The 57671-nt window shown below is 47.6% G+C and carries 51 protein-coding genes and 2 pseudogenes (2 of these 53 running past the window's edge); 18 read left to right on the top strand and 35 right to left on the bottom strand.

Features of this window, described 5'->3' with window-relative positions:
* From ACFYU8_RS15615 to ACFYU8_RS15560, 12 genes and pseudogenes are all read right to left on the bottom strand, one after another.
* Positions 1-401: the 5' portion of an NUDIX hydrolase gene (locus ACFYU8_RS15615; protein WP_390299909.1), read on the bottom strand. 229 nt of this gene lie to the left of the window's left edge; the window shows 401 of its 630 coding nt (coding positions 1-401); the start codon lies at positions 399-401; the stop codon falls past the left edge of the window.
* A gap of 128 nt (positions 402-529) precedes the next feature.
* On the bottom strand, positions 530-2104 hold the full coding sequence (locus ACFYU8_RS15610; protein ID WP_390299912.1) for a glutathione ABC transporter substrate-binding protein: 1575 nt from the start codon (positions 2102-2104) through the stop codon (positions 530-532).
* A 640-nt stretch (positions 2105-2744) separates the two neighbouring features.
* A pseudogene (locus tag ACFYU8_RS15605) lies at positions 2745-3874 on the bottom strand (amidohydrolase family protein).
* A gap of 36 nt (positions 3875-3910) precedes the next feature.
* Complete coding sequence (locus tag ACFYU8_RS15600) at positions 3911-5482, bottom strand: glutathione ABC transporter substrate-binding protein (protein ID WP_390299915.1); 1572 nt, start codon at positions 5480-5482, stop codon at positions 3911-3913.
* A 100-nt stretch (positions 5483-5582) separates the two neighbouring features.
* The gene (locus ACFYU8_RS15595; protein ID WP_390299918.1) at positions 5583-7169 is read right to left on the bottom strand and encodes a glutathione ABC transporter substrate-binding protein; all 1587 of its coding nucleotides are present in this window, start codon (positions 7167-7169) and stop codon (positions 5583-5585) included.
* 276 nt (positions 7170-7445) lie between these two features.
* Positions 7446-9050 (bottom strand): glutathione ABC transporter substrate-binding protein, encoded by a 1605-nt coding sequence (locus ACFYU8_RS15590; protein WP_390299921.1) that lies wholly within the window; start codon positions 9048-9050, stop codon positions 7446-7448.
* Positions 9051-9982: 932 nt separating this feature from the next.
* Complete coding sequence (locus ACFYU8_RS15585; RefSeq protein ID WP_390299924.1) at positions 9983-10216, bottom strand: hypothetical protein; 234 nt, start codon at positions 10214-10216, stop codon at positions 9983-9985.
* A gap of 72 nt (positions 10217-10288) precedes the next feature.
* Complete coding sequence (locus ACFYU8_RS15580; protein WP_390299927.1) at positions 10289-11365, bottom strand: hypothetical protein; 1077 nt, start codon at positions 11363-11365, stop codon at positions 10289-10291.
* 82 nt (positions 11366-11447) lie between these two features.
* Positions 11448-12026 (bottom strand): hypothetical protein, encoded by a 579-nt coding sequence (locus tag ACFYU8_RS15575; RefSeq protein WP_390299930.1) that lies wholly within the window; start codon positions 12024-12026, stop codon positions 11448-11450.
* A gap of 1206 nt (positions 12027-13232) precedes the next feature.
* Complete coding sequence (locus ACFYU8_RS15570; protein ID WP_390299933.1) at positions 13233-13865, bottom strand: sterol desaturase family protein; 633 nt, start codon at positions 13863-13865, stop codon at positions 13233-13235.
* Between the two features lie 25 nt (positions 13866-13890).
* Positions 13891-14607 carry a GntR family transcriptional regulator gene (locus tag ACFYU8_RS15565; protein WP_390299936.1) on the bottom strand — a complete coding sequence of 239 codons (717 nt, stop codon included), beginning with the start codon at positions 14605-14607 and terminating at the stop codon, positions 13891-13893.
* A 248-nt stretch (positions 14608-14855) separates the two neighbouring features.
* Entirely contained in the window at positions 14856-15929 is a 1074-nt protein-coding gene (locus ACFYU8_RS15560) for a branched-chain amino acid aminotransferase (protein WP_390299939.1), read from the bottom strand.
* Positions 15930-16160: 231 nt separating this feature from the next.
* Here ACFYU8_RS15560 and ACFYU8_RS15555 point away from each other — a divergent pair, with 231 nt between their 5' ends.
* Positions 16161-16943 (top strand): SDR family oxidoreductase, encoded by a 783-nt coding sequence (locus ACFYU8_RS15555; RefSeq protein ID WP_390300536.1) that lies wholly within the window; start codon positions 16161-16163, stop codon positions 16941-16943.
* Between the two features lie 57 nt (positions 16944-17000).
* On the opposite strand, the gene ACFYU8_RS15550 is transcribed toward ACFYU8_RS15555, so the two are convergent.
* A complete protein-coding gene (locus ACFYU8_RS15550; RefSeq protein ID WP_390299942.1) occupies positions 17001-18470 on the bottom strand; it encodes an amidohydrolase family protein in 1470 nt (489 codons plus the stop codon).
* A 285-nt stretch (positions 18471-18755) separates the two neighbouring features.
* On the opposite strand from ACFYU8_RS15550, the gene ACFYU8_RS15545 reads away from it, so the two are divergent.
* Positions 18756-19997: an amidohydrolase family protein gene (locus tag ACFYU8_RS15545; RefSeq protein WP_390299946.1), complete on the top strand. Its 1242-nt coding sequence runs from the start codon at positions 18756-18758 to the stop codon at positions 19995-19997.
* Between the two features lie 53 nt (positions 19998-20050).
* On the opposite strand, the gene ACFYU8_RS15540 is transcribed toward ACFYU8_RS15545, so the two are convergent.
* The gene (locus ACFYU8_RS15540) at positions 20051-20830 is read right to left on the bottom strand and encodes a TerC family protein (protein ID WP_390299949.1); all 780 of its coding nucleotides are present in this window, start codon (positions 20828-20830) and stop codon (positions 20051-20053) included.
* A 372-nt stretch (positions 20831-21202) separates the two neighbouring features.
* Between ACFYU8_RS15540 and ACFYU8_RS15535 the strand changes: the two genes are divergently transcribed.
* Positions 21203-21583, top strand: a complete 381-nt coding sequence (locus tag ACFYU8_RS15535) for a B3/B4 domain-containing protein (RefSeq protein ID WP_390299952.1) — start codon at positions 21203-21205, stop codon at positions 21581-21583.
* A gap of 212 nt (positions 21584-21795) precedes the next feature.
* Here the strand turns inward: ACFYU8_RS15535 and ACFYU8_RS15530 are convergent, their stop codons facing one another.
* Positions 21796-22170 carry a nuclear transport factor 2 family protein gene (locus tag ACFYU8_RS15530; RefSeq protein WP_390299956.1) on the bottom strand — a complete coding sequence of 125 codons (375 nt, stop codon included), beginning with the start codon at positions 22168-22170 and terminating at the stop codon, positions 21796-21798.
* A 131-nt stretch (positions 22171-22301) separates the two neighbouring features.
* Here ACFYU8_RS15530 and ACFYU8_RS15525 point away from each other — a divergent pair, with 131 nt between their 5' ends.
* A complete protein-coding gene (locus ACFYU8_RS15525; protein WP_390299959.1) occupies positions 22302-23132 on the top strand; it encodes a DUF92 domain-containing protein in 831 nt (276 codons plus the stop codon).
* An 80-nt stretch (positions 23133-23212) separates the two neighbouring features.
* Here ACFYU8_RS15525 and ACFYU8_RS15520 read toward each other — a convergent pair whose 3' ends face one another.
* A complete protein-coding gene (locus ACFYU8_RS15520; RefSeq protein WP_390299962.1) occupies positions 23213-24415 on the bottom strand; it encodes an MFS transporter in 1203 nt (400 codons plus the stop codon).
* Between the two features lie 133 nt (positions 24416-24548).
* Between ACFYU8_RS15520 and ACFYU8_RS15515 the strand changes: the two genes are divergently transcribed.
* Positions 24549-25433 carry a LysR family transcriptional regulator gene (locus ACFYU8_RS15515; protein WP_390299964.1) on the top strand — a complete coding sequence of 295 codons (885 nt, stop codon included), beginning with the start codon at positions 24549-24551 and terminating at the stop codon, positions 25431-25433.
* 12 nt (positions 25434-25445) lie between these two features.
* Here the strand turns inward: ACFYU8_RS15515 and ACFYU8_RS15510 are convergent, their stop codons facing one another.
* Positions 25446-26462 carry an MFS transporter gene (locus ACFYU8_RS15510; RefSeq protein WP_390299966.1) on the bottom strand — a complete coding sequence of 339 codons (1017 nt, stop codon included), beginning with the start codon at positions 26460-26462 and terminating at the stop codon, positions 25446-25448.
* A 112-nt stretch (positions 26463-26574) separates the two neighbouring features.
* Here ACFYU8_RS15510 and ACFYU8_RS15505 point away from each other — a divergent pair, with 112 nt between their 5' ends.
* On the top strand, positions 26575-27453 hold the full coding sequence (locus tag ACFYU8_RS15505) for a LysR family transcriptional regulator (RefSeq protein WP_390299968.1): 879 nt from the start codon (positions 26575-26577) through the stop codon (positions 27451-27453).
* Between the two features lie 56 nt (positions 27454-27509).
* Here ACFYU8_RS15505 and ACFYU8_RS15500 read toward each other — a convergent pair whose 3' ends face one another.
* The 7 genes from ACFYU8_RS15500 to ACFYU8_RS15470 form a co-directional block, all read right to left on the bottom strand.
* On the bottom strand, positions 27510-28403 hold the full coding sequence (locus tag ACFYU8_RS15500; RefSeq protein WP_390299971.1) for an ABC transporter ATP-binding protein: 894 nt from the start codon (positions 28401-28403) through the stop codon (positions 27510-27512).
* A 4-nt stretch (positions 28404-28407) separates the two neighbouring features.
* Positions 28408-31293 (bottom strand): ABC transporter permease, encoded by a 2886-nt coding sequence (locus tag ACFYU8_RS15495; protein WP_390300538.1) that lies wholly within the window; start codon positions 31291-31293, stop codon positions 28408-28410.
* An 18-nt stretch (positions 31294-31311) separates the two neighbouring features.
* Positions 31312-32490, bottom strand: a complete 1179-nt coding sequence (locus ACFYU8_RS15490; protein ID WP_390299975.1) for an efflux RND transporter periplasmic adaptor subunit — start codon at positions 32488-32490, stop codon at positions 31312-31314.
* A complete protein-coding gene (locus tag ACFYU8_RS15485; RefSeq protein ID WP_390299978.1) occupies positions 32453-33127 on the bottom strand; it encodes an ABC transporter ATP-binding protein in 675 nt (224 codons plus the stop codon). Before ACFYU8_RS15485 ends, ACFYU8_RS15490 begins: the two co-directional genes overlap by 38 nt.
* A 196-nt stretch (positions 33128-33323) precedes the next feature.
* Positions 33324-34541 carry an amidohydrolase family protein gene (locus ACFYU8_RS15480; protein WP_390299981.1) on the bottom strand — a complete coding sequence of 406 codons (1218 nt, stop codon included), beginning with the start codon at positions 34539-34541 and terminating at the stop codon, positions 33324-33326.
* A gap of 34 nt (positions 34542-34575) precedes the next feature.
* Positions 34576-35799 carry an amidohydrolase gene (locus ACFYU8_RS15475; protein ID WP_390299983.1) on the bottom strand — a complete coding sequence of 408 codons (1224 nt, stop codon included), beginning with the start codon at positions 35797-35799 and terminating at the stop codon, positions 34576-34578.
* Between the two features lie 15 nt (positions 35800-35814).
* A complete protein-coding gene (locus ACFYU8_RS15470) occupies positions 35815-37056 on the bottom strand; it encodes an amidohydrolase (protein WP_390299985.1) in 1242 nt (413 codons plus the stop codon).
* 181 nt (positions 37057-37237) lie between these two features.
* On the opposite strand from ACFYU8_RS15470, the gene nikC reads away from it, so the two are divergent.
* From nikC to ACFYU8_RS15420, 10 genes are all read left to right on the top strand, one after another.
* Positions 37238-38137 (top strand): nickel transporter permease, encoded by a 900-nt coding sequence (nikC, locus tag ACFYU8_RS15465; protein ID WP_390299987.1) that lies wholly within the window; start codon positions 37238-37240, stop codon positions 38135-38137.
* A 13-nt stretch (positions 38138-38150) separates the two neighbouring features.
* Positions 38151-39071, top strand: coding sequence for a nickel ABC transporter permease (gene nikB, locus ACFYU8_RS15460; RefSeq protein WP_390299989.1), 921 nt, complete (start codon positions 38151-38153; stop codon positions 39069-39071).
* A gap of 12 nt (positions 39072-39083) precedes the next feature.
* Positions 39084-40106 carry an ABC transporter ATP-binding protein gene (locus ACFYU8_RS15455; protein ID WP_390299991.1) on the top strand — a complete coding sequence of 341 codons (1023 nt, stop codon included), beginning with the start codon at positions 39084-39086 and terminating at the stop codon, positions 40104-40106.
* Between the two features lie 2 nt (positions 40107-40108).
* On the top strand, positions 40109-41104 hold the full coding sequence (locus ACFYU8_RS15450; protein ID WP_390299993.1) for an ABC transporter ATP-binding protein: 996 nt from the start codon (positions 40109-40111) through the stop codon (positions 41102-41104).
* Between the two features lie 95 nt (positions 41105-41199).
* Positions 41200-41988: a sensor histidine kinase gene (locus ACFYU8_RS15445; protein ID WP_390299995.1), complete on the top strand. Its 789-nt coding sequence runs from the start codon at positions 41200-41202 to the stop codon at positions 41986-41988.
* A 4-nt stretch (positions 41989-41992) separates the two neighbouring features.
* Positions 41993-42697 (top strand): response regulator transcription factor, encoded by a 705-nt coding sequence (locus ACFYU8_RS15440; protein WP_390299997.1) that lies wholly within the window; start codon positions 41993-41995, stop codon positions 42695-42697.
* Complete coding sequence (locus ACFYU8_RS15435; RefSeq protein WP_390299999.1) at positions 42694-44022, top strand: sodium:solute symporter family transporter; 1329 nt, start codon at positions 42694-42696, stop codon at positions 44020-44022. Before ACFYU8_RS15440 ends, ACFYU8_RS15435 begins: the two co-directional genes overlap by 4 nt.
* Before the next feature lie 22 nt (positions 44023-44044).
* Complete coding sequence (locus ACFYU8_RS15430) at positions 44045-44938, top strand: DMT family transporter (RefSeq protein ID WP_390300001.1); 894 nt, start codon at positions 44045-44047, stop codon at positions 44936-44938.
* Between the two features lie 136 nt (positions 44939-45074).
* Positions 45075-45521, top strand: a complete 447-nt coding sequence (locus tag ACFYU8_RS15425) for a hypothetical protein (protein WP_390300003.1) — start codon at positions 45075-45077, stop codon at positions 45519-45521.
* A 71-nt stretch (positions 45522-45592) separates the two neighbouring features.
* Positions 45593-46471 carry a phosphotransferase family protein gene (locus ACFYU8_RS15420; RefSeq protein WP_390300005.1) on the top strand — a complete coding sequence of 293 codons (879 nt, stop codon included), beginning with the start codon at positions 45593-45595 and terminating at the stop codon, positions 46469-46471.
* Here ACFYU8_RS15420 and ACFYU8_RS15415 read toward each other — a convergent pair.
* The 9 genes from ACFYU8_RS15415 to ACFYU8_RS15375 form a co-directional block, all read right to left on the bottom strand.
* Positions 46468-47109 carry a carbohydrate ABC transporter permease gene (locus ACFYU8_RS15415; protein ID WP_390300007.1) on the bottom strand — a complete coding sequence of 214 codons (642 nt, stop codon included), beginning with the start codon at positions 47107-47109 and terminating at the stop codon, positions 46468-46470. The genes ACFYU8_RS15420 and ACFYU8_RS15415 overlap by 4 nt on opposite strands.
* Positions 47109-48059, bottom strand: coding sequence for a carbohydrate ABC transporter permease (locus ACFYU8_RS15410; RefSeq protein WP_390300009.1), 951 nt, complete (start codon positions 48057-48059; stop codon positions 47109-47111). The genes ACFYU8_RS15415 and ACFYU8_RS15410 overlap by 1 nt, the downstream gene beginning before the upstream one ends.
* Positions 48060-48077: 18 nt before the next feature.
* Positions 48078-49397, bottom strand: coding sequence for an ABC transporter substrate-binding protein (locus ACFYU8_RS15405; protein ID WP_390300011.1), 1320 nt, complete (start codon positions 49395-49397; stop codon positions 48078-48080).
* Between the two features lie 185 nt (positions 49398-49582).
* Positions 49583-50899, bottom strand: coding sequence for a serine hydrolase domain-containing protein (locus tag ACFYU8_RS15400; RefSeq protein ID WP_390300013.1), 1317 nt, complete (start codon positions 50897-50899; stop codon positions 49583-49585).
* A gap of 84 nt (positions 50900-50983) precedes the next feature.
* A complete protein-coding gene (locus tag ACFYU8_RS15395) occupies positions 50984-51175 on the bottom strand; it encodes a helix-turn-helix domain-containing protein (RefSeq protein WP_390300015.1) in 192 nt (63 codons plus the stop codon).
* Positions 51172-51738, bottom strand: a complete 567-nt coding sequence (locus ACFYU8_RS15390; protein WP_390300017.1) for a hypothetical protein — start codon at positions 51736-51738, stop codon at positions 51172-51174. Before ACFYU8_RS15390 ends, ACFYU8_RS15395 begins: the two co-directional genes overlap by 4 nt.
* 117 nt (positions 51739-51855) lie before the next feature.
* On the bottom strand, positions 51856-52665 hold the full coding sequence (locus ACFYU8_RS15385) for an alpha/beta fold hydrolase (protein ID WP_390300019.1): 810 nt from the start codon (positions 52663-52665) through the stop codon (positions 51856-51858).
* A gap of 71 nt (positions 52666-52736) precedes the next feature.
* Positions 52737-53795: a P1 family peptidase gene (locus ACFYU8_RS15380; RefSeq protein ID WP_390300021.1), complete on the bottom strand. Its 1059-nt coding sequence runs from the start codon at positions 53793-53795 to the stop codon at positions 52737-52739.
* A 35-nt stretch (positions 53796-53830) separates the two neighbouring features.
* Entirely contained in the window at positions 53831-54766 is a 936-nt protein-coding gene (locus tag ACFYU8_RS15375) for a dipeptidase (RefSeq protein WP_390300023.1), read from the bottom strand.
* Positions 54767-55011: 245 nt separating this feature from the next.
* Between ACFYU8_RS15375 and ACFYU8_RS15370 the strand changes: the two genes are divergently transcribed.
* The gene (locus ACFYU8_RS15370) at positions 55012-55905 is read left to right on the top strand and encodes a LysR substrate-binding domain-containing protein (protein ID WP_390300025.1); all 894 of its coding nucleotides are present in this window, start codon (positions 55012-55014) and stop codon (positions 55903-55905) included.
* Between the two features lie 93 nt (positions 55906-55998).
* Here the strand turns inward: ACFYU8_RS15370 and ACFYU8_RS15365 are convergent.
* Positions 55999-56356, bottom strand: a pseudogene (locus ACFYU8_RS15365) (DUF2306 domain-containing protein).
* A gap of 315 nt (positions 56357-56671) precedes the next feature.
* Here ACFYU8_RS15365 and ACFYU8_RS15360 point away from each other — a divergent pair.
* Entirely contained in the window at positions 56672-57259 is a 588-nt protein-coding gene (locus ACFYU8_RS15360) for a TetR/AcrR family transcriptional regulator (RefSeq protein WP_390300027.1), read from the top strand.
* Between the two features lie 86 nt (positions 57260-57345).
* On the opposite strand, the gene ACFYU8_RS15355 is transcribed toward ACFYU8_RS15360, so the two are convergent.
* Positions 57346-57671 carry the 3' portion of a Gfo/Idh/MocA family protein gene (locus ACFYU8_RS15355; protein ID WP_390300540.1) on the bottom strand. 649 nt of this gene lie beyond the right edge of the window, so only the last 326 of its 975 coding nucleotides appear in the window; the start codon falls outside the window, past its right edge; its stop codon occupies positions 57346-57348.

The raw sequence follows: 57671 nt of genomic DNA, 5'->3' as shown, positions 1-57671 counted from the left end.
CGGTATTCGCGCAATGGTTGATCGCATTCATACAAAAATGTATGGCACATTTCCTTATCAATAATAGAGGGGGCAACCATTACATCACGAATCACGCCTAGCTTGTCCAGTTCCTCAAAGCTCACGGACAACCCCAGCTCCTCCTCCAATTCCCGCACGCCGTCACATGGCTGTTCCGAAGCTAGAAGATGACCGGCAGAGGTAATGTCGAGCAAATTCGGACAAGTATCCTTTTGTGGATGTCTTTTTTGGAACAACAATTCGATCTGTTCATCTCCTACACGATAAATCCAGCAATGAAAGGTTTGGTGCCACAGCCCCAAGCGGTGTACTTCGCTACGCGCTTCTACTCCGATGTGCTGTCCTGCTTCGTCAAATATGTCTAGCTGCTCTTCCTGCATGTTTTCCACCCCATGACTTGTCTCTTGGGCATTTCTTTTCCCAGAATTACATTCCCGGTCCAGAACGTGAATTCCTCTCTATGGACGAAAGAAGGGACAGCGACAAACGCCATCCCTTCTATATACTGTTAGTTGATCGCTACTTCATCCAGCATCAAGTAGCCAACAGGGCTCAGCCAGAAGCCGTTTACATTCTTGGATGTAACCGCCACATGGTCAATCGTGCGGATTGGGAGGATCGGTACTTCTTTCAGCTCGATTTCTTGCAGCTTGGCGTAAATTTCGTTGCGTTTTTGCGCATCTTTTTCGCGACGTCCTTCTTCAATCAGCTTGTCTACCTCTGGATTGTTGTAGAACGCCATGTTACCTGCGCTGCCTTTCGAAGTGCTGTGGAAGACGTTGTACTGGTTGTAGTCGCCATCACCTGTTGCATTGCCCCAGCCCCCGATGAACATAGCATGCTCACCATTGTCCGTGTGCTCCAGATAGGCACCGTATTCCATTACTTTTATCTCTAAATCAATGCCGATTCCTTTCAACTGTGACTGGATGACTTCTGCTACGTTCATGCGCTCTTTACGGTCATCTGTCACGATGGACGTCTTGAAGCCGTTCGGGTAACCTGCTTCCGTGAGCAATGCTTTTGCTGCATTGACGTCATACGAGTAATCCTGAAGATTCGGGCTGTAGCCGATTACTTTTGGCGACATCGAGGAAACAGCTTGTGTTCCTACATTGTTGTATACCCCTTGTACAATGGCTTGTTTTTCGATAGCATGCGCGACCGCTTGACGTACACGTACATCGTCAAATGGCTTCTTCTGCACGTTAAAGCCGATGTAATCCACACCCAAACCTTCTGCTCGTACCATGTTCATGGCAGGAGATGCCTGTGCACGCTCTACTTCCGTCACTGGAAGCTGATCGCCGATGTGCGCTTCGCCTGCTTCGATCATCGCTACGCGTGTTGTGTCTTCTGGAACGACTTTATACAATACTTCATCTACCTTTGGCTTTTCACCCCAGTAGGTATCATTTTTCGAGAGCTTCATATCTTGACCCGGTGCCCACGATGTAAATTTGAAAGGTCCGGTTCCCACAGGCTGCTTCGCCAATGTATCTGAATGCTCGGCGATCGCTTTCGGGCTGATGATGCTTCCTTCTGAGCTAGCCAAGATGGAGAGCAGTGGTGCAAAAGGATACTCCAGTACGAAATGTATAGTCTTGTCATCCACGATCTTGATTTCTTTGATCATGGAGAAGTTAGATGCACGTGGTGATGCAACCTTTGGATCGCGTACACGTTCAAACGTCTTTTTCACAGCATCTGCTGTAAATGGTGTACCATCGTGGAACGTGACGCCTTCACGAAGCTTAAACTCCCATGTCAAGTCATCGAGCTGTTTCCATTCAGTAGCTAGAGTAGGCTTGTACTCACCGTTTTTATCACGAGAGACCAAGCTCTCATACACTTTTCCATACACATAGTTTGCCGAAGGAATATTGGAGATGAAATGCGGGTCCAAATTGTTGGCGTCAGCCTTGCGAGCTACAATCAGGGTTCCCCCTTCCTTCAGAGCTTCTGTAGCAGTTGTATTCGTCGAACCGGATTGATCCGTGCTCGCACCACCACATCCAGTCAGCGCAACACTAACCGTCAATGTCAGAGCCAACAAGGAACCGACCATGCGCGTTTTCTTCATTTGTGTCTACCCCCTGTAGAATACCGTCGAAAATTCTGAATGTATTTCTTATTTGCATTATACGGTAGATTTCCAACCGAACCTTTCAGCATCTTTACATCAATTTATAATATTTTTACTTTTATTTAATTTCGTACAGATGGAAAAGGAGTCATCTCGTAACTTCGGTGGTGTAGCTTATGTTGATTTTTCCGATCTGTATATGAAAGGCCATAAGAAAATGATTGAGGGTTCTTGATGCTTGTCCTTCTATAGCATTCTAATGAATGGATTTGATATGAAAATGATTTATATTTAGTTAAGTAATCTTTTACGTCATGGTATTGCCTGCCTTTCAAAATGTTACAAAAGCTACGCCGGAAGAAGTGCATTTCCAGTCCAAGCGCCTCTGGAGCCCATCTCAGCGTAGGAATGAATGGCGGGGAATTTCAGCTTCACTCATGAGATACTTCCTCGAAACTTCTACGTTTGAAGCGCTCCCGCCATTTATTCCGAAGCGGACAGTCTTCACCCTCAGCGGGGCGGAGGCCGAAGCGTAGACTGGAAATGCACTTCTTCCCCCACTACGGCCACTTTTATAACAAATGAAAAATCCGACCTCCCAAAGAAGCCTTGGAAGATCGGATCACTCTTACTATCCTTATGATTGTTTCTGCCAAACCATCTTGCCCGAGAAAACCACCGCTTCCTTCAGAGATTGTCTAGCCACAGCCTCTGCGGAGCATTTAGCACGAACGAAAACTGCATTTGCCTCATCTCCAACTTTTGGCCAAACCTGATTCCCAGCCTGGTCCAGTGGAGTCACGCCACCTGTAACGAATCCCAGTGATCAGTAATGTTGTCATTGCCCAAACCAACATGGACGCCCGTGGCATGAAGCAAAGGAATTGGGATTGTCGGCATATCAATGGGAACAGCTGACATGACAGCGATTTGCTGCTCGGCAAAAAGTTCCGCGACCTCTTCTGCCACAGCAGTCGGAACCTCTCCGAGCCCGTAAGCATGACTGACAGTGACTCGACCTTGCCAACCCGCATCCTTCGTCATCGCAGCCAGCTTTTTCATAATGTAAACACCCAAATGTCCAGGCTCGTGTAAGTGCAGGTCAACATCCGCATTCGCTTCCACCGCTATGTCCATCATCGTATCAAGAGACTTCTCGATATCATCGTCGAACGTGGCAGGGTCGACACCTCCGACGATGCCTGCTCCATGCTTCATCGCCTCACGAACGAGGAAAACGGAATCACTGCGCAGCAAGCCATGTTGGGGAAACGCGACAATTTCCCAGGAAAGTTTTTCACGGTAAGTTGCCAATGCCTCCAATGTAGCTTCCAGGTTTTTCAACCCAATGACCGGGTCAATGTTGCAATGGGTCCGCACGTGAGTAGCACCGTGCGATTGCACTAACTCCAACAGCTTTTCTGCACGTTCACGGGCGACGGGAAGCTGGCGAGGCAGCAGTTCCTGCTCTTGTTCGATTCGAAAAAAACGATTGGGAGCAGGAAGAACAGCTTGCCACGGACCTCCATAAAATGTTTTGTCCAAGTGAATGTGCATTTCCCGGAAAGAAGGAAGCATCAGTAGGCCTTGTGCATCCCACACAGATACCCCGTCGGGTATATCTGATGAAGCAGGTACGATTTGCTCCACACGACCATCCGTGAGCAAGACGTGAAAACGTTCCGTCTTTGTTCCCATCACGATGCCATTCGCCTCTGTATAACCACATTCCAGACTCGCATTTTTGATCCACAAGCTTTCTTTCATGCTCCGTCCCCATCCTTTTCTCTCTAAATGTTTGTGTTATTCAATCGTGATGCCGTTGATCATCATGTACCCAGAAGGGCTGATCCAGAAGCCTTTGATGTTTTTGACGACTGCAGCGACATGCTCAAGATTGCGGATCGGGACGATTGGTGCCTCCTGCTTTTCAATCTCCAACACCTTTGCATAGATTTGCTTGCGTTTTTCCGTATCTTGCTCGCGGCGCCCTTCTTCGATCAGCTTGTCTACTTCTTTATTGACGTAAAATGTGGTGTTTCCGCCTTTGCCCAAAGAGCTGGAGTGGAACAGATTATATTGGTTGTAGTCAGCATCGCCAGTGGCATTGCCCCAGCCGCTGATGAACAGCTCTGTTTCACCGTTGTCTTCTGCATCCAGATAGGCTCCATACTCGAGCACTTTTACCTCTACTTCAATGCCGATCCCCTTTAACTGGGACTGGATCACTTCTGCAGCATTAATCCGTTCCTTGCGATCGCCTGTCCACAAGGTTGTCTTGAAGCCATCCGGATAGCCTGCTTCTTTCAACAGAGCTTTTGCTTTGTTCGGATCAAACTCGTATCCTTTTAACGCCTCATTGTATCCAAGAACCTTCGGACTCATTGCAGAATTTGCTTTTGTTCCGACATCGTTATACACACCTTTGATGATCGCATCAGTCTCAATCGCATAGTTGATCGCCTGGCGAACACGGACGTCGTCAAACGGTTTTTTCTTGGTATTGAACCCGATGAAATCTGTCCCCAAGCCTTCTGTCCGGTACAAGCTCATATGAGGGGAATTACTGACGCGGTCAATTTCTGTCACCGGCAATGGTTCAGCGATATGCGCCTCTCCCGTCTCTACCATGGCTACGCGTGTCGTGTCCTCTGGTACGACCTTGAAGACGGCCTTCTTGAATTTTACCTTTTCTCCCCAGTAGTTGTCATTTTTCACAAGTACGATCTCTTGACCAGGTGTCCACGATTCGAATACGAACGGTCCTGTACCAACGGGATGTTTGCTCAATTCCTTTCCGTATTGCTCAATCGCTTTTGGACTAATAATGCTGCCTTCGTGGTTGGCTAAGATCGACAGCAATGGGGAATACGGGTAGGCTAGCTTGAAATGTACGGTGTAATCATCCACGACCTTTACTTCCGAAAGCATCTTAAACTGAGACGCACGTGGAGAGGCGACCTTTTCATCGAGGACGCGTGCGAATGTTGCTTTCACCGCTTCGGCGTTAAACGGCGTACCATCATGGAAATTGACTCCCTGACGGAGCTTGAACTCCCAGGTGACATCGTCCAGCTGCTTCCATTCCGTAGCTAGCATCGGTTTGAACGCCATGTTATCATCTCGCTGGACGAGGCCTTCGTACACTTTGTGGTGGACTACACTTGCTGCATTGATCGCTGAAATAAAGTGCGGGTCTAGATTGTTTGCGTCAGACTGCCGAGCAATCACCAACGTCTGATCTGTTGCCGGAGCTTCCTTCGCAGTCGGATTCCCTGCCGCCCCTTGCTCTGTACCCGATGAACAACCTGTAAGCACGAGGCCAACGCTCAGGATACCTGCCAGCATTGAACCTAGCATTTTCTGTTTTTTCATAGACTCGCCCCCGTTTTTATCTTCTTTGTATAATGATTCAGCATAGCTCGTTCCCAGTGGGCGAAGCTATGCTGATCATCAAGCACTGTCTACTGAAAAATTACGGCATGGTTACATCGTCGATCTCAATATGTCCTGCTGGGCTGATCCAAACTCCCTCTATGCCTTTTTGGATCGCAGCGAGGTTTTCTGAGAAACGGTACGGTACCATTGCCGCTTCGTCCATTTCGATTTGCTGTGCTTTTTCGTAGATTTGCTTCCGTTTTTCTTCGTCTTTCTCTTTTCGTCCCTCATCGATCAGCTTGTCTACTTCCGGATTGCCATAAAAAGCGTGGTTGCCGGCTGCCCCTTGCGATTTCGTGTGGAACAGATTGTATTGATTGTAGTCTGCATCGCCTGTCGCGTTACCCCAACCACTGAGGAACAATTCTGTTTCGCCTTTGTTGGCCGCTTCAATATAAGCACCGAACTCCAGCACCTTCACTTCCAAATCGATATTGATTTGTTTCAGCTGTTGCTGCAGCACCTCTGCCAAGCTAATTCGTGCCTTGTTATCATTTAAGTAAATGGTTGCTTTAAAGCCGTTCGCGTATCCAGCTTCCGCCAACAGCTTCTTGGATTTTTCCAGATCGTAAGGCAAGTCTTTTACATTCGGGCTGTACCCAACCATGGACGGGGTAATGGAAGAATGAGCAACCGTCCCCACATCGTTGTAGACCCCTTGAATGATGGTTTTCTTATCGATCGCATGCGCAATCGCTTGACGCACACGCACATCGTCGAATGGCTTCTTCGAGTTGTTTATCCCGATATGATCGCTAGCGAATGCAGGGTAACGACCAAGTGTCATACTCGGAGAATTTTTCACCCGATCGACTTCTGTCACTGGCAATTGCTCAGCTACATGAGCTTCTCCTGTCTCGACCATCGCGAGTCTGGTTGTATCCTCTGGAACGGTCTTGAAGACGACTTTGTCCAGATTCGGTTTGTCTCCCCAATAACTATCGTTTTTCACCAAGATGACTTCTTGACCCGGTGTCCATGATTCGAATTTGTAAGGCCCCGTGCCCGTTGGATGCTTGGTCAATTCTTTCCCATACTGTTCAATCGCTTTTGGTGACAAAATTCCACCTTCTGCACTGGCGAGCACGGACAGGAGCGGTGCGTATGGATAGTGCAGGATGAATTGAACCGTTGTATCATCCACGACCTTTACTTCTTTGATTGCTTCAAACAAATTGGCGCGGTTAGAGCCTACTGCCGGGTCTTGGACACGAGCAATCGTCTTTTTCACCGCATCCGCATTGAATGGCGTGCCATCGTGAAACGTCACACCGGAGCGTAGCTTGAATTCCCATGTCACATCATCGAGCTGCTTCCATTCAGAAGCGAGTGAGCCTACATATTTGCTTTCTTTGTCCATCCGAACAAGACCCTCGTATACCTTGTGATGAATGATGGCAGCAGAGTTGATTTGCGTTAGGAAATGTGGGTCGAGGTTGTTCGCATCAGACAAGCGGGCGATGACGAGTGTCCCGCCTTCTTTGCCAGCTGGTGCAGGAGCATTGGTTTGCCCCGAAGAATTGGTACTCCCTCCTGCTTCAGGTGCTTGTGAGCAGCCTGCCAACGCTGTAGAAACCGCAACCGTCATGGCAAGCAGCGTCTGGAAAAAGCGCGTCTTTTTCATGTAGTGATCCCCCTGTTTTGTGAAAAACGTCTCGACGTTTTTCATAAATGTTGATGTGACCGCTTGCGGTCAAAAAAACGGTCGTGACCGTTTTTTGCGCCAGATGCACTTGAATATTTTGACCATTCGCACATATTTCATTTTACCCACTATTCTGGTATTTCATTTTCACTCTCTTTACTTGTATTTTCACTTTCTTTACTCTTTTCTTCACTTTTTCTACTTTTATATAAGAAAATGACCCTCTCCAATGTTAGAGAAGGTCACATGCTCTTTCTATTGAATGGTTACTTGACTTACGTCAATGTACCCGGACGGACTGATATACACTCCCTGTACATTTTTCGCAATAGCCGCGAGGTTTTCACTGCTGCGGAATGGCAGCAACGGTACCTCCTCCATCTCGATTTGCTGCGCCTCTGCGTAAATTTCCTTGCGCTTCTCTGGATCTTTCTCCTTACGCGCCGCTTCAATCAACGCATCGACTTTCGGATTATTATAGAAGGAATGGTTGCCTGGCACACCTGCTGACGTGCTGTGGAAGAGGTTGTACTGGTTGTAATCTGCATCCCCGGTCGCATTGCCCCAGCCACTAATGAACATTTGTGCTTCACCTTTTGCCGCCAATTCCAGATACGCGCCGAACTCCATCACTTGAATCTGCAAGTCGATCCCGATTCCCTTCAGTTGGGATTGTAGCACTTCTGCTACATTGATCCGCGCTTTGTTGTCATTGAGATAGATGGTTGCCTTGAATCCGTTGGCATAACCTGCTTCGGTGAGCAATTGCTTCGCTTTGTTCAAATCGTATTCCGGCGTTTTGATATTCGGGCTGTAGCCGATGACTTTTGGCCCTAATGACGAGATGGCTACTTTTCCGACATTGTTATAAACCCCTTTAATGATGGCTTCCTTATCGATCGCATGGGCGATGGCCTGACGGACGCGAACATCGTCAAAAGGCTTCTGCTTGACGTTCATCCCGATGTGGTCAACCGCGAATGATTCGAACCGACCTAAGGACATGCTCTGCGAGTTCTGTACCCTATCTAGTTCAGTGACCGGAAGCTGTTCTGCGACATGAGCTTCCCCCGTTTCCACCATAGCTACGCGCGTTGTATCCTCAGGAATGGTCTTGAAAACTACTTTTTCTAGCTTCGGTTGGTTGCCCCAATACTTCTCGTTTTTCACCATGACGATTTCTTGTCCAGGCGTCCAAGATTCAAAAATGAATGGCCCCGTGCCTACTGGTTTCTTGGACAATTCTTTGCCAAATTGCTCAATGGCCTTCGGACTGATGATGCCACCCTCGGCACTCGCCAGAACGGAAAGTAGCCCTGCAAACGGATAATGTAAAATCATTTCTACCTTCAGCGGGTCAATGACCTTTACTTCTTTAATCATGCCAAACATGTTTGCTTTGGGAGTCGGATTGTCTTTGTCCAAAATACGGTCGATCGTCTTCTTCACTGCTTCTGCATTGAAAGGCTCCCCATCGTGGAAGGTAACGCCTTCACGCAGTGTGAACTCCCATGTAACATCGTCTTTTTGTTTCCATTCCTTTGCCAAAAGCGGTTTGTACTCACTATTCCGATCCATCATGACCAGACCTTCATAGAGCTTGTGCTGCGTCACTGCCATGGAATTAATCTGGGTACTGAAATGCGGGTCGAGATTATTCGCATCGGACAAGCGCGCAATAATCAAGGTACCGCCTCCACCCGCTGCGGCCGAAGAAGACGCGGGGCTAGTTGAAGCTTGATTGGAGTTGGACGCGGAATTCGTCCCACTGGATGTCTGACTGCCACCACAGCCTGCCAAGACGGTTGAAATCAAGACAGACAGGGCGAGAATAGATCCTAGCATGTGCTTCTTCTTCACCGTGAATGCCCCCTTATTCTAGATGATAGAATGAAAAGAATATGACATGCCTAAATATTACTAATTTTCTTACTATTAATCTTTTCATTATCTTTACCTTTCTTTTCACTTTCTTTACCATGTCGTTTTTGAATGTTAAAAATAACTCTATTGAAGCGCACGTATGAAGGTCAATCTGGTATGAGTCAACATAGTGGAGGAGAAGAAAAAGCACAGTTCTCTTCGACTCTGACACGCCAGCAGGGGGGATTCACTGGCCGTCTCCACTTAAAAAAGGGGACCGTCGAGCCAAAGCCACCCTACGGGCGGAAGTTTCTCAAGGAAGAAGTGTTCGACAAGCGTGGTCCCCTTTTTTAAGTTCCGACTGGGTAGGCGTTGTCAAGGTCTACGAGCCCTGTGCTTTTTCTTCTCACCAGCTTTGGCGGTTTTCGATACCTTCTAAAACTTAGAAAGAAAAAACCCATCCCTCAAAAAAAGGGTGGGCGTGCAAAAGATGATGGAATGTGCTTTTTTTCATTGTTAGCACCGATAAGCTAAGGTTTCCGCATATTAATTAGGAAGATTTACAACTTAGGTTCAGGCTTTTTAAGATGTGTTCTGATATAAATATGGTCAAAATATGGTCATAACGAGAGTCCTAGAAATTGTGTTCTAGGGCTTTCTTTTTTACTCTACCTTCATCCAGCATTTCTTTGTGTTTCCTAACTCATGAAGCTGACGACTTGTGATATTCTCCCCATTTTTTGTAATCGTGGTTGCTACTTCCTTCTTATGTACTTATTTTATTATACCGTTACCAAAAAATCGACTTTTCCCTGTAGAAATGACAGCAGCACCAGAAACTTTCAAACCGAGATCAATCCCCAATGATATTTTGCACTATTAGATTACCCGGTTCACCAGACATTATTTGATTAAGCTGAGTTGTTCAATTACACGTCTTTTTCTATTTGGTACTTATCTTCAATCATTGTTATTATTTCTTTATGGTACCAACTCAACAAATTAGCAGTTACTGTAAGTGATCCACTTAATGCAGCATGAAGTAAAGCAGTATCATCTTCAACTCCACTTTTCTTCGCTCTCGCTAATATGTCAGGCAATTGGTTAACCGTCGTTTCTAACAAACTACTTAATTTTAATTGTAGCTTTTTATCGAAATCCATAACTTCCTCCCTTAATAAAATGTAGATTTCTCCCTATATAAATTAATGTCTTTATCCGTTTTTCTAGCTTTTTTAAAGTGTTTTGTAATACTCAATTATTAATTGAAAAGTGGTTGGGTAAGGCTTACCTGATTGTTTTATAGCCATCATGTCTGCTAACATTTCTCTAGATCTGTTATTAAGTAATATCACAAAATTTCTTCGTTTATTCTGATTTAACATATGAATTGTCTTATCTGGCAAAGTAATGTTGGTAATTTGGGCTTCTTTTAGTTGAATATTACCGTTTGCCAATATAACTTTTCCAGATTCATCAATAATTATCATATCTACCATTGTAGAATAAGGTAATGGAGCTAAAGTAAGCGTGCTTGGCTGTGTATTTGATAATACTCTTCCCTCATTTAAAACCAGTTTTATTTTGTTATTTGTATGATCGTACCATTTAGGAACAGGGAAATAACTAATATCTTTTTTATTCAACAAATTACTATTAATATTCATCTGGCTATTAACCATACTTTGTGGTATTTCTTCACCATTTTTCAAAACTAAATATCTTAACAATCCTAAATTAGCTCCATTGTAAAAATCAGGGCTTTCATGCTTTAAAGGAAAAATCGTTAACTCTTCTTCTCCTTGAGGACTCCACTTGATTTCAACAGGCAAAACTATTGTGGAATTTTCAGGATAGGTGATGTTTAATGAAGAGTACCACTCAACATCATTTTCTAAACGTACTAAAGCACTGTTATTCCCTTGCAAAGCAATAAATGTAACCTTATTTGATTTATCAGTGGTATCAATTACGTATTTACCTTTTATTATTGTTGAATTGTCATCATTTATATAATATCTAAAAGATTCGTCATCAGACAAAGAGTATTCTTTTTCCATTTCGCTAACCAACTCAAATGAGTGCGAAGAAGTAAATTCGGATGTAGAAAATTCAGATGAGCCAGACAGCAAAAAGTGCTGATCTTTATGTACAGTAGCTTCTTCTGGCAGTACAATTCTAGATTTTATATCGCTATTGTACTCCTGATTTATATTAATTGCGGAATTCTCAAGAATAATTACACTTGCCAATAATGCTGTGAATAAAAGAAAACCAAAAAACAAAAATTTAGCCCTATTCTGGTTGATCATAACTTAAAATCACTCCATACTCGTCATTCTAACGTTTAGGGTGAAATCCTACACCCTAAACGTTAGAAATTCATTGCCTTTATTATCGCACCATCAGTACATCTGAAGTTTTTCTCTCGTATAACGACATTTCATACGCCGCTGTATGGAAAGAAATCCCCCTATACGTCCCGGGATCAGCATTATGTTTGCCAGCAATGGACTTAGCTGTACCGTATCCAACTGCCATATCTTCTTCTCCCTGATCTATTAATTCGCCTTCTTCCTCCTTGAAAATGTCTTTCCACAAAGATGCTGTTGCTGAGGTTACGACCGTCAACTTTTCACCATAAGTTGAAGCAGTAGTATACACATAGCGACCACCTTCAGTTTTTATAGTTGTATTTCCTTTTGCAATATCAGTAAATCTTAAACCTGTTGCTGACGCTTTATTAGAAACCTTGTTAGATTGGGAGAAATCATCTGTGCTAGAAGGCAAATTTGTGGAATAAGTGATCGTAGGAGAATAGCTCTCAAGTAATGCTTGATTTTTCTCGATTGCGTTCTGAATTGCTTCAGTTGTTGAATTTTGTTCACTAGATGCGTATGCAAATTGGTTTGCGCTAAGCCCGATTAATAGAGTAGCACTTAGTAAGAGTTTTGGCATTTTAGTTCCCATCATTTAACTACCTCTTCCATTTATAGTATTTTAAAAACAAGTATAATATATAATTTTTTGGTAATTTTTCAAATAAATACAGTATTTTTGATTCGAAATGCAGAGGAACTATGTTGTAGTCTTGCAGTGCACATTTTCAATGGTACGACAATCCCTCGATAACTCTTTGATCATTCCATCCCTCCTGTCTTGAATAGTGGTAAAAAGAAGAGTGGACTCCCACTCTTCTTTTTCTATGACAGATTATAGAAAATACCACCATGAATTAAAAAAGAAGAAGCCATTGACATGCTAATTGCTATGTCAATGGCTTTCTGTAATTACAACTATCTTATGGTAACTCTATCTGCTGTCTTAGTTTCGAACAACGTATAGTCATTCGTCGCACTATAGAACACTTGACCTACATAACTACCTGGTTCTGGAGAATCGCAAGAAGATACAGAAACGTGATTTCTTATGTTCCCCATTTATGCCCGTATTGAATTACTTTGATCCCCCCCGATAAACTCGTTGCAGCTGCTGTGGAGTTTGCATCATTACTGGTCAGGGTCAATTTCAAATGGAGTTGCGCATTGCCTGTCGCATATGTCCCAATGAACTCCGTTAATGGGTTCCTAATATTGTTCTTCTGAATTGAGGCTCGTTTCTGATATCGCCAGTTAATAACAAAGTATTTAAAAAGAAATCATTACTTCGTTGAGCATACGGTGAAATTATTAAAGTGGGGTTGCTCAAAAAGTACCGTACAGGGCAATCTGGAGCGTCAATCGTACATCTGCACTCAAAAGATAATGAAATGGTTTTTACTCGTGAAGATGGAACCCCGCTACGACTCGCATACCCAAATGACAAATTAGATGAGATTATCAAATCCAATAACCTTCATCCAATCACTGTCCATGGCTTACGCCACACACATACCTTCCTTTTATTTGAAGTATGCCCAAAATCAAGGAAGTTCAGGAGCGTCTCGGTCATTCCGATATCAAAATGACCATGAACTTCTACACCCATGTTACCAGGACGGTCAAAGAACAAACAGCATCCCGATTTGAGAAGTTCATGGAACTATGACCACACAAATATGGTCACGGCTTATTCGAAGGAAAAATTAAAGCCCCTGACCAATGAAGGCCAAGGGCGATAATCCCTGATATAGCAAGCTTCTTAGTGCTTGGAGAATTGAGGTGCACGACGAAAGACCATTTACAGTTCAATATCTTTGTCCCACCGTCTTTCTAGATCCCTCACCGTCGAACTTTTCTCGACATCCTGTTCATTCTTGTAAGTTCCCAGCATGACGTCAAAAACAGGGCTGGTAACACCGTACCAATAATGTTCATTTTTGAAGTGATGCCATAGATGGAGCTTTTTCATCCAGCGCCCCCATGGAGATATGGGTTGAACCGGACGATGGGCGATATAATGCGTCCATTCATAAAATAGCAGAAATCCTATCACGCCTGTAACAAAGGCATTGGTCACAATCACGTCGGAAGTAAGTAGATAACAAATGGCTCCGGTTCCTGCAATGAGCGGCAAGCTGTACCACACGGGCAAGAACAACAGGTGCAAGTTGTTCGGATCGGCGTGATGATCGTAATGTAAGCGCTTTAACACATTGAGAAAAAATGGATTTCGAGGCGGTTTGAGGTGAAAGAGAAATCGATGAATCAAGTATTCGCTTGCCGCATATCCACTCATCCCCGCCACGAGTGCCAGCCATGTTTCCAACACGTACCATTCAGAAATAGTGAAAGACAAGCTAATCAAGAATAGAATGCTCATGATGAGGATATCCGGAAACGAAAAGAATTCCTTCAGAAACTTTGCCTTCAACAGAACGCCCTCCTCTTGTGTTCCTTCACTTGTCTTGTTCCAGCACGTTTCGGTTCCTCCACAGCTCCAAACTTTTTTCCATTGCCTTTCTGGCTACACGCTCTGCTTCGATGAAATCTCCCTGTAAAGCGACGCTCAACAGTTCATGGTAATAGTGCCAAGATGCCTCGCGGTGTTCCGGGATGGAAAAATACCTTCGCGCCATTTTTAGGTAAAAGGAATCAAAACTGTTTACAATCAGTAAATAGATAGGATTTGGGGAAAGCCTCGTCAGATTTTTCTGCAGCTCCCAGTCAAACGCTGCATAAGAATTAGCATCAGGTTTCAGTTGATCGAGATTGGCAAGCAATGCGACTACCTTCGGCTGATGAGCAGCAACCGCGTTACGAATGTAAATTGGTGCCAACGATATCCGCAGTTCCAGCAAGTACGAAATAAACTCATCCGTAACATCGTCGTGGTTTTGAATGATATGGACAAGGGTCATTACATTGCCTTGATGCCAATAATCGTTGACAATTGCCGGATGTCCTTTCCGCACAGTGATCCAGCCAGCTCTTTCCAAGCGTTGCAGTGCTTCTCTAACGGTTGGCCGACCTACCCCGTAGTACTCTGCCAACTCCCGTTCCGGCCGCAGCGTACTTCCTGTAGGATACTCTCGGGTCAAAATTGCCTTGATTAATTTCATCTCAATTTGATCCGACGACCGTTCCTTCTTTCCCCCTTTTTTCTCCGATGTCATTGTCGCCTCCCTGCGCTTTTGGTCTTACAACATTTTTTTGTGGTATTACCACAGATGGTAGTATTTTACATATGCCCTGTCAAGAGGTGAGTCCGGTACGGCAGGAAAAAAGTCATCGTGATGATCATGGAGATAAATCTGCGGATGACAAACTATAACAATGTTTCTCCTCCTTTTTCTTGTAATCAAAAAAGGCATAGCCCTCTTCCACAAAAGAATGGGCCATGCCTTTTGTATTATTGGCGTGATTATTCTGTCACTTCTACTGACCAGCCAAACTTGTCTTCACGCTCACCGTACTGAATACCTGTCATTGTGTCGTACAGTCTTGTCGTCAGCTCGCCTGTTTTTTCACCGTTAATGATCATCTGATGTCCGTTCCAGTTCAGATCACCGACTGGGGAAATAACCGCCGCTGTTCCAGTACCGAATGCTTCTTCCAGCTCACCGTTGGCGTAAGCGGTATGCAGGTCTTCCATGGAAATCCGCTTCTCTACAACTGGAATTCCCCAGTCCTTGAGCAATTGGATCGTCGAATCTCTCGTGATACCCTCCAGAATGCTGCCGTTCAATGCAGGGGTCCACACTTCGCCTTTTACCTTGAAGAACACGTTCATACTGCCTACTTCTTCAATATATTTGTTCTCTACGCCATCGAGCCACAACACTTGCTCATAGCCTTTTTCCTTCGCTTCTACTTGTGCTTTCAGACCGCCTGCGTAGTTACCTGCTACTTTTGCGTTTCCTGTTCCGCCTCTAACCGCACGAACATAGTTGTTTTCTACGTAAATTTTAACGGGCTGCATGCCACCTGCATAGTACGCTCCAACCGGCGACAAGACGATCACCAATTTGTACGTATACGAAGCGCGCACACCAAAGCATGGCTCTGTCGCGATTACGAAAGGACGAATGTAGAGAGACTGGCCGCTTTCTGTTGGAATCCATTCTTTATCGACCGCCACCAGCTGCTTCAATGCCTCGACCATGAATTCTTCGTCGATCAACGGCATGCTCATACGCTCCAACGAACGATTCATACGCTTGAAATTTTGATCTGGACGGAACAAGCGAACCTTGCCCTCTTGATTGCGATAAGCTTTTAACCCCTCAAATACAGCTTGCCCGTAATGGAACACCATTGCTGCCGGGTCCAGTGTCAGCGGAGAGTAAGCGACAATTTGTGGATCATGCCATCCTTTACCTTCTGTGTAATCCATGGTGAACATATGATCGGTAAAATGAACACCGAACCCCAGCTTGTCAGATGCTGGCTTCTCTTTTTTCTGTTCTGTCCGGGTAATTGTTAACTGACACTCCATCTTCTACATCTCCCTTAGTATTAAATCCACTATTTCTTGAACAACTTCCTATATATACAAAATAGCAACAATTTTGCATGATTTCCAGCGTAAGTTTCTCCTAGAGACACAAATTTCTTACATTTAGCGAAAACTTCGTTATTTTTTCGCGATATATGTTTTTTCTATCATGCAGGATGAAAGCAATCGTCGCACCGAAAAGTAGAGTAGTCAAAAATGAGGAGGGATATGATGACGACACACCTTCGCTTGCACGGAAAAATTGCCATTGTAACAGGTGCCAGCCGCCTTCAAGGGATTGGGGCTGCTATCTGCAAAAGGCTGGCCGCTCACGGCGCCGATATTTTCCATACATACTGGACCGCATATGACCACTCCATGGCACATGGGATTCAAAAGGATGAGCCCGCCATTTTGCAGGACGAGATCAGAGGCTATGGAGTCAGATGTGCGGGGATCGAGATCGATCTGTCACAGCCTGATGCCTACAAGGATGTGCTCGACGCAGCTACGGCACAACTGGGCGAACCAAGCATCCTCGTCAACAATGCTTGCTACTCGACAAATGACGGCTACGAGGCACTGGATATTGCCAGTCTGGACGCACATTATGCCATCAATGTGCGGGCAACCACGATGCTCAGTGTGGAATTTGCGCGTCGCTTCTCTCAACAACGTGGAGGACGAATCATCAACATGACTTCCGGTCAATCCAAAGGCGCAATGGTCGGTGAGATCGCGTATGCCGCAACAAAAGGAGCTGTGGATGCCCTGACGACTACACTTGCTGCCGAAGTAGCTACACGAGGGATTACGGTCAACGCTGTAAATCCTGGGCCCACCGATTCAGGCTGGATGAACGAAGAAATCAAGCATTACCTTTTGCAGCAATTTCCATTCGGACGGATCGGACAGCCCGAGGATGCAGCGCGTCTTGTCACTTTTCTGGCAAGTGACGAAGCGGAGTGGATTACCGGACAGATTATACATTCCGAAGGCGGGTTCATCCGGTAAGTAAAAAAAGCACAATCCGCCGTTTCTAGCAGATTGTGCTTCTTCTATTTATTCAGGCTATGGTTTGCTCACGATGGGGAAAGAAGGCTTGAATAGCTCTTTTTCGCCCAGCTGTTGATAGTCGCGCTCGACGTAGCCCAGACGCATTTTGTCAAAGTAACGCTGTCCCTTTGCTTTGATCTCTTCCAGATCAACTCCTGGCAAGAGGCGGTCTTTCATTACGGTGCGTCCAGCGATGATCGAGAGTTTCACATCACGACCTGAGCCACACGTGATAATCGTACGGATCGGATCATCTACCCCGCCCATGTGGAAACCGTCCAGATCGATCGCAATCATATCTGCTTTTGCCCCCGGCGCCAATCGTCCCAGATCGTCTCTGCCAAGGAAACGTGCGCCCCCCAATGTCGCTGCGCGGTAAATATCCGCGTAGCTGGAATCTGCGACATCGCCTTCCACCAAGCGGGACAGCATGCTGGCTGTGCGAATGTTTTGGATGAAGTCAGGCGGGAACGTATCGGTTCCAATCGCGATGTTGACGCCACGACGCTTGTAACGGGCAAACGATTCGAGTGCCTCGCCGTGGCGGCCGACTACGAGCGGGCAGTGAATCACAGTCGTACCTGTCTCTTGGAGGATCGCCAAGTCGTCTCCCTCACCGATTTTCGCCTTACTAAAGCCTGGTATGAAATGTGCGTGCGGAATCGCCGTTCTCTTTCCGAGGAAGCCGATCTCATGTAGGAACTGAATCGGTGATTTGTTGTGACGACGATGGATTTCCGTATATTCATAGAGACCTTGTGCAGCATGCAGCCGGATTGGACATCCGAGCTCCTCGCTGTAACACTTTGTGTTGATCAAATTCTCCACAGACTGTGTCTCGATTCGCTCTGGCGCCAGCATTCCACGGATGAGTCCGTTGTGAGCCCCATCGAAATCTTTGACGAATTGTACAGCTCGTTCCAGACCTGCTTGTCCTTCGGCTTCGTTCCATAGTACTTCGATCTCTCCATTTGCCTTCACGACACGCATACCAGATTGATAGCTCGGCCCCATGTACATGCGCAATCCCAATCGTCCCGCATGATCGGCTGCGGCTGCCAGCTCCTCATACGTTTCCGCCCAGCGCTTGTAAAATACGGATGTAATCGGCATCGCTGTCGTTACCCCGTTTAGAATCAGTTGACTGTAGGCGTAAAGGGATTTGAACGCCTCTTCCTCAGGAGTCATTACCTCATGGTAGCCTTTGCGGTAATAATCTTCCGACCAGAGCATGTTTTTGTTTCTGACAGAAGCTTGCTCCAGATGTACAATGTCGTGATCAATGTCGCCTAACGCATTCAGGTCAATGAAGCCCGGACTGACTACTGCATTGCCAGCATCGATCACTTCATCTACCTCGCCATCAAAATGGTGGCCCACATACACAATGGTGTCGTTCTCGTAAACGACTTCCCCTTCTTTGATAATCACATGATCTTCGCCGTCAAAACCGATGACATATTTTGCGGTTATTTTCTTTTTCATGATGATCCTCCCTACTCGTTCTCGTTCCAGGCCTCTCCACTCCATTGTATCCTGACGTTATTATAGGAAATATTCTGTAAAATTTGTTTCAATAACTTTACATGTATTTGCACAATCTTTACTCCTTTTGGAAAACAGGCAAGATTCCACACAATACGTAAAGATCATGCAAAAACTAGTAAAAAAGATGAACAACCTTGTTCGAAATATTCACTACAATTAAGATAGACAGCTAGACTGGACTCTCATCCATAATTTGCAATATAGAGAAAGGGCTGATTTCTAGTGATGCAAGCTTTTTGGTTAACCAACGTTCGTCTCGATAAAGGATTTGAAACAGGAGACGACGGCGTCTTTCACACAATCTCAGAAATCTGTCATTTGAAAATCGAAGACGGTAAAATCGCTGAGATCGTATCGGCGAACGAACCGCTCGACACCACTTTACCGCAAGAAGATGCAAAAGGTTTATTGGCTCTCCCCTCTTTTGTCGAGAAGCATAACCATCTGGATAAAACGTATGCGGGCGCAACCTGGAAATCTTGCCTCCCTCCGAAAAAACTGATCGATCGCTTGGAGTTCGAAGCAACAGAAATGCCGCTTATGACTGGGACGACCAAAGAGCGCGCTCAAGCAATGCTCCAGTTGCATATCAAAGGCGGTGCTACGCACGTGCGCACACACGTCAACATCGATCCATACATCGGACTGAAAAACCTGGAGGGTGTGCGTGCAGCCCTGGAAGAGTACAGTGATCGTCTAACTTATGAGATCGTTGCATTCCCTCAACAGGGTCTCTTGCGTACACAAGTAAGCTCCTTGATGAGACAAGCGATGAAGGAAGGCGCTACGCTGGTTGGGGGCTTGGACCCGGCTGGGATCGATAATGAATTGGAAGGCTCCTTGCGTGAAATGATGGACATTGCGGTGGAAGCAGATGCGGATGTCGATATTCACCTGCATGATCCGGGGACACTCGGCTTCTATACGATCAAGAGACTGCTTGATCTGACTGAAGAAGCTGGCTGGCAAAATCGTATGGCGATCAGCCATGCTTTTGCACTCGGAGACGTATCTATAGAGGAAAGCTCGGACATGGCAGACCGATTGTCCAAGCTGGGAACGATGATCCTGACGACCGTTCCGATTAATCGTGCGATGCCACCTGTTCCCATGCTTCATGCCAAAGGCGTACATGTCGCACTTGGTTACGATGGGTTCTACGATTCATGGTCGCCATATGGAACAGGCGATATGCTGGATAAGCTGAACCGTCTGGTCGAGCGTTACCGTTGGGTGGATGAAAAGTCATTGGTGCAATCCTTGTACTTCATCACCGGAGGAAAAACAACGCTTGATAAGGATGGCAACCGTGCATGGCCAAAGGTTGGCGACGAAGCGAGTATCGTGTTTGCAGAAAGCTCCTGCTCTGCGGAAGCGATTGCGAGGAAATCTCGTCGGGCTGCTGTTATGTTTAAAGGGAAAATTGTGCATGGGGCTTTGGAGAGAATGGAAGCGGGCAGATAATAGAAGGAAAGGCTTCGCCATTTGGGCGAAGCCTCTTTATGTCTTGTCGGATATTAAGCTGCAGGATGATTGGAGGAAGATTCCTTATCTTTAGATAAGAACCAACCCAGTACAGCGATCAAGAGAAGAACAGTCCAGAATGTTGCCTTCCACGCGACCGACTTTGGAAAATCAGCTGCCAAATACCCTAGCTCAGGGTGCGACAGTGTGTATACGGCCAACTTGACGCCAACCCAGCCGACGATCAAAAATGCGGCTGTCTCTATTCCAGGCTTGCGTTGCAGCAACCCGACAAAATAAGAAGCGGCAAATCGCATAATGACTAAACCGATGATCCCACCTGCGAGAATGACACCAAACTGCCCGCCATCCAATCCACCTACATCTGGCAAAGACGTTTCCGGAAGTGTCACAGCGAAGGCAACAGCAGCGAGGATAGCGTCAACTGCAAAGGCAAGGTCCGCTAATTCTACTTTCAGGACTGTCATCCACAATCCAGAGCCTTTCTTCTCAGCAGTGGCAGTCTCCTGATTGTAATCTTTGCGCAAAATAAATTTCTTCACGATATGGTGTATGGCTATAAACAGGAGGTAAGCCGCCCCGATTGCCTGGACTTGCCATACGTCCACGAGGTAAGAAATGATAAACAGCGAACCGAAACGAAACAGGAAGGCTCCAGCAAGCCCATAAAATAGAGCTTTCTTTCTCTCTTTCTCTGGCAGATGCTTCACCATAATTGCGATCACCAAAGCATTGTCTGCCGCCAAGATCCCTTCTAGGCCAATCAGGACAAGTAGCACCCATCCATACTCCAATATCATAGCCCAATCCATTCCAGTCCCCCCTTATGCTAGTCCTATCCCTCTTTGTGGTAAATCCATCCTTTTTCTAGTATACGATATTCCCGTTATTTATAAGCATATAAACATATCCTAATGTGGATTAGGTTTCAGTTTTATCGGACTTTTACTGCTGGGGGTCATCCCTGCCCAGTTTATTTCTTCTTTTTTCTCTTACCAGCTTGGGTGGTTATTCGCGATTAAAAGATTGAGCTATCGAACTATAACCAAGCCTTTTTAAGAGCTTCATACCAAGTTGGATTTCATCATTGTTCTAGGGGTATTCTCCGCCTTTGCGAGCCCCTCCAAAACATAAGAGTGCCTGATGAAATTTACAATCTGTAAAGTCAAAAGGAGAGATTTTTTATGCCTAGATTTATTATTGAAGATGATTTTTGGTCGTTATTCCCTCAGGCAAAAATAGGCATCTTGATTTGCCAGGGGATTGATAATTCAATAAGGGACGTTGAAATCTACGAGAAGCTGCTGCAGGAGGCAGAGAAAGAAGCTCATAAATTATTAAGTCTGGAGGAATTCAGTAGCAATCCAGTCATATCCGTTTGGCGAGAAGCTTTTCAGAAATTCAAGACAAAGAAAGGGGCAAGGTGTTCCATTGAGGCTTTATTAAAACGAGTGAAAAATAGCAATCATATCGGAACCATAAACCCGCTTGTTGACATCTATAATTCCATTTCATTGCGTTATGGGCTTCCGTGTGGCGGAGAAGATATCGTATTGAATGAATAGATGACACTAGAAGTGATGAGTTTCATAGGGCGCTTAAAGAATTGTCTGATTTCGTGTCACATAATCTTGGTGGTATGGTGAAGATTGAAGTGAATGCGATAAAAATGATGCCTTGTGAGTCGATATGGACGAACGACAGCCAATTGTACAGGCTGCCGTTTTTTGTGTTTATTCAACTATCGATGCCCGTTCCTCAACAACAATATCCTACTTTAGAACATTCCATTCTCATTGGGGGATTTTTCCGGTATGGCCTGACCTACATCCCATAATTCGACGATTCGATCCTGATGAAAACGGAAGATATGGACGACAGCTCCCCCAATATCCTCTTGGTTTTGCTTCACATGGGAGTGAACCGCAACGACATCCCCCTCTTCGATGACACGTTTCACTTCGAGAATTTTATGAGGATTCTTTGCGGCGTTCTCTTCCATTGCAAGCATAAGTGAATGCGCATCGCCACGGAAATAAGGATTATGGTGGCGGAAATTCGGACCTGTGTAGCTTTGGTATGCTTCTCGCACATTCCCCGACGCTACCAGTTGCAAAAACGACACCGCATTCTCTTTATATGACGTCTTCATAACAAATCATCCTTTCTTTCATAAAGGTTCCTCAGAGTTGGTATTTTAAACTTACCATTTTCTAGAGGAAACCGCTCATCTAGCCTGCTGCGTTAAGGTATAATAGTTCACAGCAAAGGGGGCGGGAAACTGTGGAGTGGTTAATAGGTCTGGCCTGCAGCACCGGGATTGCAGGGGCGGCTTATGTAAAACGGTCGCTGTCCGGTTCCGGCTTTTTGGCGGCGGTGATACTGGGCACCGTGATGTACGCACTCGGAAGCCCTGTCTGGTTCGGCTCTCTCATCGCTTTTTTTGTCTCGTCCACCTTATTGTCCAAGTGGAAAAAGCATAAAAAGGAAGAGGCAGAGAGCGGTTATGAGAAAACTGGGAGGCGCGATGCTGGACAGGTACTCGCAAACGGAGGGCTAGGGCTGCTGTTATGTGTAGCAGACTGGGCGTGGCCGCATTCTCTGTGGTGGTACGCCTTCCTCGGCGTGATGGCAGCGGTCACTGCCGATACATGGGCGACAGAAATCGGCGGCTTGAGCCGGACGCCCCCGAGATCGATCAAAACGGGTCAGCGCGTTCCGCCAGGCACATCCGGTGGCGTTTCTGTCCTGGGCATAGGTGCTTCGCTGGCCGGTGGTCTATTTATCGGCGGTGCAGCTTGGTTACTGCTTGCTGTAACTGGCCAATCCGCGCCGGATGTGGCCGCGCCTGCACTTAGACTGGCAGCCTGGATCGGAATAGCAGGACTTGCGGGCATTATCGGGTCGCTGGTCGATTCGTGGATCGGTGCGACATGGCAGCAAATGTACTGTTGCGACGTTTGCGGTCGAGAAATCGAGCAGGCTGACCACTGCGGCAGGCCAGCCGTGCGAATCCGCGGCCGCGCCGGTTGGAACAATGATGTCGTCAATGTCGCTGGTTCGCTTGCAGGTGGTGCTTCTGCGGTCTTGTTGGCACTGGCAGTTGGCTTATAGTTGGACATGCAAAGACACGGAAAGACTTCGTATCGCCGAACGATACTGGGTGTTTCCGTTTTTACTAATAGGCCCCAAGCCTAGGCTATTTTCGTCACTTTATTCGCGTTCTGTGCCATTTTTGAAACCCACGCCCAAAGTATGAAGCCAACTACGAGAAAACCGACATTCATGCTGATTACTCCTCCCCATCCGTATGCAGACCAGAACAATCCTCCGAGTGTTCCCCCTACACTTGAACCCGTATAGTAGAAAAATAAATACAAGGAAGAAGCTTGTGCTTTGTTCTGCAAAGCAAGCTGGCCTACCCAGCTACTTGCAACGGAATGAGCTCCAAAGAATCCAAAAGTAAAAAATCCTAGTCCTCCTATTTTTACAATGAGATTCGAATCCCACGTCAAACAGACGCCGATCAATGCAAGGAATAAGCTAATGAATAACAGCTTTTGCTTACCGTGACGATCTACTAATTTTCCAATCCAAACAGAACTGAACATTCCGATGATCATAATTAAAAATGTCCAACTGATAAATGTTTGGCTGAGTGAATAGGGCTTTTCGAGCAATACATAAGCGATGTAATTGAATAACGCTACATTACTTCCTAGAAGTAAAAATCCGATGACAAACAAGCAAACGAGACCTGGTGCCTTTAGATGGTCCATTAATGACTGACCTAACTTTCTAATTACGAATGGGCGCGCTTTGAAATTTTGGGAAGGTGGTAAGGCGTTCCAAAAAATCACTGTGGCAGCAAGACTGATGAGTCCAATCCCCCCTATTGCGATCTGCCAGCCAAAGTAGTCACTCATCATGCCTGAGAAAACCCTGCCAAAAACAGCCCCAATTGAATTGCCACATATGTAGAGACCCATAGCCGCTCCAAGACTTTTGGATTCGATTTCTTCTCCAAGATAGGCCATTGCAATGGAAGGTAAGCCCGCCAATGAAATTCCTTCAATCGTTCGAAATACTAGGAGAACATGAAAATTCGAACTGAATGCTGTGAGAATACAAAACACAGAGGAAGCAAGCATGGAAAAGATCATGATTGGCTTGCGTCCCCATACTTCAGACAGCGAACCAAAAATGAGCATACTGATAGCAAGAACCATGGTTGTAATGGAGAGGGAAAGGCTTGCTGTCGTCGGATCAATCGCAAACTCTTTTGAGAATTCAGGCAATAAAGGCTGTACGCAGTAAAGAATAGCAAACGTATTGAAACCAGCGGCAAAGAAAGCAAAGCTGGTTTTGCGAAAAAGTGGCGTGCCTTGTTGTATCATGTGATCACCATCATATTTCAGGATTATTATGGTTTCATGGTATCACCATTTTTCTATGATGTATAATTCATTATAATCATGTTTTTCATGCATCTATGTAATGAAAACTCCGAACGGAAAGTGGTGCTTTCGAATGGAATGGCAACAGTTCGAATATTTTCAAACCCTGGCAAGAATCCAACACGTGACTCATGCTGCCGAAGCTCTCTCTATTTCCCAGTCTGCCCTTAGTCGTTCGATCGCCCGATTTGAGGATGAAATAGGCGTGCCCTTGTTTGACCGTCAGGGACGTTCGATTCGGCTCAATAAATATGGTCATATCTTTTTAAAGCGCGTCGAAAATATGATGAAGGAATTTCATGAAGGAAAACAAGAAATCATGGATTTGCTTGATCCCGATAAGGGAGAAGTGTCGCTTGGGTTTCTGCACACGTTAAGTACCAGTCGCATCCCTGATTTACTGGCTTCTTTTCGCTCCCACTACCCAAACATCCATTTTCGACTCGGACAAGGCCCCTCTCATACCCTTATGAATCAGTTGCAAGTAGGAGAATTTGATCTTTGTCTCCTTGCTCCTATGGATATGAGACCTCCCTTTGTATGGAAGCCTCTTTGGAATGAAGAACTTTTTGTGATTGTCCCCATAGACCACAAGTATGCAAATCGTACCTCGATTACGTTAGAAGAGATTGCAGATGAATCCTTTATCCATTTAAAAGAAGGGTACTCCCTTCGTATCACCGTCGAGCAATTGTTTCAAGTAGCGGGAATTGCACCTCCGATTACATTTGAAGGAGAGGAAGCAGATACCGTTGCAGGACTGGTCGCTGCTGGACTGGGAATCTCACTTTTGCCCAATTTAAAGGGAACGGACCAGAGCAAGATCACACAAATACCTGTCAAAAGTCCGAAGTGCCAACGAACAATTGGAATTGCTTGGGTAGAAGGAAGGTATTTATCACCTGCAACTGAAAAATTTAAACAATTTATTTTGAACCATGCTTGCGATTTTGAATAGGGGTGGGTGAACCTACGACTCCCCCCATTGCCTTGATTCCCGTCGCCAACTCATGAATACCAAAGACAACGCTATTGTTGTGAGGATAATGCCAAGCACTTGCAACCCCTCGGCGCTGAACTTATCTCCCATAACAATGCCGATCAACAACGAGGAGAGAATGGTTCCCAGATATCTGGATGTTTGAAATAATCCGGATGCTACTCCGATGATTTCTTTTGGAGAACTTTTGAACAAGGCTGCTTGCATTCCGACATTGTTTAACCCGTTGCTAATACCGAATGCAGCTAATGCCACACACACGCTGATCACATGTGAATCTTGATTGAATGTCACGAGCCACACGGACCCAAATGTCATCAGTATGGCGGATACGAACAATGCTGGCCGAGGTCCTGATTTATCAATCCATCGTCCTGCTATTGGAGAAGCAACGAGTGAGCATAAACCTAGGCTTAGCATGAGCATTCCTGTATGAAACTCGCTGATATGACGAACCATTTGCAAGTAGGACGGAAGCCCGAAAAAAAGCGAATAAAAAAGGACGTTAGCGAGCATGAATTCAATATTGACCCACGTCATCGCAGGATACTTGGCAAATGTCCGTAGAGGAATAAACGGTGAAGTTGTTTTTAACTCATGTCGTACGAAAGCCCCCAGTGTAACGAGACCGATCCCCCCAACCATGATAGGCCACCATGAGACATGCCCCGATGATTTTGCTGACAGGAATTCAACCAGCAGGGCAACCAGACCCACTGTGAAGAGCAGAATCCCTGTTGCATCAATCAAATCCAGCCATTTTCGAAAGGACATGTTATGTGCTACAGATGATGCCGATTCGTCTCTTGGAATCATCCTCCAGCCTAACAGCAAGCTCGCCACCGCGAACGGAATATTAACGAGAAAGATAGCAGACCAATCCCAATAATGAATCAAAACCCCGCCAATAAAAGGTCCAATCGCTGCTGCCCCGGATAGGAATATGGACAGTACGGAAATCATCAACCACCTGTTGTGAGCCCCCATTTTTAGCCCCCTTAAAGCGTTTTGATGATATCGTACTGCAATACAAACATTCACTCCAACGCATTTCATTTTATGATTTTATTGATTGGAAGGAATGAATGGAGGGTGCTGAATGGAGCTTCTTCAACTGCAATACTTTCTCGCGGTAGCTCGTATGGAACATGTGACCGAAGCCGCACGAAGTCTGCATGTGACCCAATCGTCGCTAAGCAAAACAATTCAACGATTGGAAGAGGATCTCGGAGCCCCTCTATTTGATCGAAAAGGGAGAAAGCTGCGTCTGAATGAGTACGGAAGCAAATTCCTTTGCAGGGTGGAAAGAGCTTTGTTTGAATTGGAACAGGGGAAGCTGGAGCTTCGCGATTTGTCCAACCTGGAATACGGCACACTGGAATTGGCGGTGACTACTGCAAGCACGTTGCCCAATATCCTTCGAGAGTTTCGGAAAAAGCGGCCCGATATCCAATTTCATGTACAAATGCTCACCACGCAGGAAATGGTTACGCTTCTTCATAGAGGAGAGGTCGATTTTTGCTTGTCCTCACCTCCCATACAAGAGGATGACATTGAATGTCAAATTGTGTTCATTGACCCTATCCTCGTAGCTGTTCCAAGGGGACATCGACTGGCAGACCGAAGCATCGTATCTTTGACAGATCTTAAAGATGAATGGTTTGTTGGTGTAAAGAAAGGGTACGGAACACGCGATTTCGTAGACTCTATATGCAAGTCGGTTGGATTCACACCTAAATATGTGTATGAGGGAGATGAACCTGCAAGGCTGATTCAGCTGGTGGAAGCAGACATCGGCATAGCCTTCATACCAAGCACGGCAAGAGATTCTCGTGAACAAATCAAGTATCTTCGAGTAGAGAATCACGAATTGGTACGGGAAATAGCATTATTATGGCACCGGAGTCGGTACATTTCGCGAGCCGCTCAAGAATTCCGTGAGGTTGTTGTCGATTATTTTAAGGCTCTATCAAATTAAATAATAAAAAAACTGCACCTCCAATTGTTAGGTGTGTCTAACAATTGGGGTGCAGTTCACATTCGCGTGTCTGTTTTTTTAGAGGATACAGGCGTCGTCAGGATAATTCGCTCTTCTTCCAGCTCGATTCGCAGCTTGCCGTCTGCTTGGATAGCCTGAAGGTATTCCATTGGGATCTGCAGCCTCCCTACCTGATCGAGCACCGCCAATTCTTCATAAGTATCCGCATTCGCTTCCTCATCCCAAGACTCGGAAGTGTCTTCTTCTGTTCCTTTTCGCCGCAACAACTCGCTGGACGTTTTCCCGTCCCGAATGGCTACGACGCGATCCACTTTGCGCGCCAGCTCCAAGTCGTGAGTCACGATGACGACGGTTAGCCCGAACGAACGGTTCAGCTCTTGAAACAAATCTAAAATCATGGCTGCCGTTCGAGTGTCTACACTGCCAGTCGGCTCATCTGCCAAAAGCAACTTGGGCTCGTTCGCCAAAGCGATCGCGATGGCTACCCGCTGCTGCTCCCCGCCAGACAGTTCGCTCAGCTTGTTCTTTTTTCGATGACCCAGCCCCACCAGCTCCAACAACTCGTGGGCGCGCTCCCTTTTTCGTTTGCCCCGCAAAAGCATTGGCATCTCCACATTTTGCAGAGCAGATAGATACGGGATCAGATTGCGGGCGTTGTTCTGCCAGACAAAGCCTACGGTCTGCAAGCGATACTGAACCAGCTCGGAAGTCGTCAATCGAAACAAATCAGCTCCCGCCACGGAAAGTTTTCCTGCTGAGGGACGGTCCAGTCCTCCCAGCATGTTCAAAAGCGTTGATTTGCCGCTGCCGCTATTCCCGATGATCCCCATCAGCTCTCCCGTCTCTACACGCAGATCCAATCCTTGCAGCGCCACCACTTCCAGATCATTTGCCTTGTAGATTTTAACCAAATTCTCGCATACGATCATCTGTTTAGTCCTCCCCCAGCTTCACGGCTTGATGGATCTGCATCCGTGATAACAGGATACCGACGATTCCGATTCCGATAACCAGTGTCACAGCAATGAACGTATAAATGATTTGTTCATCTTGAAGCCTCGAAATGACAGTAAAGGGAGGAACTTGCTTATCGGCATGCAAATAGAGACTGAGTGCAGGCAAAAACAGGCTATTTGCCAGCTTGCCCGCTGTCATTCCCATCGCAAAAGCGACGCCAAACGTCAAGAGCTGCTCCCACGCGAGTATGGCAAGAAGCTGTCTGAATGGCATACCCATCGCGCGGAACACCCCGTATTGCAATTTTCTAGCTCCAAGTGTAAGCACCCAGTACAACACGTAGCCGATAAAGGTGACCAACATGGAAAGCAGGAACCCAAGCGTCAGCGATCCGTTCAGCCCCAAATAAAATGCGCTGTTTTTCACCTGGATGACCTGCTGTTTGGCATTATTCAGCATGGCGAGCTTGACTCCCTCTTGTTCCAGACCCTTGTAAAGCGATTCAGAAGACGATCCCTCTTTCATTTTGATCCAAACCTCATACGGCTCCAGGTGAATCTTGTCTTGCACGAACGGGAGATTGGCGACTGCCAAATACGGTTCTTCCATTCTGCTTCCGTATGTGCTTTTTACAGGTGCAGGATTCCATCCCGGCCAGTAATCCACGATGGCATACACAATCATTTCAACTCTACGAGTATCTCCCCAACCAAGCAGGATGGTTTGTCCTTCCACCACATGCAGCTTGTCTGCGAGGCTGCGAGACAGCAATAGGGCACGCGGTTCTTTTGCCATCAAATTCAAATACTCGTGGAAGTGATGTGGCAGCAAGTCTGGCTTCATCCAAGCGGTCTTTGCAAACTCTTGGGGATCGATCCCCATCAAGGTGATGTCCTTCACAGGATCGCCCCGAAAAGAAGCCTCCGCCAGCCCGTTCATATAGACTTTCGTTGCATGCTCAACCCCGGGCAGGCTGCTGTACAAGTCAAAATCCGGCTCTACATACTGAACGGGAGGAGCTACAGGCTCTTTTTCCACTTCCACCTTCTCCCCTTCTTCTGCAACATTATTTCCTCGCCGAAAGACCGTTACTTCCGGTTTGTCGCTCTTCCACTCCGCCTTCAAACGAATATCCGCGCCAGTTTGGTAATGGATTCTCTCCTCTGCATTTTGATTAATCGTCCGTGCCATGCTTGCGCTAAACATCCCTACGGCGACTGTAATTGTCACGAAGAGCATGAGAAAATGATATTGCCGTGGAGCCCTCCCTACCTGCACCAGCGTCGTATGCAGAGAAAGCGGGAAGAAGGAGCGTCCTGCCCAAGACATCAATCGTAGGATCCACGGATACAATCGGAGAAGAAGCAGGCCCAAACCAAGCGAAAACAGAACGGGCACAAAAAAGAGAAGGAAATCAATCGAGATGGCCGAAGCCCCTTCGCTCATTTTTGCTGCGGTTTCAGCGGCGTTTTGATAGGAATACCATCCATACCACGAGATCGCAAGTAGCAGTACGTCGAGAAACAGCCGATGCCAAATCGCTTGTCCACCCATCCTCGCCATGCTTTGCTTGTGTGTGACGATGTTTTGCCTGGTTGCCAGAAACACAGAAATCAAAACGAGTGTGATACAGGCGAGCACCATCCACGCAGCATACACGAAGACTTCGGGACTAATGGTGACATCCAGACCTTTGCGATCGACGAATTCGAGAAATCCATTCGAGATGCCGAGTATCTTACTAAGCTGTATCCCCACAAATGGACCGACCAGAAAAGCACACAACCCCAAAATAGCGATCTCCATGAAATAAATAGAAAAAATTTGCATTCTGCTGGCTCCCCTACTGCCCAGCACTGCAATTTCCGTTCGTTGCCTCTCCACAATTAATCCCGAAACCATCACAAGATAAAGACCCAGCATGATGAAAATGGGGATGTAGAGCGACCAGAGAATGGTTTTGAATTGCTTCTCTTGCTCATTGTACTTGCCCACGATACTGGCCGCCGGAAACTGCACATTGATTTCCGCTTTTTTCAATCCGTGCTGTTGCAGTTTGCCTTCGATCCCGGCCACGACTGCATTCAGCTTCTCTGTATCGCTTATTTGAAATGATTGGTAGTGAAAAGCGGTATACATCTGGGTTGAAATGACCAGATTCTTCTCTTCCAAAAATGTCTTCCGATAAAGGCGTTCATCCAATATGAAGCCATTGGAGTATTCACTGGTCGTAACAAACCAATAAGGATCGTTCCCCTCTTTTTCCTTGAAAACGCCGACCGGTTTGATTCGCACCTTGAGTCCTTTTACTTCGTTCGTGGTCAGCTCATAAAGGCTGCCCAGCACCATCCGCCGATCCTTTAACGTTTTTTCCGTTACCAACGCTTCGTATACGCCATCGACGGGAGTTGCAGCAGGCAGATGGCCGTCAACAAGCGTCATGTGCTGCTCCAGAGCGCTGAGGGAATAAAGCCGCGTACTCTCGGAACTGATCGGGCTCTTCGGTTGTATGTTTTGCTGTCTGGCGTCAAACGGGATTGTCCGCAAAATGGTCACTTCTTCATACACGGGTACCCCCAGCGAACCAATCACGTTGTTTTGAAGGTGCGCGGCCATTTCATCAACAAGAGCCGCACCATTCTTCCCGAGCTTGTTTTGATTGACGGAGATCAGCAAACCGCCGGGGAAACGCTTCGCATTCTTTTGGTATTCCTCCAGATCCTTTGTCAACATGCGTTGCAGTACCCCTGACGTGAACGCGGGTATACTCGATACCAGTCCGACAGCGACGATCAGCCCGATCAGCAGGCTGCCGACCAGCCAGCGGTTATTCATCATTTTCCGCAAGATCATTTGCAGCATCGCCACGACATTGTCCCCCTATTCCAAAATAACCAGTTGGCCTGCCGAAAGACCTTTGCGAATCTCAACCTCCGTCTGGGTCATGATACCTGTCTCCACGTCCACTTCCTTCTTGCTATTCCCGTCGAGCACCCGAACGTACTTCCTACCTGATAATTCATGAAGTGCTTTTCTCGGTATAAAAAGAGTCTGATCCTGCTTGTCTACAATCACTTCAATACTGACCCCTGTCCCGATCTCCAAGCCCTTCGGAGGGATTTTCGGTACAATGAGTAGACTTCTCTGATACAGCTTTGTCAAATCCTCTGGTAAATTGGCTGGGACATGCAGGGGTGTCTGAACAACTGTCCCCTCGCCTTTTTCGTCGTCTTTGCCCGAGAGAATAACCTTCATCCCTTCCCTAACATCTTGCAGCGCCTCTTTCTCGGGAGCTGTATACACCACGAACAGCTTGTTCGGATCGCCTATCGTTACCAACTTTTGATGCGCTTCCACCTCATCTCCCACCTGCTTGTTGCTTGTAAAAAGCACGATGCCGTCAAAGGGCGAGATCAGCTTGGTCTCGGCCCAACGCTGTTGCAGGTTCTTCAGGTCCATCTCTTTTTGCTTCACATTAAGCCTGGCACGCTCCACCACGTACTGCCTCTTCTTGGGATCCTGCAATTTCGCCAAGTCTAGCTGAGTCTTTTCCAATTCGATCTTGGCTAGCTTGGTCTCGTTTACCTTGGCGTTCATCTCTGCCTTCATAACGTCCAGCTTGGCGGATTCCACTTCGTAGTGATTATCCTGCTGGGCTTCAAGCAGCTCCAGCTTTGCCTTCTCCACTTCATACCGGGCCGACTCGATCGACCTCTCCATTTCAGCCGCATCCAATTCAGCAAGTACCTGTCCTTTTTTCACCTGATCGCCGCCTTGGACAGAGAACGACTTCAGCCGCAGTCCCTTCGTCTCCGGGAAAGAGAGCTCCGCCGTTTTCACGGTCGTGAAGGAGGCGTTTCCTTTCACACTTTTTACTATCGTCCCTTGCAAAACTTCTGCTACCTCGTATTTGATAGGTGACGGCTCTACTAATGGCGGAGCCAGAACCTCCTCTTCCTTAGGAAATAGGGAACAGCCCGTCAACAAAAGGAAAACGGCTACGTACGCCCATTTTAATTTGCTATTCCTTGATACGACCGTCCTCCAATTCATAGACATCGTCCGCCACCTCCATTACACCAGGATCATGTGTCGTCATAACAATGCTCATAGCACCTTCATCGACCAGATGGCGAAACAGACGGCTAATTTGCAGACCCGTTTTACTATCCAGCTCAGCTGTCGGCTCATCCGCCAATAGTAATGTCGGCCTATTCGCAACAGCTCTAGCAATCGCACAGCGCTGCTGTTCTCCACCGGACATCTCAAATGGCCGATGATGCGCCCGTTTGGACAGTCCAACGATATCAAGCGATTCGCGAACACGCTCCTTCCATTCGGTAGCAGGCACCCCTGACAGCCGCAGTCCAAACTCGACGTTTTCAGCGGCTGACATCAGCGGAAGCAAGCCAAACGACTGAAAGATAAATGCCATGTTCTTTTGCCTGATCCTCGTTCGCTCATGATCCGATAGCTGGCCGATTTCACGTCCCTGAAAGTACACGCTTCCTACCGTCGGACGATCGAGACCACCCAAAAGGTTTAATAGAGTCGTTTTTCCTGATCCTGATCTGCCTTTTAGTACGAGTAATCGGCCTGATTCTACGCGCATTTTTACGCCCGCAAGCGCTCTGACGGCAGTTGCCCCTCTACCAAACGTGCGTTCTACGTTTTTTGTCTCTGCAATGAACGACAAAATGACACCCCCGAAAATATATCTGAAAAATATGAGTTTTATTAATAGTAACGCAAACGAAATCCATTGTTTAATAAAATTGGAATAAACTAATATAAACGAAAATAAATTCCGCGGTATGGTCATTACAGCCACTTACCAAAAGAAAAAAGGCAGAACCCTGTGGTTCTGCCTTTTTATTCTTTCATTTTTGATTTTACAAAGCCCCAGAAACAACATTCCCACGGTATATGACCGCTTGACGCTTCGCACGGCGTGCAACTGCTTCTGCTGCCGAGGATGCCTGAACGAATACGATATCCGCCTCGTCTCCAACATTTGGCCACATGCAGTTGCCCTCTTTATCCAGCGGCGTTTTCCCACCTGTAATGAAGCCCAATGCTTGGGACAGCGAACGCTCATCTTGCATGCGGAAGCGCTCTGCCAAGCGACCTGCTTTTTCCAAGCTATCGCCTTGTCCAAATGGCGACCAGTGATCGGTAATACTGTCGTCTCCGAGAGAGACCGAAACGCCTTTCTCATGCAGCAATGGGATCGGGATCGTCCCTCTGTTCACTGGTACAGTGGAAGTGATCGAAATGCCCAAGCCAGCGAGCATTTCTGCTACTTCGCCTGCTTCTTCCAGACTGATGTCAGCAAGGGAGTTGGCATGACTGATGGTAACTCGACCTTGCCACCCTGCTTCTTCTGTCATTTTAGCCAGACGCTTGAATGTAAACACCCCGAGATGATCTGGGTCATGCAAGTGAACGTCGATTGGCGCATTTGCCTCAACGGCCAGCTCAAAAATGGTAGCGAGCGATTTTTCGATGTTTTGATCGACGGTTGCTGGGTCTACACCACCAACGTAGGTCGCGCCCATTTTCAAGGCCTGACGGATGTTCTCCACTTGGTTGCTCCGCAGTAGGCCTTGCTGCGGGAAGGCAACGACCTCGCAATGCAGTCGACCGCTGAAGGTTTCCAGTGCTGCCATGGTCGCTTCCAGGTTCTTGAGTCCGATATACGGATCGATATTACAATGGGAGCGAATATGGGTGGAGCCTGCGGACAGCAGCAATTCCAGCATTTTTTCTGCGCGCTCTTGGGCTGTTGGCAGCAGCTTTGGCATGAGCTGGCTCTCTTCTTCCAGTCGACCCAAGATGTTTTTCACGGGCGTAACGGCCTTCCAAGGACCGCCATAGTACGTTTTATCGATGTGGATATGCATATCCCTAAATGACGGCAGTGCCAACAGACCGCTGGCAGCCTTCGTTGGCAGCTCAGTTTGTGGAGCAGCTCCATTCACGATCTGTGCAATTCGTCCCTCTTCTATTAATAGATGCGCCTCTTCAGTATCTGTAGCAACCACCTTATCATTTTCTTTGCGGTATCCGCTCTCCAAGCGGACGTTGGTTATCCAATAGGCTGTAGACATCTATCCATGACATCCTTTCTATTTAAAAGTAGTACTACCACTCACCCGCTACCCGGTTGCCTTGGAAAAGAACGACCTTGCGTTTCGCACGTCTCGCAACTGCTTCTGCTGAACACGTCGCTTCGACCGCCATCAAGCTCGCCTCATCTCCAACCAACGGCCACAGGCGATTCCCTGCTTCATCGAGAGTGATCCGCCCTTCTGTCACGAAACCGAGTGCTACGCCTAACGATCTTTCATCCGTCAGGCGGAAGCGTTCAGCCAGTCGTCCTGCTTTTTCCAACAAGTCTCCACTGCCAAAGGGTGTCCAGTTGTCGGTCAAGCTGTCGTTTCCAAGCATGACGGCAACTCCTTCTTGATGTAGCAACGGAATCGGAATGGTCGGGCGATTAATCGGCACTGTCGATGCAATGGAAATGCCAAGGGAGGCGAGGCGTTGTGCCATCTCTCTGGCCTCCTCGTGCGAAACATCGCCCAATCCCATCGCATGACTAATCGTGACACGTCCCTGCCAGCCTGCCTCTTCAGTCAGAGCAGCGAGGCGCTTCATCGTAAATACTCCGAGATGCCCCGGATCATGCAAATGCATATCAATGTCGGCATCCGCTTCGACTGCCAGCTCTAGCATCGTTTGCAGGGAACGCTCGATGTCACCGTCTACCCCACCCGGATCGACGCCACCTACATGTGTGGCGCCTTGACGTAGTGCCTCGCGTACCGTGTCTCGCGCTTCTGTACGTAGCATGCCATAGTGAGGAAAAGCGACGATTTCGTGGGACAAGCGGTCTGCATACGTCTCGAACGCATTCTTCATTCCTTCCAAAAACCCAAGACCGACCTGCGGGTCCACATGACAATGCGTCCTTACATGCGTAACGCCTGTTTGCACCAGTAGCGAGAGAATATTTTCTGCTCCTGTCTGAGCCTGTTTGAGATACATCGGCAACAGCCCTCTGTCCTCAGCGTGGCGTTCGAACAGGTTTTTAACGGGAGTTGTCGCCTTCCACTGGCCGCTGTAATACGTTTTTTCCAGATGAATGTGCTTCTCGGCCATAGACGGCAAAATCAATAAGCCTTTCGCGTCCTTTTTCGGCAGCCCATCCTCCAAAATCTCACTGGAAGGGACAATGCGTGTGATTTTTCCATTCTCGATGAGCAAATCGCGCATTTCTGCCCGCGTTCCACTGATCACGCCTTCTTCCCACTCATATCCGATTTCCAATCGAGCGTTGACGATCCAATAAGGAGAAGATTTCACCGGCTTTTCACTCCTCTACAACGTAACGTTCACTTCTTCCACTTGACCAGAAGCGAGATTGCCTTTGAAGAATACTGCCTGTCGGTTGGCACGACGCGCGATCGCTTCTGCTGAGCAGGTTGCATCCACGAGGATCAGGCTAGCGTCTTCCCCTTGTGCTGGCCACAGCTGTGTTCCATTGGCATCCAGCGTCGTTTTGCCACCTGTGATAAAACGCAGCGATTGAGACAGGGACAGCTCATCCAGCCAACGGTTACGTTCAGCCAGTCGCCAGAGACGCTCCAGTACATCACCATTTCCGTATGGCTGCCATGTGTCAAAAATGTTGTCGCAGCCAACCGCAACGTCTACGCCATTTTGGTGCAACAGCTGCACAGGTGGAATGACGCGGCTAAACGGCACGCTGGTGATAATTGTGATGCCCGCTTCCCGCAGGATCGTCGCCATCTCTTCTGCTTCTTGTACGGGAATGTCTCCGAGAGCAAACGCATGGCTGATTGCTACGCGGCCTTGCCAGCCAGCGTCAACAGTCATTGCTGCCAGCCGCTTCATCGTATAAGTTCCCAAATGTCCTGGATCATGCAAATGCAAGTCCACACCTGCGTTTGCTTCTACCGCTAGCTCCATCATATGGTGCAAAGATTCTTCTATATCGCCATCCACATTAGCTGGGTCTACGCCCCCAACATGAGTCGCCCCTTGACGCAATGCCTCACGCAAGAGTGCTTTTGCATCCGTTCGCAACAAGCCATGCTGCGGAAACGCCACGATCTCGTGAGTGACACGATCCGTGTAAGTTGCTAATGCTACTTTCACTGATTCTAGATTGGAGATTCCCACTTCTGGGTAAATGTCCACATGTGTACGCACGTGTGTCGAGCCATAGGACAAGAAGATCTCCAACAGATTCTCTGCACGCTCTTTTGTGGTTGTCTGCAATCCTGGCAATGTGCGCTTTTCAATTTCGCAGCGCTCAATAATATTGGACACAGGAATGACGGCCCGCCATGGTTCTCCCTGAAGCGTTTTGTCCAAATGAACATGCTTCTCTACGAAAGATGGGAGTGCCAATAAGCCTTTTGCATCCTTTTGCAAAATACCGTCTGTAAGCTTCTCTGTCGCCGGTACAATACGCGCGAATTTTCCGTCTTTTACCAAAATGTGAAACAAGGATGCCTCTGTCCCCGTGACGACACCGTTTTCCCGACGGTAGCCCGTCTCCAAACGAACATTGGTCAACCAATAGGTAACGCCCATCCATTATCCACCCTCTCTTTGTCTCTCTCCATTCCTTTCTCCCCCATTATCTAGGAAGCCGAAAGACTTGATTTGCACAATCTTTACGTCTATTTTCACTATTTTTACGACTTGTTCAAATTGCCTTTACTTCGTACATTTTTCTGATAACTTTGACGTAAGCAAAGGAGGGGGTTACACCATGAAGGTTGAGATCGCACCAACCAATCAAGCTCTTCCGCCGAAAGCAGCGGCTGCTCGCCCTAGCAGATGGCGGACTTTTTACAGGAAACTACGAAAAAACAAACTCGCCATGGTAGGCGGCTGTATCGTGATTTTTTACATCGCGATTGCCCTGTTGGCACCATTCATCGCTCCCTACGATCCATATGAAATTGACTTGGTTAACAAGTTGAAGCCACCATCTGCTGAACACTGGATGGGTACCGACGACAAAGGTCGGGATGTAATGAGCCGTCTTTTATACGGAACGCAGCTCTCGATGTCCGTCGGATTTGTCGCAGTCTTCATTGGTGCATTTTTCGGAATTATTCTCGGCTTATTATCCGGTTACTACGGGGGCTGGGTAGATACGGTCATCTCCCGTATTATCGATGTACTGCTCGCCTTCCCGGGAATCCTGCTTTCACTGGCTATCGTAAGTGCACTTGGCCCAAGTCTCTTTAACGTCATGATCGCCGTTGGTATCTTCTCGATTCCTGTATTTGCACGGATCGTTCGCGGTTCTACCTTGACTGTGAAAAAGCTGGAATACATCGATGCGATCCGCTCACTCGGTGCCAACGACTTAACGATTATCTTTAAACACATTTTCCCAAACATTTTGTCTCCTATTATCGTACAGGCAACGATGCGTCTAGCTACCGCGATTCTATCCGCCGCTGGCCTTTCGTTCCTTGGACTGGGAGCACAGCCTCCTCTGCCGGAGTGGGGCGCCATGCTCAGTAACGGACGCGACTTCTTGTTTACCGCTCCGCATCTGGCCATGTTCCCTGGTTTCGCTATTGCAACTCTTGTTCTCGGCTTCAACATCTTTGGAGACGGCCTCAGGGACGCTCTCGATCCACGAATGAAACAATAGGAGGGAATGCTTCATGTTTGTTTACATTATCCGTCGCCTGCTGCAGATGATTCCCGTCCTGCTCGGTGTCATTCTGGTCGTTTTTTTGATCATGCAAATGGTTCCTGGCGACCCGGCTGTATTGCTCGCCGGTGAAGGCGCTTCTGCAGAAACGATTGCAAATATGCGTACTCAGCTCGGCTTGGATCAACCCATCATGGTTCAGTACGCGCAATATGTCGCCAACGTGTTCCAAGGTGATCTAGGTACATCACTTCGTTCCAATCTCCCCGTGTGGGATGAGATCATGGCGCGCTTGCCTGCTACCATCGAACTCGCCATTGCGAGTATTTTGGTAACGGTTGTACTCGGGATGATCGCAGGTATCATCTCTGCTACCAAGCAATACTCTGCTGCTGATATTACGATCATGGTCATTGCTTTGCTCGGTGTATCCTTGCCAAGCTTTTGGCTCGGCTTGAGCTTGATCTACACGTTTTCCGTCAAGCTGCAACTCTTCCCTGTCGCAGGCTGGGGCACCTGGAAGCACATGGTTTTGCCAGCGATCACACTCGGTACCGCTGGAGCTGCCATCGTTGCTCGGATGACTCGCTCCAGTATGCTCGACGTCGTGCGTCAAGACTACATCCGCACAGCGAAAGCAAAAGGCTTGAGAGAATCTGTCATCGTTTACAAGCACGCATTGAAAAACGCGTTGATCCCGATTATTACCGTAGTCGGCTTGCAGTTCGGTTTCCTTTTAGGTGGTACGGTTCTCGTAGAATCCGTATTTGCCATCAACGGCTTGGGTCGTTTGATCGTCGATGCGATCCGCATGCGTGATTTGCCTGTCGTACAAGGCGGTGTACTGATCGCTTCCATTATCTTCGTGTTCGTAAACCTGCTCGTCGATGTATTGTATCGCTACTTCAATAAACGAATTGATTTGAACTAAGGAGGGATCACCATGCCGGAACAACAAGATATCATCCTGGACGTTCGCAATCTGCAAACGCATTTTTTCACAGAAGATGGCGTCAGTAAAGCAGTGGACGGCGTTGATTTCTCTCTAAATAGAGGAGAGACACTAGGTCTGGTAGGAGAATCGGGCTGTGGAAAAAGTATCACTTCCCTCTCGATCCTGCGTTTGATTGCCAGTCCTCCGGGAAAAATTGTAGGAGGAGAAATCCTTTTCAAAGGGCAAGACCTGACGAAGAAATCGGAATCAGACATGCGCACGATCCGCGGCAACGAGATTTCGATGATTTTCCAAGAACCAATGACCTCGCTTAATCCGGTTTATTCGGTTGGGGAACAAATCGCAGAGGTATTGCGTCTGCACCAAAACATGGGACGCAGGGAAGCGTGGGATAAAGCAGTCGACATGCTGCGTCTGGTCGGTATTCCTTCCCCGGAAAAACGCGCGACGCAAGAGCCGCATGAATTGTCTGGTGGTATGCGCCAACGCGTCATGATCGCGATGGCTCTCGCCTGCCGCCCAGAAATTTTGATCGCGGATGAACCGACGACAGCTTTGGACGTTACCATTCAGGCGCAGATTCTCGAGCTGATGAAAAAGCTGCAAGTCGAAATGGGCATGAGCATTATCATGATTACCCATGATCTTGGTGTCGTTGCTGAAACATGCGATCGCGTTGCGGTCATGTACGCAGGAAAAGTCGTGGAGTACACGACTGCACAAAACCTGTTCGCGAATCCACGCCATCCCTATACAGTAGGGTTGATGAACTCCCTCCCCCGTCTGGATGAGGACGTGGAAGAGTTGCAAGCGATCAAAGGGAATGTTCCAAGTCCCTTCAACATGCCAGTTGGATGCCGATTTGCTCCACGTTGCCTGCATGCTACAGAATTGTGCAATACGAAGCTTCCTGAGCTCTTGGAATATGCAGACGGAAGCAAAGTACGCTGCTGGATGTATACGTCTGAGTGGGACGGCGACACCAAGACTGCTACGGAAGTGGGGGTATGACCATGATGACGACACAAGCGAATCCAACGAAAAAACCACTGCTCGAAGTAAAAAATCTCAAACAGCACTTCCCGATCAAAGGCGGCATATTAGGTCGTACCGTCAACCATGTAAAAGCCGTGGATGACATCAGCTTCACGATCCACGAAGGAGAAACACTGAGTATTGTAGGCGAATCCGGTTGTGGGAAATCCACTACCGGCCGTGCCATCCTCCGTCTGGATGAACCGACGAGCGGAACGGTATTATTCGAGGGACAAGATCTGCTGGCGATGTCCAAGAAGCAAATGCGCGACATGCGTAAGCATTTGCAGGTCATTTTTCAGGACCCATTTGCTTCGCTCAACCCGCGTCAATCTGTATCCGCAATTCTCGGGGAAGCGTTGGCGATCCAAAATATCGTGCCTGCGCATCAACGCCGTGAACGCATTATCGAGCTGCTCGGCTATGTAGGCTTGCGTCCGGATCAAATTGACCGTTTCCCGCATGAATTCAGCGGCGGACAACGCCAGCGGATCGGGATTGCGCGTGCACTCGCCATGCAACCGAAGCTGATCATTTGTGACGAAGCCGTATCGGCACTTGACGTATCTATTCAGGCTCAAGTGCTGAATCTCCTGAAATCGTTGCAAAAGCAATTCAAGCTGACGTATTTGTTTATCTCCCATGACCTCGGCGTCGTTCGTCACATCTCGGATCGCGTCATGGTCATGTACCTCGGTAAAGTGGTAGAGATCGCGGATAAAAAGTCGCTGTTCGACAACCCGCAGCACCCTTACACGCAGGCACTCTTGTCTGCGATCCCGGTGCCGGATATGAGTAAAAAGCAGGAGCGGATCATTCTGCGTGGAGACGTACCATCTCCAATCAATCCGCCACAGGGCTGCCGCTTCCATACGCGTTGCCCGTATGCAATTGATCGCTGCAAAACAGAAGTACCAGGACTCACGAGCTTGCACGACACACATCAAGTAGCGTGCCACATCGTTCAAGTCTAGTAATAGAGAGATTAAAATTTTCTAAAAACGCAAGAGATCACAAAGCAGCATGATATGATGGTAACTGCAAAATCTATCCATACAGAAGGGATCACATGATAAGCTTCGAAGGTTTCACATTGCTCATTCTGCTGTTTATTTTGGCTCCTATCATAGGAGCTATTGCTTTATTGTTTCTGTTCATTTTCGAGAAGCGGATTGATCTGTTAGAAAACAAGAATCTAAAGATCGAGCTGGAAAAAGAGCTGCAGCAAGCGCTCTATAATCAGTTGAATCAACAAATCCAGCCTCACTTCTTGTTTAATACGTTAAATGTCATTCTGAGTCTGGCGCGATTGAACCGAACGAAGGAACTGGTGAGAGCGCTCGAGGTCCTCTCCCAGTTTCTCAAATTCAAATACAAATCTACAGAGCCATTGATTTCATTGGCGCGGGAGATTACGTACACGGAGCAATATTTGGAGATCCAAAAGCTGCGTTTCGGCGATCGGCTCCGGATTCAGCTAGATTGTTCAGATGATCTCTTGCAAGCATCCATTCCCCCATTCGTCTTGCAGACGCTCGTGGAAAACGCATTTAAGCATGGATTGGAACGAAAAATGGGCGAAGCTATCTTAGACATCCGCATAAGCCGAAAAAATGACGATGTCCTGCTTACGGTTATCGACAACGGTTCTTCCGGACTCACAGCATTCCAGAATGAAAGTGAGATCGAAACTGAACAGCCACATGAGAAGAGCGGTCACGGGTTGGACAACATCCGCAGGCGGCTCCACCTTTGTTTTGGTGATCATGCACATCTGGAGCTTGCTCCGATATCTGAGGGAGGAACTCTTGTGTCTGTCAGGTGGCCCTGTACTTATGAACAAATCGATCTGAGGTGAGAAGATGAACGTATTACTCGTGGATGACGAACCGTTGGAGCTGGACCAACTCGAGTATTTGATTCAGCCCATGTTCCCCTTGTGGAAATTCTACAAGGCCGCAGATGGCAGCAGGGCCATGGCGATCAGCCAGAAGGTTCCTCTTCATCTCGCCTTTCTGGACATTAATCTTCCGGGGAAATCCGGGCTGGTGCTTGGCGAAGAGCTGAGAGCCCAGCACAAAGACATCGAGCTCATCATTGTAACGGCTTATCAAGATTTTCATTATGCCAAGCAATCGATCCGCCTCGGTGTCGTGGATTACATCACGAAGCCCGTCATTGAGAGCGAGCTGGTCGACATTCTGAAAAAATATCAGAAGAGCCCTACCCTCTCCGCTTACACCCGCATTATTTCCGATGCGATGAACATCATTCATCAAAAATTTGCGGAGAAGCTGAACTTGGCTGATCTGGCAGCAGAGGTCCATATCAATCCGACGTATTTGAGCCGCCGTTTTCATGAAGAAGTAGGCGTCTCATTTTCCGAGTATTTAATGCAGTACCGCATTCAAATGTCGAAGAAGTTCCTGATCGCTCATCCTGATTGGAGCATATCGACAGTTGCTGAGCGGACCGGCTTTAACAGCCAACACTATTTCAGCACCATTTTTCGCAAGGTAGTGGGGAAAACCCCGAAAGAATACCGGGACAAGGGGAATGCATCTTGACCTACTTATCGTTTCGTGAATACGTGGTAGGTGCAGCAAAGATCGGCATTGGGCTTGGAGTCGTCTCGATCCTCGCCCGCTGGGTAACCGGAAACACGATCTTCGGTTCACCGGAAGCACTCGTCAAATACGGGATATTTGGCGGGATCGGCTTCGCTTTGATGGGAGCATTTGCCCTCAGTATGTTTGGCCTGCTTGGGAAAAGAGTCCGCCGTGAGTTATCGGAAGGGATGACAATCGGGGATTACATGCGGGACAAGCTGCATCCATTTGGTTACTGGCTGATGATCATCATCCTTTTGATTACCACGATTGAAGCGATGTTCGTTCAGGGAATGGCTGGGGGCGTGTTACTGAACATCTTGTTTGGCTTACCGATCCCTCTCGGCTTGCTCTGTTTTTTTGGATTTTGTGTGCTGTTTGCAGGCATCGGGGGTATCCGTTCGATCCATCGTTTTGCCATCGTGCAAATTGTCATTACGTTTGCGGCCATCATCCTGATTCCCGTCTACTTTTTCGTCGGAAAAGGTGTCGAGCACGTCTATAACGGACTGCGCCTTTACCATCCCTACCTTCTGGTGCTCAACAACAACGAGGGTCTTTTTTTTATCATTACCGGGCTGTTGATCGGGTTTGGTCAAGTGTTTGTCGATCAGGCATCGTGGCAGCGGCTCTATATGATGGAAGAGAAAAAGATCGTTCCTACCTTTCTGGTGTCCGGGCTCATTTTTGCCACCGTACCACTGGCGTTTTCCTCGCTGATCATCATTGTCCTTTTTACGGGCGGCTTTGACGATATTTACTCGCTGTTGTTTGATCTCGTACGCAAAATCGACACGATGCTATTGCTTGTATTATTTGTCCTCTGCGCCTTTGGTGCGATCATGTCCGCTTTTGGTGCAGGTCTTCATTCTATGATCAGTCTGATGATCAACAACGTCTATCAGCTGTTCCGCCCAGACGCTTCTGAACGGCAAAAAATTCGTTTGGGCTACATCCTTGCCATTGCCATCGGTGCGCTTTCGTATGGTTTAACGTTCTACTTCCAGCCGACCTTGCTGGATTTGCTGTTCTTCTTTGGCATTATGTATGCCTCACTGTTTTTGCCTGTCGTCGTCATCGTGCTGACGAGGGGGAAGGCACCTACTTTCATTTTGATCAGCGCAGTAATGGGATTCATCGCAGGCTATAGCAGCCGGATGTACGTCGATCCAATGATGGCAATCTGGGTTGCCTCCTTATGTACAGCTCTGGTCTTAACTGCCTACTTATGCATGACCTGGCTATGGAAACGGTACATCCGAACGCCGGATCATACTCGCTGACCCACAGGAAGGAACGAATCCTATGCTACGCTCCTACTTGCTGCTCGTTTTTTGCGTAACCGCTTGGGGCAGCAATTTCGTCTTCGGGAAAATGCTCGTCGCCGAGTTTTCTCCGCTCTTTTTGTCGGCTATGCGTCTCTTGTTCATTGTGTTATTTTTACTCATCTGGTCCAGAGGGCGTCTGAAAATGCCAAAGCTAACTCGTACGGACTGGCTCTTGCTCGCAGTACTGGGAGTTGTCGGCGTGTTCATCAACCAGTGGTCCTTCTACAAAGGGCTCGTTACGGCTGACCCGACCACCTCAGCGCTCATCCTGGCACTTACACCGATTACGACAGCTCTGTTGGCTGCCTTGTTCCTGAAGGAGTCCTTGACTGGCCGCATGGCAATCGGTTCGGTGATCGGTACATCAGGCGTATTGTTCGTCATTTATACAGGGGCAGAGTTGCATTTTGATGTAGGTATCCTCTGGATTGTATTGACGATGCTGACATTCGCGACCTCGATCATACTCGTCAGGTTGTTGGGACATCGACTCCCTCCACTCGTGACGACACTCGTATCCAATTTGATCGGCTTCGGATCAATGCTACCTTTTGTCCTGATCAGCATCCCTTCGGCTACAGTTAGCACCAGCCTTTCATTATGGATTCTCTTGTTTGTCACCGCTGTCGTCATGCACGGCATTGTGACCTTGATCTGGAACAGTCAACTACAGAAGGTAGGCGCCGCCAAAGCCGCGATGTTTGCGAATCTGGAACCGTTTATTGCCATGCTTTTTGGCTTATTCTTGCTGGCAAAGCCTGTAACAGCCGTACAGTTTTTCGGTGCGATTCTCATCATCGCTGGCGTGACCTTGACCACAACATCCAAGGAACCGCGAGAAAAGAAGAAGCTCTCCTCCCTTTCGTCCTGATCAAAGCAGTTCGCCGCATTTTTCATACTAAAACAGTCGGAATTGTAGTTGAGAAGTACAATTTCATTGCTTTATACTAGAAGAAAGGCGGGCGATGTCTGTGCCGTTACATAGTGATAAGAGGAGGGGACAGTCTATGTCTACCGTAAAACTATCCCAGTGGGAAACGATGCTGTTAGAGGCAGCCCGTGCCCATGGATTCGTCGATGAAGAAATTATCCACAAGCTGAGAACAGGTGACCCAGAGCCTTTTTTGGATGTGGAAGGCGGTAAGTACGATTACACCCATCTCTTTGAACTGTCCAAAAATGATCCCACTACGCTGGAAACTGCGATTCGCGAAGGCTACCAGATCAAGTTCACCACTTTTAACGGGATCAAGTTTTTGCTGAACAAACGCTACAACATCCAAGCGGAGCGCGACTATCAAGTCGAGGAAACAACCCTGCACCACGTTCGCTTACCAGACGATGCACTGGCTTGGATGCGCAGGACACTCTCCCATAACTGGCGAATTGTTGAACTAGAAAAGCTCGCAAACACCAAAGAAACGCTCGTCAGATTTGAACTGGCAGCATCGTAAATACGAAAGAGCACTTTCCTTAGTGGAGAGTGCTCTTTTTTCGAAATGCGGATAATGGAAGGAGAACCCTGATGACAAAGCAAGCATATATCCAACACATTCAAGCAACGTATCCGGAATTGACCATCACCTCCGCCTACTTTAACGAGATGGGCCAAAACAATGATGTGCTCATCGTCAATGACGCGCACGTGTTTCGCTTCCCGAAATATACCGCCGGAATCGAGCAGCTGAAGGTCGAAACGAGTATTTTACGTACAGTAAAATCATATCTCTCCCTGCCGATTCCGGCTCCGATCTATTTGTCCTTTGCCGAGGAAACACCTGGGCGGGTGTTTGCCGGATATCCGCTACTCGAAGGTGAGCCTTTTACCCGAGAAGCTTTCCAAGCAGCCTCTCGTCAAAATTCGGTACCGACTATCGCTGCCCAGCTGGCACAATTTCTTCATGAACTGCACCAGCTTCCCGTCTCCTCCTTGCTCCCGGAGCTTATCCCAGGCGATTTTGACATGGCCAAGCAGTTGACTGAGCTGTATGAACAGGTTGTATCGCAGTTGTTCCCAGCCATGCGTGAGCAAGCGAAAAAGGATGTGGCAGAGCGTTTTGAAACGTACCTGGCTGACCCCGCCCACTTTGATTTTCAGCCTTGCTTGACTCACGGAGATTTCGGCACAGGCAATATTTTGTACTCCCCGACAAAACAACGCATCACAGGCATCATCGATTTTGGCGGCGCTGGTGTAGGCGATCCGGCATACGACCTCGCTGGACTCTGTGCGAGCTACGGGGAACCGTTTTTGCAGCATTTCACTCCGGTGTACCCCCAGCTTGAACAGGTGATGACAAGGATGAGATTTTACCGCAGTACATTTGCCTTGGAGGAAGCGCTGTTCGGTCTGGAAAACGACGATGAGACAGCCTACCAAGCTGGTATGCGGGACTACATCTAGCCTTTTACGGCACCCTGTGTGAGCCCTTCCACCAAGTACTTTTGGCAAAATGCAAACAATAGCATCGTCGGGATGACAGACAGAACCGTAGCTGCCGACATCGCTCCCCATTCGATATCATACTTTTTGATGAAGGCGTTGGGTATCCGTTGGAAAAAGCCAGACATGATAATCGTACAAAATGGAATCAGCATGACCGTGTAGATGAGCATCAGCGAAAACAGGCTGTTTAGGATGTGCATCTTGGACATCATCATGTACAGCGGCGCCATGCCAATGAACATCGGGATCATTTGGGTGACGAGAAATCCGAACATCACCTGACGCTTTCCTTTAAACGAAAAGCGGGCCAACACGTATCCGCCGAGCATCGCGATGAACACGACCATAGCCGAGGCGACCAAGGAAACGAGAAAGCTATTCCAGATGTACACCTGAAAGTGGGAAATCTGAAAGATCTCCAAGTAGTTGATCAGTGTCACCTGTTCCGGCCAATATTGAATCGGAAGCGAAAAGATTTCCTTTTGACCTTTGAGCGAAGTAATAATAATCCAATACAGCGGAAAAATGGCGAACGCAAGAAACAGGGTCAGTATAATCACTCTGCCAGTCCTCCACCCAAGATGATCACGGTGCATCAGAAGTCCCCTCCCTTCTCTACTTTGGTCGCTTTCACGTAGAAGATCGTGAATAACATCAAAATCAATACGATGATGACACCTACTGCCGATGCTTGCCCGTAGTCTTGTCCAAAGATGACTTTATCGATCATGTAAGTAGCGAATATATGCGTGGAGCCAGCTGGAGCGCCATTTGTCATCGCGTAAATAATGTCCGGGAAGTTGAGAATCCAGATGACCCGCAACAGGATCGTCACCAGCATCGTAGGCATGATATACGGCAGCGTCACACGCCAAAACTGCTGAATCCGCCCCGCTCCATCCATCGCCGCCGCTTCATACAACTCCTCTGGAATCGATTGCAGGGCTGCCAGTATCATGATGGCAAAAAACGCGACGCCATACCAAATATTCGCGATAATGACGGCAGCCATCGCCCAAGCCCCATCCGCCAAAAAGGAAATCGGCGCATCAATCAGACCCGTTTTCAGCAGCAAATCGTTAATGACGCCAAACTGGGCATTGAACATCCACCGCCAAATCAGCCCAATCAGAAAGCCGGACATCGCCCACGGGAAAAAGACAAATGCCTGGTAAATCCCTCTCCCGCGAAATTTTTTACGCATCAAGAGGGCCAGCATGAAGCCAAACAGCAATTGAAAGACAAGGGAGAAAAACACCCAGTAAAAGCTGTTCATGGCAACACGCGGGAAGTCTGGGCTTGTCAGTACGTTCACAAAGTTGTCCAGCCCGATGAACTGAATATTCATCAAGTCAAACAGCGTGTAGTTCTGAAAAGACATGATGATTCCACGCACGAGTGGATAATACGTGAAGACCGAAACAAACAAAATGGCGGGCAAAAGGCACAAAAATATGAAGCGACCTTCTTTGGAGATCCGGAACGATTTCTTCCCTTCCGGCACAACCTGCTTCGTCGTCATGACGATGGGTTTTTGTGTGTCCAAGCTACCATCCCCCCACGTCTACTTTCGCTCTGCTTTTTCTTTCGTCCAGTATTGATCCCATTTCTTCAACAGATCATCTGCCGTGATCTGGTCGAGCAAAAAGCTCTGAATATCTTTATCCGCCGTGCTTTGCCAAGCTCCCCAGCCTTTGTAGTCCACAGGGCGTGAAACATCGAGGAACTTCGTCGGCTGCTGGCTCATCTCAATAAACGGCTGGAAGTAACCTGTCTTGTAAAATTCATCTTCTGCCGCGCTCTTCACGACAGGAATCGTGGACGTCTTTTTCGCAAAATGAGTGCTTTGTTCAGGATCAGACAGGAATTCAATCAGCTTCCACGCCTCTTCCTTGTGCTTCGAGTACGACGTCATCCCCCAGCCCGGTCCACCGACTACTTGTTGAGCAACACCCGAGGGACCAATCGGAATCGGAGCGGTCGCCCACGTCCCTTCCTTCATCTTCTCCTTGGCTCCATCGATGACATCAGGGTCTTGAATCAGCATGGCAGTTGACCCGGCTACAAAGCCCTGTACCATCTCCTGAAAGCCCCAGCTCACGGAATCTTTTGGAGAGGCTTCTTTGTAAAGCTGTTTGTAATACTGCATCGCTTCCAATGATTGCGGCGTGGAGAAGATCGTGCGTCCATCCTTCATGAAAAAGGCAGAGTCAGGGTCGACCTCTGTCCCGTTGTAGGCCCACATGGTGATCAGCGCGTAATCCCACCCGGTCGCACCTCCACGGAAGCTGTACCCGTAGCGGTTTTTGGCTGGGTCCGTCAGCTTTTTGGCTGCGACCAAGAGCTCATCCCACGTCTTCGGCACCTCGATACCCGCTTCCTTAAACCAATCCGTCCGATAATACAAGACGCGCTGGTACAGTCCATTCGGAATGTAGTAAGGCGTTTTGTCCACCCAAGTAGCTCGACGTTTGGCGACGTCTGTCAGCTGATCGTAATTTTGCCATTTGTCAGTGTAGGGCTTCAAATTTTCAATAAAGCCGTTCATCGAAAACTGCTTGGCATTGAACTCGCGAACCTCTAGTACGTCCAGCTCTTCTTTTGCCATCAGCATCTGCGTGATCTTCTGATCCGCTCCTTCAAACGGAGGTGAAATCAGATCGACTTTGATCCCCGGATTCTTCGCTTCAAACTGGGCTAGCATTTCTTTTAACAGCGTAGTTCGTTGTGGGCTAGTAATGCTCTCGACCATTTTCAGCGTGACGCCATTCGCACCTGAAGATGATGCTGAGTCAGGAGTGGCCGCTGGCTGACTACAGCCTACAAGCAATGCTGTCGCCATCGTTAATTGGAGCGCCACAGAAATCCAGGAACGAAATCCCATACACGAACCCCCTCATGTTCTTTTTGCGAGATAGTTCGTATTATATTAAATACTCTGAATTATAAGTTTTAATATCTTTACCAGTTTTTTCATTTTCTTTACCCTTTTTCAGTGAGGCTCTCCAAAAAGAAAAATCCCGCCCCACATGTAATAGTTGGACGGGATATCTCAGTGAAATGCAGCTCCTATTCAAACCGGCAAAGCATTCTCAGCCCCATGAGGACCGCCCATGCTTGCTTGTGTTCTTTGAAGAAGAAGCGGAGCGGTTGACCATTTTGTACATCGATCAACGTATCGTGGTTGCTGGCCCTCAGCTCGTACTCGATACCAGCTACCTCAGCGACAGGAGCACCCTCACGCAGGAAGAGTTGCAATCTTCCGCCTTCCCCAGACGTGTACGTTCCGACGAGCTTCTCGAGCTCTTCTCTCGTTGGTGAATAGAACGGAGCTTCTCCTTCTTTGTGGGCAAGTGGCAAATCAAGGGCAGCGTTTACAGCAGCCAGCCATACACCCTGGATCGGCACGTTTTCCAAATTGGAAAGAACCGTGACGACGAGTCCTTTTTCCGGAACGAATCCAAAGTTCGACGATACTCCTGGCTGGCCGCCCCCATGTTCAACTAGCGTGATTCCTGCATAATTGGGGGTTGATTTGAGCGCATAGCCATACCAGGCGTCTTTTGTCAGTCGATGAACTGGCTGCCACATGGCTCTAAGCGAGGCTTCATCTGCTACCTGCTTCTCTTGATAGCGCCCGGCATTGATATAGAGCTGTCCGTATTTCAGCAAATCAACGACGCTGGAACGAATGCCTCCCCCCACTTCATAGTTGCCGAGCGTGGGCCACGGCACCTTTTTCAGTTGCTCACCCTCTCCTTTGACATAAGGGACGGAGACATCGGAAAAGCGAGCGACTTCTTCCAGATTAAAGGTCGAGCGATTCATTTCCAGCGGCGCTAGCAGGCGTTCTGTTACATAGGTACGATAGCGCTGCCCAGTGACACGTTCGATAATGGCTCCCAGCAGGAGAAACATGTCGTTGCTGTAGCTGATATACTCACCCGGCACACCAAGGGGATCAAATTGGGCTTCGTTCAAATAGGCAATATGCTCGGGGAGTCTCGTCAGTTCTTCACGGCGCAGCAGCGGTGGAACACCGGAAGTATGAGAGAGGAGGTGGTGAATTGTGATTTTGTCAGTATTGATGTCCCCCTTCCAATGTAAGTCAGGCAAATAGTTGCAAATTGGATCATCAACAGACAGCTTGCCCTCTGCCACGAGCTGCATGATGACGGCAGCGGTAAACGATTTGGTAACCGAAGCAATGCCGAAAATGGTATCGGGTGTTACTGGCTGATTCGTCCCTAGATCGGTGACACCAAAGCCTTTTTGATAGATGGTCTCACCATTCCGAGAGATGCCAATGGAGAGTCCCGGCACCTTTTCCTTCACCATGAAGTGCTGCACAAATGCTTCTAGATCAGATACGTATGTGTGGTCCATTCCATTCCCCTGCCTTTAGCTGAATGATTCTAGCAAAAAGAGTGTTCCAAAAGCCATCTATCTCGCTCCAGGAACACCCCATTTCTACGTGATCTCATATTTTTTCATTTTATTGTACAGCGTGCCCCGTGAAATCCCCAGCAGCTTGGCTGCCTTCGTGAAGTTGTAGCGGCTGTCGTTCAATGCTTCCACGATTTGCGTACGTTCATCATCTAGTGGCGGGGGCTGCAAAAGCCGGTTGCGGTCTCCGGTCGTCCCTGTTGACTCCTGGATCATATCTGGTATATGCCATGGGAAGATTCGGTCATCCTCTCCAAAGACGACATCCCCCATTCGATCTCTTCCCATTCAAATGAATAGGCCAACACATCGATACATGAATCATGCCCGCATAATACCCAATGCTTGACTCGGGGGGATGTAAAGCCAAATGCTTCTTTCACGGATGACTCAACCACTTCGTAAAATCCTGGGTTTGGGCAAACATCAGTTTTGTCCCATTCACCACGGAAAGACAGTCTCCCATCATAGTACTGATCAAGCATACTGAAATCATATCGCTCGTAGCCCTCCATTTTACCGTACATCGTAAAAAGACAAATCGGCTGAAAAGTAATTTTGATGATAGCATTTCCTGCTTTATTGTATTCGTCGTCTGGTATGTCCTCCCCATATTGCTCCTGAAGCTTAGACATGACGTTGTTATAGCGCTTTTTATTAAATCCGCACAACACTTCCACACTGACTTCTTCCACTTCATAACCCGCGAAACTAGCAAAATCATGAGAAGGGCTGATCATCCATGGAACCTTGACAGGTACAACCTTCATTTTGGTCATCGAGTTACCTCCGAAACGATTACTTGTCCAACAACAATCATATCGCTACCTTTCTAATAGAAACAGCCGATATCCTGCACTTTAGGCAGAAATATCGGCTTTCTGTTCCCTTACGAATTATGAATGGATAAACTCCATCAGCTTCTTATTAAAATCATCCGCCTGACAAATCGGCAAGCCGTGTCCACTGTTATCAAACGGAAACAGTTTCGACCCTTTGATTTGCTGCTGGGTGAGCTCGGCGCTTTTGAATGGAATCAATTGATCGTGAATCCCATGAAAGATTCCGGTTGGTACACGGATTTGACCCAAGTCATTGATTACATTCTCTCTCGCTGCTGCTTGCATGATTTTGATGAGCGCATAGGAAGCGGAGTCCAGCCCCATTTTGACAAACCACTGGAGGGTAGCAGTACCTAAATTTCGATTGAAGAACTGCAAAGAGACCGTGTTTAATAACTCAGGCAAATTGGCGTACATCTGACTGATCAGCCCATCCGCTTGCTCCTTCGAGACGCCGTATGGAGAACCCGGCATTTTCACAAAGGAAGGAGAAACCGCATCCACTAACGCTAACTTGGAAATATGACGCCCCTCATAACGAGACATATACCGAATCGAAATGGCTCCACCTACCGAAAAACCCAGCAAGACGGCATCTCGTATCTTCAGTGCTTCCAAAACAACATAGATGTCATCTGCTAAGCGATCATACGTATAGCCGCTCCACGGTTTGTCTGATTGGCCGTTTCCACGTATGTCCATGGCAACACAGCGAAACCCTTGCTGGGGCAGTACGTTGAATTGGTAGGAAAACATGTTATGGTTGAGTGGCCAGCCGTGAACGAAAAAAATCGTTTTGCTATTCGGGCCAGGATTGAGGTCTTCAACGAAAACCGTGACACCCTTTTCGACTTCAATGTACATAACCCTACCTCCTGTATCACACCATGACCTCTTTACACTCAAGGTATGTCACCAGTTGTAGGGTTATGTTACTACTCTCCTATGCCCTGACTTGGAAACGCATGGACGACGCGTCCTTTTCTTCCTGTTGTTGTGACTGCTTGCGAAAGAGAATGGTAGATCGCTTCCTCCGTCGCTTCTGCCGCAGCAGCAAACAGTTCGTTCATGATCGGGTGATCCTCGCGTAGTTGCACGCGCGTTTCCGTAACGGCTGTTGTCTGATGCGGAATTTTTTGAGCTGTAGAAAAAGCGATGACGATATCGCCGCTCCCGTGCCCAAAATGGCTCCCCGTTCGTCCCAACCCGATTCCTGCGCGCTTCGCTACCCGAAGCAGTTGACGATCACTGAGAGGCGCATCTGTCGCAAGCACGATAATGATGGAGCCATCCTCGGACTTCTCTACTGCGTTTTCATTGCTTTTGCAGCTTGTGAACAGATTCGTTCCCAAGAAATCATCCTTGCTTCCAAAGTTACTGAGGACCAATGCCCCCAATGTATACGCCTGCTCCTCAGCTACTACGATGCGAGAAGACGACCCGATCCCTCCCTTGTAGCCAAAGGCAACCATCCCTGTCCCTGCCCCGACAGCTCCTTCTTCTACGGCCTGGTCCGTTGCGTTCTGAATGGCTTGTCTAGCATCTTCCGGACGCACGACACATCGGCGAATGGAATTGAGATGACCATCATTGCATTCTCCGACGACAATGTTGATCGTCCCGGTCGTGTCCCCGATCTCCTCGTTCGTATCCAGCATGTATTGCAGCGTCCCTTGTGTAACTGCGGGAACGGAAAATGTATTGGTCAGCATGATCGGCGATTCCAGTACACCCAGCTCATTTACCTGCACGAGTCCTGTCGTCTTGCCGAAACCGTTGATCACATAGCTGGCTGCCATCACCTTTTCACGAAACAAGCTGCCGCCATGTGGCAATATCGCCGTCACACCTGTGCACGCATAGTCATCTCCGTCCAGCTCATGCTGGATCGTTACATGTCCAACACGCACTCCCGTCACATCCGTTATGTCGTTTTTTTCACCGACTGGCAGCTTGCCAACCGTGGCGCCTAGCTGTCGAATTTTTTTCGCCATGTGTTCCATTCCTTTCGTAAGGCTATGCCGCTCACTTATACTGGTCGATTGCGCAGAAAGTTCTCATAAGCGAACCCGCGCACTTCCTCTTCCTTATAATGCTTGAGCAGCTCGTTGATCAGGTTTTGGCTCTGACCTGCATGCTCCAAGCCCACGACCTTTGCAGTAATGCCGTCGAAGTCAGAGCCGAGCCCGATATGGCGCACGCCACCGAGTGAACAAAAATGATCGATGTGCTTGATCAAATCATCTATCGTGGTCGGTGTCGTTTCATTGATAAACTGGGTGCAGTAGACGACATGTACGTTCGCGCCTTTGGCAAATAGCGCTTTTGCCTGTTCATCCGTCAGGTTGCGTGGATGATCGCAGATCGCTCGTGCATTCGAATGACTCGCGATCGGGTATGTGGCGAGCTCAATCGTATCCCAGAAGCTGGCCTCTCCTAGATGCGAAACGTCCGTCAACATTTTATGCTCATTGTGGAACTGAATGATTTCCTTGCCAAATGTGCTCAGTCCGGCATTCCTCGGTTCCAGTGCACCATCCGCAGCGAGATTCGCGAAGTTCCAAGTGAGGCCCACAGAACGAACCCCTAACTGATACAAAATGTGCAGCTTCTTCAAATCGCTGCCGATTGGCTCAACACCCTCCAATGTCAGCAACGCCCCGATCTCCCCTTCTTGCAAACGGTCGAGATCGCTCCAATCGCGGATTTGTTTCATTTCTGGATGTTTCCCGAGAACCTCTGTATAAAAGTAATGTATTTGATCCAAAGCTTTTTGAAAACGTTGCTCCGTGGACAATTCCGGTGATGTCCAGATGGCATAGCACTGTAGCTTTATCCCGCCATCGTGTAGCCGTTTTCTGTTGACGTCCAGCTCGTCCGCATCTGCAAAGGACAGAGCACCATTTTTCTCCCAAATTTTCAGCAATGCATCACAGTGCAAATCGATAATCGGCATTTTGGCCATCTGTATCCATCCCTTGTGTTAATTTCCTTTGAGAACTCTACCTATTCTGTTAATTTTAAGGTAATGTATTTTTGAGAGCGAATCCAATAAATTATTGCTATAAGCCACTTAAGAAAACATTATCGAGGCATGTTCGAAGAGGAGCCACCCCGTTTTTCCGGAAAGTTTAAGCATAATCGCTTTTACACTGTGAAGCACTTAAACTTTCCTGTACGTTAAAAACTTACATAATGGAGCCATTACTCATGAATATGGAGCAAATTGAAGCATTCATCTTTGTCGCCCTGACCGGGAGCTTCAGCAAAACGGCTGATTTGCTCTATCTGTCACAGCCCACAGTCAGCATGCGGATCAAGGCGCTTGAGACAACTATGGGCTGCAAGCTGTTTCAACGTACGGGTCATACGATTTCTCTTACAAAAGAAGGCGATCTGTTCCTTCCCTATGCGAAAAACATCATGCACACGCTACAAGAGGGACAGCAAGCGATTCAGCGTTCGCAAGGCGATGTAGAGGGAGAATTGACCATCTCCACCGTTTTTGTCTCCGCCTTCTACATTTTGCCTGACCTCGTCCAGCAATTCCAGCAGTTGTACCCCAAAATCAAGCTGACGATCCTCACGGGACATTCCCATCAGGTGCTCGATATGGTACTGAACCACGAGGTGTCATTTGGAATTGCTCGTGCCGTTACCCATCCACAAATTAACCGGATTCAGCTGATGCCCGATGACATGGTGCTAGCGATTTATCCCGACCATCCTTTCGCTTTCCGTCATCAGGTCTCCATCGAAGATGTCGCTCGCGAACGACTGATCTTGTTCAACCGGGGCTCGCTCGACTGGAAGCTGATCAACAATGCGTTTAGCCATTTTCAGCTACAAAACAATGTCGTCATGGAGGCTGACAACATCGAGGTCGTGAAGCGGATGGTCAAACAAAGGCTGGGAATCGCGTTTTTGCCTCGATTTGCGATCTCCAAAGATTTGAGCGAAGGCGAGCTGCAGGAAGTAGACGTCCTGAATCTGCCGCAAATCAACCGGAACTTTGAGCTGATTTACCTCAAGGATACACCTGTTCACGGGATTATGCGTACGTTTATTGATTTTTTGATGCAGAGCAAAGCCTTGCAGCAGTAGGAAAGGACCATGGGCTTACCTCCTAAAAAAGCTTCACATCTGAACCAAGGAAGCTGGTTGATGCGAAGCTTTTTAGGAAGCGCTGAATCTCTCTCATCCTTTTTTGGGTGCGCGCAGTTTCGTACGAATGATCATCTCCGCCGTGACGACAAGTCCAATCATGGCGACATAGACGCCGATTGTGTAACTGAGCTCATACGGCAAGCCTACCACCTTTTCAAAGATCAGCTTCAATAGATGAATCAGCATGTTGGTAAACAAGAAAACGAAACTCCTGACCATCCATTCTTTATGCTGGATGACTTGATGTGACTACCACAGCCAACACACTAAAAAGATAAACATAACCTGTTACTTTATGTAGCTTGCGGTTCTTTGCGAGCAGCTTGTCGGAAAAGTTAGCCACCCCACAGACCAAGGCGATAAGGGCAAAAAACAAATGGACATACATGACCGTAAGCCAGATGGATGTGTTCATTCGCTCTTTGTTGTAATCAGATTTGTGACTGAGAAAGCCTTTCGCTTCTGGATCGATGATAAAGTTTTGCACGAGTGCATACGCTATCGCCATACAAGCAATGAAAATGACAATCGAATACGGTTTAATACGCTTCATCCTGTCACACAGCCCTTTGTTCGTTTTTTGAGACCGAACGGTTCGGTCTCTTTTTGATTTTACATGAATGCCTTCTGTCGTATACGAGAGAAATGTTACAATAACTTGGACGAATATAGACCGTGTTGGCCTAATGAAAGGACTATCGCGATGCGAAAAGGCGAAAAAACAAAGCTGCATATTATTCAGAAGTCAGCAGAGCTGTTTAATCAAAACGGTTATACAGGAACCTCCATGCAAGACATCATGGATGCCACGGGACTTACCAAAGGCGCACTCTACCGGGGCTTTGCCAGTAAAGATGAAATAGCAATAGAGGCCTTCAAATATGCTGGAGAAGTGTTACATGAACATTTTGCAGCTGCACTGGATAAACAGGACACGGCCACTTCAAAACTCGTTGCCATGGCGAAGGTTTATTCTGATGCGGTAAACAATCCCCCGCTCCAAGGCGGCTGCCCGCTTCTCAACACAGCCGTCGAAAGTGACCATTCGTTCCCTGTTCTTCGTGATTATGCCGTCGCCGCTTACCAAGAGGCATTATCGTTCATGCAGGGCTTGCTGAAAGAAGGAATCACCCAGGGAGAATTTCGCTCCGATATGGACGCAGAAGCAGTCGCTTCGGTTATCCTCTCTTCTATTGAAGGGGCCATAATGGCAAGCAGACTCACCCGCGATAACAAGCATGTCCATTTCGCCATCAAGCATATTGAGCAGCTTTTACAAACATACAAATAATAGCAAACAGAAAAGAGCAGTCGCGCAGGATGTGTGGTGATAACCCTGCCGAACTGCTCTTTTTTCGTGGACTTTCCTACTTATTTTTATTTGATGTAGTGTACTTTTTCATGTCCGAGCAATGCTTCCAGCACTTGCTGTACTTTCACGCCCGTCTCAAACGTAACCAGTCTGGCATCCCCACCGTTAATCGCAATGGACAGCTCATCCAGCAACAGGGAGAGACGGTCTTGCTGTGGAACTTCAGTCGGGACCAGCTCTTCACCGTGTCCACCCACAAATAGATTGCTCCAGTTCACGACACTCAACGTCCCTTTTGACCCGTACACGCGATAATCCAAATGTTCCTGATGGGCGATACCCGCCAAGCCATTGATCGTAACCGGAGTACCATCTGTCAGACGCAGGAAGG

Source organism: Brevibacillus sp. NPDC003359, from assembly GCF_042878995.1.
Classification (GTDB): domain Bacteria; phylum Bacillota; class Bacilli; order Brevibacillales; family Brevibacillaceae; genus Brevibacillus.
The sequence above is the reverse complement of the archived record's forward strand: the minus strand, read 5'-3'. Positions and strand labels throughout refer to the sequence as shown.

Bases quoted from the DNA above. Each gene is read 5' to 3' on its own strand.
- ACFYU8_RS15360 (WP_390300027.1), top strand. From the start codon at position 56,672: ATGCGAAAAGGCGAAAAAACAAAGCTGCATATTATTCAGAAGTCAGCA.
- ACFYU8_RS15510 (WP_390299966.1), bottom strand. From the start codon at position 26,462: ATGGGGGCTCACAACAGGTGGTTGATGATTTCCGTACTGTCCATATTC.
- ACFYU8_RS15555 (WP_390300536.1), top strand. From the start codon at position 16,161: ATGACGACACACCTTCGCTTGCACGGAAAAATTGCCATTGTAACAGGT.
- nikC (WP_390299987.1), top strand. From the start codon at position 37,238: ATGAAGGTTGAGATCGCACCAACCAATCAAGCTCTTCCGCCGAAAGCA.
- ACFYU8_RS15500 (WP_390299971.1), bottom strand. From the start codon at position 28,403: ATGATCGTATGCGAGAATTTGGTTAAAATCTACAAGGCAAATGATCTG.
- ACFYU8_RS15595 (WP_390299918.1), bottom strand. From the start codon at position 7,169: ATGAAAAAGACGCGCTTTTTCCAGACGCTGCTTGCCATGACGGTTGCG.
- ACFYU8_RS15490 (WP_390299975.1), bottom strand. From the start codon at position 32,490: ATGTCTATGAATTGGAGGACGGTCGTATCAAGGAATAGCAAATTAAAA.
- ACFYU8_RS15530 (WP_390299956.1), bottom strand. From the start codon at position 22,170: ATGAAGACGTCATATAAAGAGAATGCGGTGTCGTTTTTGCAACTGGTA.
- ACFYU8_RS15600 (WP_390299915.1), bottom strand. From the start codon at position 5,482: ATGAAAAAACAGAAAATGCTAGGTTCAATGCTGGCAGGTATCCTGAGC.
- ACFYU8_RS15400 (WP_390300013.1), bottom strand. From the start codon at position 50,899: ATGGACCACACATACGTATCTGATCTAGAAGCATTTGTGCAGCACTTC.
- ACFYU8_RS15375 (WP_390300023.1), bottom strand. From the start codon at position 54,766: ATGGCCAAAATGCCGATTATCGATTTGCACTGTGATGCATTGCTGAAA.
- ACFYU8_RS15580 (WP_390299927.1), bottom strand. From the start codon at position 11,365: ATGATCAACCAGAATAGGGCTAAATTTTTGTTTTTTGGTTTTCTTTTA.
- nikB (WP_390299989.1), top strand. From the start codon at position 38,151: ATGTTTGTTTACATTATCCGTCGCCTGCTGCAGATGATTCCCGTCCTG.
- ACFYU8_RS15495 (WP_390300538.1), bottom strand. From the start codon at position 31,293: ATGCTGCAAATGATCTTGCGGAAAATGATGAATAACCGCTGGCTGGTC.
- ACFYU8_RS15470 (WP_390299985.1), bottom strand. From the start codon at position 37,056: ATGGGCGTTACCTATTGGTTGACCAATGTTCGTTTGGAGACGGGCTAC.
- ACFYU8_RS15505 (WP_390299968.1), top strand. From the start codon at position 26,575: ATGGAGCTTCTTCAACTGCAATACTTTCTCGCGGTAGCTCGTATGGAA.
- ACFYU8_RS15385 (WP_390300019.1), bottom strand. From the start codon at position 52,665: ATGTACATTGAAGTCGAAAAGGGTGTCACGGTTTTCGTTGAAGACCTC.
- ACFYU8_RS15420 (WP_390300005.1), top strand. From the start codon at position 45,593: ATGACAAAGCAAGCATATATCCAACACATTCAAGCAACGTATCCGGAA.
- ACFYU8_RS15415 (WP_390300007.1), bottom strand. From the start codon at position 47,109: ATGCACCGTGATCATCTTGGGTGGAGGACTGGCAGAGTGATTATACTG.
- ACFYU8_RS15585 (WP_390299924.1), bottom strand. From the start codon at position 10,216: ATGGATTTCGATAAAAAGCTACAATTAAAATTAAGTAGTTTGTTAGAA.
- ACFYU8_RS15450 (WP_390299993.1), top strand. From the start codon at position 40,109: ATGATGACGACACAAGCGAATCCAACGAAAAAACCACTGCTCGAAGTA.
- ACFYU8_RS15535 (WP_390299952.1), top strand. From the start codon at position 21,203: ATGCCTAGATTTATTATTGAAGATGATTTTTGGTCGTTATTCCCTCAG.
- ACFYU8_RS15395 (WP_390300015.1), bottom strand. From the start codon at position 51,175: ATGATCCAGGAGTCAACAGGGACGACCGGAGACCGCAACCGGCTTTTG.
- ACFYU8_RS15405 (WP_390300011.1), bottom strand. From the start codon at position 49,397: ATGGGATTTCGTTCCTGGATTTCTGTGGCGCTCCAATTAACGATGGCG.
- ACFYU8_RS15370 (WP_390300025.1), top strand. From the start codon at position 55,012: ATGAATATGGAGCAAATTGAAGCATTCATCTTTGTCGCCCTGACCGGG.
- ACFYU8_RS15575 (WP_390299930.1), bottom strand. From the start codon at position 12,026: ATGATGGGAACTAAAATGCCAAAACTCTTACTAAGTGCTACTCTATTA.
- ACFYU8_RS15610 (WP_390299912.1), bottom strand. From the start codon at position 2,104: ATGAAGAAAACGCGCATGGTCGGTTCCTTGTTGGCTCTGACATTGACG.
- ACFYU8_RS15445 (WP_390299995.1), top strand. From the start codon at position 41,200: ATGATAAGCTTCGAAGGTTTCACATTGCTCATTCTGCTGTTTATTTTG.
- ACFYU8_RS15390 (WP_390300017.1), bottom strand. From the start codon at position 51,738: ATGACCAAAATGAAGGTTGTACCTGTCAAGGTTCCATGGATGATCAGC.
- ACFYU8_RS15540 (WP_390299949.1), bottom strand. From the start codon at position 20,830: ATGGATTGGGCTATGATATTGGAGTATGGATGGGTGCTACTTGTCCTG.
- ACFYU8_RS15515 (WP_390299964.1), top strand. From the start codon at position 24,549: ATGGAATGGCAACAGTTCGAATATTTTCAAACCCTGGCAAGAATCCAA.
- ACFYU8_RS15430 (WP_390300001.1), top strand. From the start codon at position 44,045: ATGCTACGCTCCTACTTGCTGCTCGTTTTTTGCGTAACCGCTTGGGGC.
- ACFYU8_RS15520 (WP_390299962.1), bottom strand. From the start codon at position 24,415: ATGATACAACAAGGCACGCCACTTTTTCGCAAAACCAGCTTTGCTTTC.
- ACFYU8_RS15550 (WP_390299942.1), bottom strand. From the start codon at position 18,470: ATGAAAAAGAAAATAACCGCAAAATATGTCATCGGTTTTGACGGCGAA.
- ACFYU8_RS15480 (WP_390299981.1), bottom strand. From the start codon at position 34,541: ATGTCTACAGCCTATTGGATAACCAACGTCCGCTTGGAGAGCGGATAC.
- ACFYU8_RS15425 (WP_390300003.1), top strand. From the start codon at position 45,075: ATGTCTACCGTAAAACTATCCCAGTGGGAAACGATGCTGTTAGAGGCA.
- ACFYU8_RS15455 (WP_390299991.1), top strand. From the start codon at position 39,084: ATGCCGGAACAACAAGATATCATCCTGGACGTTCGCAATCTGCAAACG.
- ACFYU8_RS15440 (WP_390299997.1), top strand. From the start codon at position 41,993: ATGAACGTATTACTCGTGGATGACGAACCGTTGGAGCTGGACCAACTC.
- ACFYU8_RS15560 (WP_390299939.1), bottom strand. From the start codon at position 15,929: ATGGAGTGTCAGTTAACAATTACCCGGACAGAACAGAAAAAAGAGAAG.
- ACFYU8_RS15565 (WP_390299936.1), bottom strand. From the start codon at position 14,607: ATGACATCGGAGAAAAAAGGGGGAAAGAAGGAACGGTCGTCGGATCAA.
- ACFYU8_RS15380 (WP_390300021.1), bottom strand. From the start codon at position 53,795: ATGGCGAAAAAAATTCGACAGCTAGGCGCCACGGTTGGCAAGCTGCCA.